We start from the raw sequence: 55,296 nt of genomic DNA on the forward strand, positions 1-55,296 counted from the left end.
AGACATGCCTTACATGGGCGACGGCCGTCCGGTCGACATCGTGCTGAACCCGCTGGGCGTACCGTCGCGTATGAACATCGGTCAGATCCTGGAAGTGCATCTGGGTTGGGCCGCCAAGGGCATCGGCGAGCGCATCGACCGCATGATCAAGGATCAGCAGAACGCTTCCTTGGTGCGCGGCTATCTGGAGCGCATCTACAACGAAGCGGGCAAGGTCGAGGACATCGCCTCGCTGAGCGACGACGAAGTGCTGGCCCTGGCGGACAATCTGCGCAAGGGCATGCCGTTCGCGACGCCGGTGTTCGACGGCGCCAAGGAGACCGAGATCAAGCACATGCTGGATCTGGCCTACCCGGATGCGGACCCGCTGACCGAGAAAATGGGCTTTAATGAGTCCAAGACCCAGATGACCCTGTACGACGGCCGCTCCGGCGAAGCCTTCGACCGCAAGGTCACCGTGGGCGTGATGCACTATCTGAAGCTGCATCACCTGGTCGACGACAAGATGCACGCGCGCTCCACCGGCCCGTACTCGCTGGTGACTCAGCAGCCGCTGGGCGGTAAGGCCCAGTTCGGCGGCCAGCGTTTCGGTGAGATGGAGGTTTGGGCGCTGGAAGCTTACGGCGCCGCCTACACCCTGCAGGAAATGCTGACCGTGAAGTCGGACGATGTGACCGGTCGTACCAAGGTGTACGAGAACATCGTCAAGGGCGAGCACAAGATCGATGCCGGCATGCCGGAATCCTTCAACGTGCTGGTGAAGGAAATCCGTTCGCTCGGCCTCGACATGGACCTGGAACGTTATTGATTGGGTTGAATGGGCGCGGCAAGCCGCCGCGCCTGTCCCCTGACTGGAGACGCAATGAAAGCTCTGCTCGACCTCTTTAAGCAAGTTACGCAAGAAGAAGAGTTTGATGCGATTAAGATCGGCATCGCCTCGCCTGACAAGATCCGTTCCTGGTCTTATGGTGAAGTAAAAAAGCCTGAAACCATCAACTATCGTACCTTCAAACCGGAACGCGACGGCCTGTTCTGCGCGCGCATCTTCGGACCGGTGAAGGACTATGAGTGCTTGTGCGGCAAGTACAAGCGCCTGAAGCATCGCGGCGTGATCTGCGAGAAGTGCGGCGTGGAAGTCACCTTGTCCAAGGTGCGTCGCGAACGCATGGGCCACATCGAGCTGGCCAGCCCGACCGCGCACATCTGGTTCCTGAAGTCGCTGCCGTCGCGTCTGGGCATGGTGCTGGACATGACGCTGCGCGACATCGAACGCGTGCTGTACTTCGAAGCGTTCGTGGTGACCGATCCGGGCATGACCCCGCTGCAATACCGTCAGCTGCTGACCGAAGAGGACTTCCTGGACAAGGAAGACCAGTACGGTGAAGAGTTCGTCGCCATGATGGGCGCCGAAGCGGTCAAGGAATTGCTGAAGAAGCTGAACCTGGACAGCGAGATCGAGACCCTGCGCGCCGAACTCAAGGCCACCAGCTCCGACACCAAGATCAAGAAGATCTCCAAGCGCCTGAAAGTGCTGGAGGCCTTCCAACGTTCCGGCATGAAGCCGGAATGGATGATCCTGGAAGTGCTGCCGGTGCTGCCGCCGGAACTGCGTCCGCTGGTGCCGCTGGACGGCGGTCGCTTCGCTACTTCCGATCTGAACGATCTGTACCGCCGCGTGATCAACCGTAACAACCGTCTGAAGCGCCTGCTGGAACTGCGCGCGCCGGACATCATCGTGCGCAACGAGAAGCGCATGCTGCAGGAATCGGTTGACTCGCTGCTGGACAACGGCCGTCGCGGCAAGGCGATGACCGGCGCCAACAAGCGTCCGCTGAAGTCGCTGGCCGACATGATCAAGGGCAAGGGCGGTCGTTTCCGTCAGAACTTGCTGGGTAAGCGCGTGGACTACTCCGGTCGTTCCGTGATTACCGTGGGCCCGACCCTGCGTCTGCATCAGTGCGGCCTGCCTAAGAAAATGGCGCTGGAACTGTTCAAGCCCTTCATCTTCCACAAGCTGGAAGTGATGGGTCTGGCCTCCACCATCAAGGCGGCCAAGAAGCTGGTAGAGCAGGAAGTGCCGGAAGTCTGGGACATCCTGGAAGACGTGATCCGCGAGCATCCGGTGCTGCTGAACCGCGCGCCGACGCTGCACCGCCTGGGTATTCAGGCGTTCGAGCCGGTGCTGATCGAAGGCAAGGCCATCCAGCTGCACCCGCTGGTTTGCGCGGCGTTCAACGCCGACTTCGACGGTGACCAGATGGCTGTTCACGTGCCGCTGTCGCTGGAAGCGCAGATGGAAGCCCGCACCCTGATGCTGGCCACCAACAACGTGCTGTCCCCGGCCAACGGCGACCCGATCATCGTGCCGTCGCAGGATATCGTGTTGGGTCTGTACTACATGACCCGCGATAAGGTGAACGGCAAGGGCGAAGGCATGGTGTTCGCGGATACCAAGGAAGTGCATCGCGCCTACGAAACCCGTCAGGTTGAACTGGCGACGCGCATCACCGTGCGTCTGCGCGAGTGGGAAAAAGACGAGCAGGGCGAGTTCCAGCCGGTGATCAAGCGTTACGACACCACCGTGGGCCGCGCCATTCTGTCCGACATCCTGCCGAAAGGCCTGCCGTTCGAGCACATCAACAAGGCGCTGAAGAAGAAGGAAATCTCCAAGCTGATCAACGTATCGTTCCGCCGTTGCGGCATCCGCGATACCGTGATCTTCGCCGACCAGTTGATGTACACCGGTTTCGCCTACTCCACTCGCGGCGGCATCTCCATTTGCGTGGACGATATGCAGATCCCGGCCAAGAAGGTCGACCTGCTCGCCGACGCGCAGAAGGAAGTCAAAGAGATCGAAGAGCAGTACCGTCAAGGTCTGGTGACCCAGGGCGAACGCTACAACAAGGTAGTGGACATCTGGGGCCGCACCGGCGACAAGATCGCCAAGGCGATGATGGACGAGCTGTCCAAGCAGAAGGTGCTGGACCGCGAAGGCAAGGAAGTCGATCAGGAATCCTTCAACTCCATTTACATGATGGCCGACTCGGGCGCGCGGGGTTCCGCCGCTCAGATCAAGCAGCTGGCCGGCATGCGGGGTCTGATGGCCAAGCCGGACGGCTCGATTATCGAGACGCCGATTACTGCGAACTTCCGCGAAGGCCTGACCGTACTGCAGTACTTTATTTCCACTCACGGTGCGCGTAAGGGTCTGGCGGATACCGCCTTGAAGACCGCGAACTCCGGTTACCTGACGCGTCGTCTGGTCGACGTGACCCAGGACTTGGTGGTGATCGAGGACGATTGCGGCACCAGCAACGGCTTCACCATGAAGGCCGTGCTGCAAGGCGGCGACGTGATCGAACCGCTGCGCGACCGCATCCTGGGCCGCGTGGCCGCGATCGACCTGGTGGATCCGTCCACCGGCGAGACCGTGATCGAAGCCGGCACCCTGCTGGACGAGCATCTGGTGGACGTGGTGGACAGCCTGGGCATCGACGAAGTGAAGGTGCGTACCGCCATCACTTGCGACACCCGCTACGGCCTGTGCGCCAAGTGCTATGGTCGCGACCTGGCGCGCGGCAAGCGCGTCAACGCCGGCGAAGCCATCGGCGTGATCGCCGCCCAGTCCATTGGCGAACCGGGCACCCAGCTGACCATGCGTACCTTCCACATCGGTGGCGCGGCGTCGCGAAACGCGGCCGCCAGCCAGGTGGAGGGCAAGTCCAACGGCACCGTGCGCTTCTCCAGTCAGATGCGCTATGTGGCGAACACCAAGGGCGAGCTGATCGTCATCACCCGCTCCGGCGAAGTGGTGATCCACGACGATATGGGCCGTGAGCGCGAGCGTCACAAAGTGCCGTACGGCGCGACCCTGATGGTCACCGACGGTCTGGTGATCAAGGCGGGCGCGGTGTTGGCCACTTGGGACCCGCACACCCGTCCGATCATCACCGAGTACGCGGGCCGCGTGAAGTTCGAAAACGTGGAAGAGGGCAACACCGTAGCCAAGCAGACCGACGAAGTGACGGGTCTGTCGACGCTGGTGGTGATCGATCCGAAGCGCCGCGCCGGTTCTCAGTCCAAGATGCTGCGTCCTCTGGTGAAGCTGCTGGACGACAACGGCAACGAAGTGAAGCTGGCCGGTTCCGAAGCCTCGGTATCGATCACCTTCCAGGTGGGCGCCATTATCACGGTGCGCGACGGTCAGGAAGTGGGCAAGGGCGAAGTGCTGGCCCGCATCCCGCAAGAATCGTCCAAGACCCGCGATATTACCGGTGGTCTGCCGCGTGTGGCCGAGCTGTTTGAAGCGCGTTCGCCGAAAGACGCCGGCATGCTGGCGGAAGTGACCGGTACGATCTCCTTCGGCAAGGACACCAAGGGCAAGCAGCGCCTGATCATCACCGATCTGGAAGGCAATGGTTACGAAAACCTGATCCCGAAAGACAAGCACGTGCTGGTGCACGACGGTCAGGTGGTGAACCGCGGCGAATCCATCGTCGACGGTCCGGTGGATCCGCACGACATTCTGCGTCTGCAGGGTATCGAGGCCTTGGCCCGCTACATCGTTCAAGAGGTGCAGGAGGTGTATCGTCTGCAGGGCGTGAAGATCAACGACAAGCACATCGAGGTGATCATTCGCCAGATGCTGCGTCGCGTGATCATCTCCGACAGCGGCGACACCGAGTTCATCCAGGGCGAGCAGGTGGAACGCGCCGACGCGCTGGAAATGAACGACAAGATGCTGGCGGAAGGCCGTGAGCCTGCGCAGTACGAAAACGTGCTGCTGGGTATCACCAAGGCGTCCTTGTCCACCGACTCCTTCATCTCCGCGGCTTCCTTCCAGGAAACCACCCGCGTGCTGACCGAAGCGGCGATCATGGGCAAGAAGGACGACTTGCGCGGCCTGAAGGAAAACGTGATCGTCGGTCGTCTGATCCCGGCGGGTACCGGCCTGGCTTACCACCGCACCCGTCGCGGTTCGACGCAGCATACGCTGGAAGCGGCCGAAGCTCAGTTCTTCGACATCGCCCCGGCCGACGCGCTCGACAGCAACGAATAACGCTTAGTCGTCCTGGCCGGAAAGGGGCGGAATTGCCCGCCTCGGAAGGCCCTGACGCAAAGTGTTGAAAAAACGCTGCCCTATCAACGGTTAAGGTGATGGGGCGGCGTTGTTTTCATTGACGGTAGGACGTTGACTAAAATATAATCCTCCGTCCTTTCTGGCGGCGTGTTGCCGCTGGAGAGCTTCAACTAGGAACTGATAGTAATGCCAACCATTAACCAACTCGTTCGCAAAGGCCGCGTCGCCATCAAGGCGAAGAGCAAGGTGCCTGCGCTGGAAGCCTGCCCGCAGAAGCGTGGCGTGTGCACCCGTGTCTACACCACCACTCCGAAGAAGCCGAACTCGGCTCTGCGTAAAGTGTGCAAGGTTCGTCTGACCAACGGTTTCGAAGTGATTTCCTACATTGGTGGTGAAGGCCACAACCTGCAGGAACACTCCGTAGTGCTGCTCCGCGGCGGTCGTGTAAAAGACTTGCCGGGTGTTCGCTACCACACCGTTCGCGGCTCCCTCGACACCGCAGGTGTTAAAGACCGTAAACAGGCTCGTTCCAAGTACGGCGCCAAGCGTCCCAAGTAATTGGGTTGCACTCAAGGCGGCCTGATCAACACTCAGGGTCGTCTAGTAAGTGACTGCTCCATTGGGTAGTCATGAGCCAAAGCTCAACTGAATAATCTAAGGAAGTAACATGCCACGTCGCAGAGAAGTCCCCAAGCGCGAAATCCTGCCGGATCCGAAGTTCGGTTCCCAGGACCTGTCCAAGTTCATGAACGTAGTCATGATCGATGGCAAGAAATCCGTTGCAGAACGCATCATCTACGGTGCTCTGGAACAGATCGAAAAGAAATCCGGCAAGAATGCCCTGGAAGTATTCAACACCGCTCTGGCCAACGCCAAGCCGGTTGTTGAAGTAAAAAGCCGCCGTGTAGGCGGTGCCAACTATCAAGTTCCTGTTGAAGTACGTCCGTCGCGTCGTATGGCTCTGGCCATGCGTTGGCTGCGCGACGCTGCGCGCAAGCGCGGCGAAAAGTCCATGGACCTGCGCCTGGCTGGTGAGTTGCTCGACGCGGCCGAAGGCCGTGGCGGCGCGATGAAGAAGCGTGACGAAGTGCACCGTATGGCAGAAGCCAACAAGGCCTTCTCGCACTTCCGCTTCTAAGCAGACCCACTATTTAAGGTGTAGATCGTGGCAAGGAAAACCCCCATTGAGCGTTACCGTAACATCGGTATCTCCGCTCACATTGACGCCGGTAAGACGACCACTACCGAGCGTATTCTGTTTTACACCGGTGTGAACCACAAGCTGGGCGAGGTTCATGACGGCGCTGCCACCACTGACTGGATGGAGCAGGAGCAGGAGCGTGGCATTACCATCACCTCCGCTGCTGTGACCACCTTCTGGAAAGGTATGGGGATGCAGTTCCCCGAGCACCGCTTCAACATCATCGACACCCCGGGACACGTGGACTTTACCATTGAGGTAGAGCGTTCCATGCGTGTACTGGACGGCGCGGTGATGGTGTACTGCGCGGTGGGCGGCGTTCAGCCCCAGTCTGAAACCGTATGGCGTCAGGCTAACAAGTACAAAGTTCCGCGTATCGCCTTCGTGAACAAGATGGACCGTCAAGGCGCCAACTTCTTCCGTGCGGTTGAACAGGTGAAGACTCGCCTGCGCGGCAATCCGGTGCCCATCGTTGTGCCTATCGGCGCTGAAGATGGTTTCACCGGCGTGGTCGATCTGTTGAAGATGAAGGCCATCATCTGGGATGAAGCGTCCCAGGGCATGAAATTCGAATACGGCGACATCCCGGCCGATCTGGTTTCCGTGGCCGAAGAATGGCGCGAGAAAATGGTCGAAGCCGCTGCTGAAGTCAGCGACGAGATGATGGACAAGTACTTGGGCGGCGAAACGCTGACCGAGGAAGAAATCATCGCCGGCCTGCGCGAGCGTACCCTGCGTTGCGAAATTCAGCCGATGCTGTGCGGCTCCGCGTTCAAGAACAAGGGTGTTCAGCGCATGCTGGATGCCGTGATTGAACTGCTGCCGGCACCGATCGACATTCCGGCCATCGCGGGTGAAACCGACGGCAAGCCGGCCGAGCGTCACGCTTCCGACGACGAGCCGTTCTCGGCTCTGGCGTTCAAGCTGATGAACGACCCGTACGTTGGTCAGCTGACCTTCTTCCGCGTCTACTCCGGTGTGGTGAAGTCCGGTGATACCGTGCTGAACTCCATCAAGGGCAAGAAAGAGCGTATCGGCCGTATCGTGCAGATGATGGCGAACGACCGTATCGAGCTGGAAGAAGTGCGTGCCGGCGACATCGCCGCCGCCATTGGCCTGAAAGAAGTGACCACCGGCGAAACCCTGTGCGATCTGAACGCCGAAATCATCCTGGAGCGCATGGAGTTCCCGGAGCCGGTGATTCACGTTGCCGTTGAGCCGAAGACCAAGGCCGACCAGGAGAAGATGGGCGTTGCCCTGAACCGCCTGGCCAAGGAAGACCCGTCGTTCCGCGTGCGTACCGACGAAGAATCCGGCCAGACCATTATTTCCGGTATGGGCGAACTGCACCTGGAAATTCTGGTTGACCGCATGCGGCGTGAATTTGGCGTTGAAGCCAACGTTGGCGCTCCGCAAGTGGCTTACCGCGAAACCATTACCAAAGTCGTTACCGACGTTGACGGCAAGCACGTCAAGCAGTCCGGTGGTAAGGGTCAGTACGGCCATGCAGTCATTACCCTGGAGCCGTCCGGCGAAGGCAATGGCTACAAGTTTGTCGACGAGATCAAGGGTGGCGTGATTCCGCGTGAATTCATTCCGTCCGTGGACAAGGGTATTCAGAACACCCTGTCCAGCGGTATTCTCGCCGGCTTCCCGGTGGTTGACGTTACCGTGCGTCTGACCTTCGGTTCCTACCACGACGTCGACTCCTCGCAGATCGCGTTCGAACTGGCGGGCTCCCTGGCATTCAAAGAAGCCATGCGCCGCGCCGGTCCGTGCATCCTCGAGCCGATGATGGCGGTGGAAGTGGAAACTCCGGAAGAGTACATGGGCGATGTGATGGGCGACTTGAACCGTCGTCGCGGCATCGTTCAGGGTATGGACGACGATGGTTTGGGTGGCAAGAAGATCAAGGCCGAAGTACCGCTGGCCGAGATGTTCGGTTACTCCACCGACCTGCGTTCCGCTACCCAGGGTCGTGCGACTTACTCCATGGAGTTCAAGCACTACTCCGAAGCTCCGAAGCATGTTGCCGACGCCGTAATGGCCGCTCGCAAGTAATGCGCGCTGAGGCTGGCCGGGCCGAAAGGTCCGGTCAGTCCCGATCTAATGTTCTTTAATTAAGGATTTTTGCAAAATGGCAAAAGAAAAGTTTGAGCGGACCAAACCGCACGTAAACGTAGGCACCATCGGTCACGTGGACCATGGTAAAACCACTCTGACCGCTGCTATCACCACCATTCTGTCCAAGAAGTTCGGCGGCGAAGCCAAAGACTACTCCCAGATCGACAGCGCGCCGGAAGAGAAGGCTCGTGGTATTACCATTAATACCGCTCACGTAGAATACGAAACCGAGTCCCGTCACTACGCTCACGTAGACTGCCCGGGTCACGCCGACTACGTTAAGAACATGATTACCGGTGCTGCCCAGATGGACGGCGCTATCCTGGTGTGCTCGGCCGCTGACGGTCCGATGCCGCAAACCCGCGAACACATCCTGCTGTCCCGTCAGGTTGGCGTTCCGTACATCATCGTGTTCCTGAACAAGGCCGACCTGGTGGACGACGCTGAGCTGCTGGAACTGGTTGAAATGGAAGTTCGCGATCTGCTGTCTTCCTACGACTTCCCGGGCGACGACACCCCGGTGGTGATCGGCTCCGCTCGTCTGGCGCTGGAAGGCGACCAGTCCGAATACGGCGAACCGGCCATCTTCAAGCTGGCTGCTGCTCTGGATTCCTACATCCCGACTCCGGAACGCGCCATCGACAAGCCGTTCCTGCTGCCGATCGAAGACGTGTTCTCGATCTCCGGCCGCGGCACCGTGGTAACCGGTCGCGTGGAGCGCGGCATTGTTAAAGTCGGCGAAGAACTGGAAATCGTGGGTCTGAAGGCTACCGCGAAGACCACTTGCACCGGCGTGGAAATGTTCCGCAAGCTGCTGGACCAAGGTCAAGCCGGCGACAACGTGGGCGTGCTGCTGCGCGGCACCAAGCGTGAAGACGTTGAGCGTGGTCAGGTACTGGCCAAGCCGGGTTCCATCACCCCGCACACCAAGTTCCAGGCTTCGGTATACGTACTGAGCAAAGACGAAGGTGGCCGTCACACCCCGTTCTTCGCGAACTACCGTCCGCAGTTCTACTTCCGCACCACCGACGTAACGGGCGCCGTTACCCTGTCGGAAGGCGTGGAAATGGTAATGCCGGGCGACAACGTGGAGATCACGGTTGAGCTGATCGCTCCGATCGCCATGGAAGATGGTCTGCGTTTCGCCATCCGCGAAGGCGGTCGTACCGTCGGCGCCGGCGTTGTTGCCAAGATCATCGCTTAAGGATCGGAGAATCTAATGTCTAGCCAGAAAATCCGCATCCGCCTGAAAGCTTTCGATTACAACCTGATCGATCGCTCTGCTCAGGAAATCGTTGAAACCGCCAAGCGCACCGGCGCCGTTGTTAAGGGCCCGGTTCCGCTGCCGACCAAAATCGAGCGTTTCAACGTTCTGCGTTCCCCGCACGTGAACAAGACTTCCCGGGACCAGCTGGAAATCCGCACTCACCTGCGTCTGATGGACATCGTGGATCCGACCGACAAGACCGTCGACGCTCTGATGAAGCTCGACCTGCCGGCCGGTGTTGATGTGGAAATCAAGCTGCAGTAATCGCTTAAGTTCAAGGGTTTGCGAGCTAAGTTCTTGCGATTCTTGAATTTTCTGTGATACATTAGCGGACTCGCCATTTTGGCGAGTCCGTTTTTGTTTTTTCTGTCGTGTTTTTTATGCCGGTCAATCGTAATCGGCGCCTGAAAAAGGAAATAAACATGAGTTTAGGTCTTGTCGGTCGCAAAGTCGGCATGACCCGCATTTTTGCCGAAGATGGCGCAACCATCCCGGTAACTGTGCTGGACATGTCCGCTAACCGCGTCACGCAAATCAAAACTGCTGAAACCGACGGCTACAATGCCGTGCAGGTTACCTATGGCTCCAAAAAGGCCAGCCGTGTTGTTAAGGCTGCCGCGGGCCACTTCGCCAAGGCTGGCGTTGAAGCAGGTCTGGGTCTGGTCGAGTTTCCGCTGACCGCCTCCGATCTGTCCAACTTCAAGCAGGGCGATGCCATCGCTGTTGAGATCTTCACCGTTGGTCAACTGGTTGATGTAACCGGCACCTCCAAAGGTAAAGGCTTCTCCGGCGTGATCAAGCGTCACAACTTCTCTTCCAACCGTGCTTCCCATGGTAACTCGCGTTCGCATAACACGCCGGGTTCCATCGGTCAGGCGCAAGATCCGGGCCGCGTTTTCCCGGGTAAGCGCATGGCGGGCCAATACGGTAACGTCAAGAGCACCGTGCAGTGCCTGGAAATCGTTCGTGTCGATGCCGAGCGTCAACTGATTCTGGTTAAAGGTGCTGTTCCTGGCGCCAAGAACGGTGACGTTGTCGTTCGTCCTAGCGTGAAGGCAGGTGCGTGATGGAATTGAATGTAATCAATACCCAAGGCAAGGCTGTTGGCAGCCTGCAAGTGTCCGACTCTTTGTTCGGCCGCGAGTACAACGAAGCTCTGGTGCACCAGGTCGTTACCGCATTCCTGGCGAATGCTCGTAGCGCCAACCGCGCCCAGCTGACCCGTGCTGAAGTGAAGCACTCGACCAAGAAGCCTTTCCGTCAGAAAGGTACTGGTAACGCTCGTGCCGGTATGACTTCCACCCCGAACCGTCGTGGTGGTGGCCGTGCCTTCCCGAACAAGCCGGACGAGAACTTCACCCAGAAAGTTAACCGCAAGATGTTCCGTGCAGGCATGGCCGCGATTCTGTCGCAGCTGGTCCGCGACGAGCGTCTGATCGTGGTTGACGAACTGAACGTTGAAAGCCCGAAGACCAAAGAATTCGTTGGCGCCGTTCAGCCCATGGGCCTGGAGCAAGCTTTGTTCATCACTAGCGAGCTGAGCGAAAACCTCTATCTCTCTTCGCGTAACCTGACGAACGTGCTGGTTATCGAAGCGGTTCAAGCTGACCCGTACAGCCTGTTGCGCTTCAAGAAGACCGTGATCACTCGCGACGCTGTGAAGCAACTTGAGGAGCAGTGGGCATGAATCAAGAACGTCTGTTGCAAGTAATTCTTGCTCCCATCGTTTCCGAAAAGAGCACCATGATTGCTGAGAAGAACCAGCAAATGGCGTTCCGCGTTGCTAAAGATGCGACCAAGCCGGAAATCAAGGCTGCTGTTGAAATGCTGTTCAATGTAAAAGTTGAAGGTGTTTCCACTGTCAATGTCAAGGGCAAGGTTAAGCGCTTTGGCCGTTCCATCGGTCGTCGCAGTGACTGGAAAAAGGCCTACGTTAGCCTGGTGGAAGGTCAAGAAATTGATCTGACCGCTACCCCGGCCGCAGCGGAGTAAGGAGATAGAGCATGCCTATCGTTAAGGTAAAACCGACTTCCGCGGGCCGCCGTGCCGTTGTCAAGGTAGTAAACCCTGACCTGCACAAAGGTGCTCCGCACGCCGCCCTGTTGGAAAAGAAATCTTCCACCGGTGGCCGTAACCACAATGGTCACATCACCACGCGTCATCGTGGCGGTGGCCATAAGAAGCACTACCGCATCATCGACTTCCGTCGCAACAAGGATGGCATCCCGGCGAAAGTGGAACGCATCGAATACGATCCGAACCGCACCGCCCACATCGCCCTCCTGTGCTACGCCGATGGCGAGCGTCGCTACATCATCGCCCCGCGCGGTGTGAAGGCCGGCGCCGAGCTGTTGTCCGGCGCGGAAGCTCCGATCAAGGCCGGTAACGCTCTGCCGATCCGCAATATCCCGGTGGGTACCACTATCCACTGCGTGGAAATGCAGCCTGGCAAGGGCGCCCAGATGGTTCGTTCCGCTGGCGCATCCGCGATGCTGCTGGCTCGCGAAGGCGCTTACGCTCAGTTGCGTCTGCGTTCGGGCGAAATTCGCCTGGTGCACGTTGATTGCCGAGCGACTGTTGGTGAAGTGGGTAACGAAGAGCACTCCCTGCGCAAGCTGGGCAAGGCTGGCGCTACTCGCTGGCGCGGTATCCGTCCGACCGTTCGTGGCGTTGCCATGAACCCGGTTGACCACCCGCATGGTGGTGGTGAAGGCCGTACTGGCGAAGGCCGCGTGCCGGTTAGCCCGTGGGGCACTCCGACTAAGGGCTTCCGTACCCGTCGCAACAAGCGTACCGACAATATGATCGTACGCCGTCGCTATTCCAAAAAAGGGTAATTGACAATGGCACGTTCGCAGAAAAAAGGCCCGTTCGTTGATCTGCATCTGCTGAAAAAAGTAGATGCGGTGCGGGCAACCAGCGACAAGCGTCCGATCAAGACTTGGTCCCGTCGTTCGACCATCCTGCCGGATTTCATTGGTCTGACCATCGCTGTGCACAACGGTCGCACCCATGTGCCTGTTTATGTTTCCGAAAACATGGTCGGCCATAAACTGGGCGAATTCTCCCTGACTCGTACCTTCAAAGGCCACGCGGCCGATAAGAAGGCGAAGAAGAGATAAGGTGAAGCGATGAGAGTATCTGCAAATCTGAAAAGCGTTCGCCTGTCGGCACAAAAATGCCGCCTGGTGGCCGATCTGATCCGCGGCAAGTCCGTTGATCAGGCTCTGAATATCTTGGCCTTCTCCCCGAAGAAGGGCGCGGTAATCATCAAGAAAGTGCTGGAATCTGCCATCGCTAACGCCGAGCACAACGAAGGCGCCGACATTGACACCCTGCGTGTCACCGGCATCTTTGTTGACAAAGGCGCTAGTCTGAAGCGTTTCACTGCCCGTGCTAAGGGTCGTGGTAATCGCATCGAAAAGCAGACCTGCCACATCTCGTTGACCGTTGGCAATTAAGGGGTAAGAAATGGGTCAGAAGATTCATCCGACGGGATTCCGTCTTGCCGTTAACAAAAACTGGTCTTCCAAGTGGTTCGCGAATTCGCAGAACTTCCCGGAAATGCTGAAGCAGGATATCGAAGTTCGCGAATTCCTGAAAAAGCGTCTGGGTCACGCTTCGGTTGGCCGTGTGACCATCGAGCGCCCGGCTAAGTCCGCCCGCATCACCATCCACAGCGCCCGTCCGGGTGTTGTGATCGGTAAAAAAGGCGAAGACATCGAGCTGCTCAAGCAAGAACTGCAAAAGCGCCTGGGCGTTCCTGTGCATGTGAACATCGAAGAAGTTCGCAAGCCGGAACTGGACGCTCAAATCATCGCCGACGGCATCGCTTCCCAGCTGGAGAAGCGCGTGATGTTCCGTCGCGCCATGAAACGCGCTATGCAAAACGCAATGCGCATGGGTGCTCAAGGCATCAAGATCATGAGCTCCGGCCGTCTGAACGGTATCGACATCGCTCGTAGCGAATGGTACCGCGAAGGCCGCGTGCCGCTGCATACCCTGCGCGCAGACGTAGACTACGCAACCTCCGAAGCCAAGACCACCTACGGGATCATCGGCATCAAGGTATGGGTATACAAGGGCGAGCTCAAGCCGGGTCAAGTTCAGCCGGCTCCGGTAGCGACCGAGAAGAAATCGAGAAAGGGTGCTCGAAATGCTGCAGCCAACTAGACTCAAGTACCGTAAACAGCATAAAGGCCGCAACACGGGTATCGCTACTCGTGGCAACAAAGTGAGCTTTGGTGATTTCGGTCTGAAGGCGGTTGGTCGTGGTCGTCTGACCGCGCGCCAGATCGAAGCTGCGCGTCGCGCGATGACCCGTCACATCAAACGTGGCGGCCGCATCTGGATCCGCATCTTCCCGGACAAGCCGATCACCTCCAAGCCTGCTGAAGTTCGTATGGGCGGGGGTAAAGGCTCTCCGGAGTACTACGTGGCCGAAATCCAGCCTGGCAAGATGCTGTATGAAATGGATGGTGTTTCCGAGGAACTCGCTCGTGAAGCTTTCCGTCTGGCCGCAGCCAAGTTGCCGATCGCCACTGTGTTTGTAACTAGACAGGTAGGTCAGTAATGAAAGCGTCCGAACTGAAAGCCAAAACTGTTGACGAGCTGAAGGCGGAACTGCTTAGCCTCTTGAAGGCCCAGTTTGCTCTGCGTATGCAGCACGCCACTCAGCAACTCGCCAAGACCTCTGAACTGAAGAAAGTACGTCGCGACATCGCTCGCGTGCGCACCGTTCTGAAAGAAAAGGCAGTTTAAGATGAGCGAAACCAAAGTGGTACGTACGCTGACCGGTACCGTAGTCAGCGACAAGATGGATAAGACCGTGACCGTACTGGTCGAGCGCAAAGTAAAGCACCCGATCTACGGCAAAATTATCCGTCGTTCTAAGAAGTTCCACGCGCACGACGAGAACAACGAGTTCAAGGCCGGCGATATCGTTGTTATCAGCGAGTCCCGTCCGCTCTCGAAGACCAAGACGTGGGTGGTAACTGCCCTGGTAGAGAAATCCCGCCAGGTGTAAAGACTTGCAGGGGGCGAAAGCTCCCTGTATAATGGCCATCTTCCTACTCCTATCGAGTAGGAGTTCCGCCCTTACGGGGTCCAAAACTGGCCGTTGGATACGCCACAGTTTCTGTGGCGTTTCGTCTGTTTGGTCTTGCTCTTATGCGAGAAACCGGCAGGTGAGAGTGACGGATAAAGTTGGATTAGAAAGGTAATCATCACATGATTCAAATGCAGACCATGCTTGAGGTCGCTGACAATACAGGTGCGCGTCACGTTATGTGCATCAAGGTATTGGGCGGTTCCAAGCGTCGCTATGCAAGCGTAGGCGACATCATCAAGGTGACCATCAAGGATGCTGCTCCGCGCGGACGCGTCAAAAAAGGCGACGTTTACAACGCGGTTGTGGTTCGCACTGCCAAAGGCGTGCGTCGTCCGGATGGCTCGTTGATCAAGTTCGACGGCAATGCCGCCGTCCTGCTCAACAACAAGCTTGAGCCTATCGGCACTCGTATCTTCGGGCCTGTTACGCGTGAACTGCGTACCGAGCGCTTCATGAAGATCGTTTCGCTGGCTCCTGAAGTACTGTAAGGAGATCGCATGCGCAAAATTCGCAAGGGTGATGAAGTCGTAGTAATCACCGGCAAAGACAAAGGTAAGCGCGGCACCGTTCTGCGCGTTCTGGACGAGAAACTGGTTGTTGAAGGCGTGAATGTCGCCAAGAAACACCAGAAGCCGAATCCGGTGCGTGGCGTGGCCGGCGGCATCGTTGAAAAGACCATGCCTGTTGACGCATCGAACGTCGCCATTTTCAATCCGGCAAGCCAAAAGGCTGACCGCGTAGGCTTCAAGGTTCTTGAAGACGGCCGCAAGGTACGCGTGTTCAAGTCCAACGGCGAAGTCATTGGCGCGTAAGGAACAAAACATGGCACGTCTCTACGATTTCTACAAAGACACCGTAGTGCCTGAACTGATGAAACAGTTCGGCTACAAGTCGATCATGCAAGTCCCGCGCATTGAGAAGATCACTGTGAACATGGGTGTGGGCGAAGCTGTTGCCGATAAAAAGGTAATGGATTTCGCCGTGGGCGACTTGGAAAAGATCGCCGGCCAGAAGCCGGTTGTCACCACCGCTCGCAAATCCATCGCAGGCTTCAAGATTCGCGATCACTACCCGGTAGGTTGCAAGGTAACTCTGCGTCGCGAACGCATGTACGAGTTCCTGGACCGCCTGGTGACGATCGCGCTGCCGCGCGTTCGCGACTTCCGTGGTGTTTCCGCCAAGTCTTTCGACGGCCGCGGCAACTACAACATGGGCGTTAAAGAACAGATCATCTTCCCGGAAATCGAGTACGACAAGATCGATGCTCTGCGTGGTATGAACATTACTGTTACCACCACCGCGAAGACTGACGAAGAGGCCCGCGCTTTGCTGGCCGCGTTCAAGTTCCCGTTCAAGGGTTAAGCACATGGCAAAACTTGCACTGATTCAGCGCGAAGAGAAGCGTGTCAAGCTGGCTGCAAAATTTGCTGCCAAGCGCGAAGCCCTTATCGCGACTATCAACAATCAAAGCCTCTCGGAAGAAGAGCGCTTTGCAGCTCGCCTGCAACTGCAGCAGCTGCCGCGCAATGCTTCCCCGGTTCGCCAGCGTCGTCGCTGCGCCATCACCGGTCGTCCGCGTGGCGTATTCCGCAAATTCGGTCTGGGTCGTAACAAACTCCGTGAAATCGCTCTGAAGGGCGAGATTCCGGGGGTTGTGAAGGCCAGCTGGTAATAGGAGACACATAAATGAGCATGCACGATCCTATTTCCGATATGTTGACCCGCATCCGCAACGGCCAAATGGCTTCCAAGGTGGCAGTTTCCATGCCGTCTTCCAAGCTGAAAATTGCGCTGGCGCAGGTGTTGAAAGAAGAAGGCTACATCGAAGACTTCGCCGTTGCCGGCGAAGAGAAGAAGCCTGTTCTCGATATCCAGCTCAAGTACTATGCTGGCCGTCCGGTGATTGAGCGCATTGACCGCGTCTCCCGCCCTGGCCTGCGTGTGTACAAGGGCTCCACCGAAATCCCGAAAGTCATGAATGGCTTGGGCGTGGCTATCCTGTCCACCTCCAAAGGCGTTATGACTGATCGCAAAGCGCGCGCGGCCGGCATCGGCGGCGAGTTGCTGTGCGTCGTGGCTTAAGGGGGTCAAATGTCTCGCGTAGCTAAGAATCCCGTAGTCATCCCGGCTGGCGTCGAAGTGAAGTTCGGCGCTGCAGAAGTGACTGTTAAGGGCGCCCTGGGCTCCCTGAGCACCGCTCTGTGCGAAGAGGTAGATGTCAAGCTGGACAACGGCCAACTGACATTCGCCGCCAAGAACGACAGCAAATTCGCTCGTGCCATGTCCGGCACCCTGCGCGCGCTGCTGAACAATATGGTGACCGGCGTGTCCAAAGGCTTCGAGAAGAAGCTGCAGCTGGTAGGCGTGGGCTATCGTGCCCAGGCTCAAGGCGACACCCTGAACCTGTCTCTGGGTTTCTCCCACCCGGTGGCTCATCAAATGCCTGAAGGCGTTAAAGCTGAGACCCCGAGTCAGACCGAGATCCTGATCAAAGGCGCTGACAAACAGCGCGTTGGCCAGGTGGCTGCCGAAATCCGCGCTTACCGCGCTCCTGAGCCGTACAAAGGCAAGGGCGTTCGTTACGCTGATGAGGTTGTGGTTCTGAAAGAAACCAAGAAGAAGTAACTGAGGCACTGATATGGACAAGAAACAAGCTCGACTCCGCCGCGCACGTAAAACCCGTGCCCGGATCGCGGAGCTCAAGATGGTGCGTCTCACTGTGTATCGCACCAATAGCCACATTTATGCCCAGATCGTTGATGAGACCGGCAGCAAAGTACTGGCCAGCGCTTCTTCGCTGGAAGCCGACGTGCGCGCTGATCTCAAAAATGGCGGCAACGTGGCAACTGCAGCCGTGATCGGCAAGCGCATTGCTGAAAAAGCAAAAGCTGCTGGCATCGAGAAAGTTGCTTTCGACCGCTCTGGTTTCAAATACCACGGTCGTATGAAAGCGCTGGCTGACGCCGCTCGCGAACACGGTCTCGTATTCTAATTCGGAGTGAAGAATGGCTAAACACGAAACGGAAGATCGTGGCGACGGTCTGGTCGAGAAAATGATCAGCGTCAACCGCGTCACCAAAGTGGTTAAAGGCGGCCGTATCATGGCTTTCTCCGCCTTGACCGTGGTTGGTGATGGCGATGGCGGAATCGGCATGGGTAAGGGCCGTTCCAAGGAAGTTCCGGTTGCCGTACAAAAGGCAATGGAACAAGCTCGCCACAACATGGTTAAGGTTCCGTTGAAAAACGGCACTTTCCACCACACTGTGGTTGGCAAGCACGGCGCTACTACTGTATTCATCCAGCCCGCTAAAGAAGGTACCGGTGTGAAAGCCGGCGGCCCGATGCGCGCTATCTTTGATGCTATGGGTGTTCATAACGTCTCGGCGAAAATTCATGGTTCCACCAACCCGTACAACGTGGTGCGTGCAACTCTGGATGGTCTGAGCAACATCAACACCCCGGCGCAAATCGCCTCCAAGCGTGGCCTGAGCGTCGAGGACATCCTGGGGGTGAGCCATGAGTAACGCCAAGACTGTAAAGGTCACTCTGGTAAAGAGCCTGATCGGTCGCCTGGAGTCTCACAAGGCTTGCGCCCGTGGTCTGGGTCTGAAGAAGATTCGCCAGACTGTTGAAGTGCTCGATACCCCTGAAAACCGTGGCATGATCAACAAGATCAGCTACTTGTTGAAATTCGAGGGCTAAGCGATGCTGCTGAACACTGTACAGCCGGGTGCCGGCGCCAAGCATGCCAAGCGCCGTGTAGGCCGTGGCATCGGCAGCGGCCTGGGCAAGACTTGTGGCCGCGGTCACAAAGGTCAGAAGAGCCGTGCAGGTGGTTTCCACAAGGTTGGTTTCGAAGGCGGTCAAATGCCGCTGCAACGTCGTCTGCCGAAGCGCGGCTTCAAGTCGCTGAACGCAGGCAAGGTTGCCGAGATTCGCCTGTCTGAACTGAACCTGCTGCCGGTTGATGAAATCGACCTGCTCTCTCTCAAGCAAGCTGGTCTGGCTTCCATCCAGGTGACTTCCGCCAAGGTGGTGCTGTCCGGCAAGATTGAGCGCGCAGTAAAACTGCGCGGCGTTGGCGTAACTGCCGGCGCTCGCGCCGCCATCGAAGCTGCCGGCGGCAGCGTAGAATAAGGCAATAATCTGTGGCGAATACTTCTCTAGTGGCAAATGCCAATAAGTTTGGTGATCTCAAGCGTCGAATCTGGTTCCTGATTGGTGCCCTGATCGTTTATCGCATCGGTGCCCACATTCCGGTTCCGGGTATCAACCCTGCCGAGCTAGCGAAGTTGTTCCACTCATCGCAGACGGGCCTGCTCGACATGTTCAACATGTTCTCGGGCGGCGCCCTCTCGAGGTTTACGGTGTTTGCCATCGGCATCATGCCGTACATCTCCGCCTCCATCATTCTTCAGCTTGCCTCCGAGGTTCTTCCGAGCCTCAAGCAGCTGAAGAAGGAGGGCGATGCGGGACGTCGTAAGATAACCCAGTACACACGTTACGCCACCGTTTTGCTCGCGACTTTCCAAAGTTTCGGCATTGCGGTGATGCTGTACAAGCAGCCTAACCTGGTGGTGACTCCGCAGTGGGAGTTCTACCTGACGACAGTCGTATCGCTGGTAACCGGCACCATGTTCCTCATGTGGCTGGGCGAGCAGATCACCGAGCGCGGAATTGGCAACGGTATTTCGTTGATCATCTGCGCGGGTATCGCCGCAGGCGTTCCGGCTGCGATCGGCAAGACCTTGACTCTGACCAGTCAGGGTTCTTTGCCCATCCTGTTTGCCGTCGTGTTGTTTGTCGGAGTGATCGTAGTGACTTATGTGGTGGTGTACGCCGAGCGCGGCCAACGCAAAGTCCTGGTGAACTACGCCAAGCGGCAGGTGGGCAATCGCGTCATGCAGGGCCAGAGCACGCATCTGCCGCTCAAGCTCAACATGGCGGGGGTGATTCCGCCGATTTTCGCGTCCAGCATCATCCTGTTCCCGGCCACCGTTCTCGGTTGGTTTGGCCAGGGCGAGCACATGGGCTGGTTGAAGGGCATTGCAGACAAACTGCATCCCGGTCAGCCGATCTACGTGCTGCTGTATGCGGCGGCCATCGTCTTCTTCTGCTATTTCTACACGGCGTTGGTATTCAACCCGAAGGAAACGGCTGACAACTTGAAGAAGAGCGGTGCCTTCATCCCGGGTATTCGTCCAGGTGAGCAGACTTCCCGATACATCGAGAAGATCATTCTGCGGCTGACGCTGATTGGTGCGATCTACATCACACTGGTCTGCTTGCTGCCGGAATTCCTGATCTTGAAGTGGAACGTACCGTTCTACTTCGGCGGCACCTCGCTGCTGATCATCGTGGTGGTTACCATGGATTTCATGGCGCAGGTACAGTCTTACGTGCTGTCGCATCAGTACGAGAGCTTGCTGAAGAAGGCCAACTTCAAAGGCAACGCGCTCACGCGCTGACAACTTGAGCTCACGCTGGGTTATTGGCTAAGGAAGACACCATCCAGATGCAGTGCGAAATTCCGAAGTTCGCTTCGGAGTTTTGCTTGTGAATGGACACGTGGTAACCGGGCACTTCAGACGGGATGCGATTGCGAAGGCATTCGCATCCAATCTGACGGCGGTTTGGGGCGAGGGGAATCCCCCCGCGGTCCTGCCTGTCCCGGATAGTGTTCCGTGCGAAATAACGCACTTGCTCTTTTAGAGGATTGAAAGGAACTGACATGCGAGTACAGCCTTCGGTAAAGAAGATTTGCCGCAACTGCAAAATCATTCGTCGCAATCGCGTAGTTCGCGTGATTTGCACGGATCCGCGTCACAAGCAAAAACAAGGCTAACATTTGTTAGACCTGGATTTGCGTGTTACAATCGCAAACTTTTCAAGGTCTTAAGGCTTAAGGAAAGAGTATGGCCCGTATTGCAGGGGTAAACATCCCCAATCATGCGCATGCCGTTATCGGCCTGCAGGCAATTTTTGGCATCGGTCAGACTCGCGCCCAGCAGATTTGTGCTGCTGCCAGCGTGAACCCTTCCACGAAAGTGAAGGATCTGACGGACGCCGAGATGGAAACTCTGCGTGACGAAGTCGCCAAGTTCACCGTTGAAGGTGATCTGCGCCGCGAAGTCACCATGAGCATCAAGCGTCTGATGGACATGGGCTGCTATCGCGGCTTCCGCCATCGTCGTGGCCTGCCGTGCCGCGGTCAGCGCACTCGCACTAACGCTCGTACCCGCAAGGGACCGCGTAAGGCGATCGCCGGCAAGAAGTAATCAATAGGAACAACAGATAATGGCTAAAGCAAACACAGCAGTTCGTGTACGCAAGAAAGTGCGCAAGTCTGTTAGCGAAGGTATCGTGCACGTGCACGCTTCGTTCAACAACACCATCATCACGATCACCGACCGTCAAGGCAATGCATTGTCTTGGGCTACCTCTGGCGGCGCTGGTTTCAAGGGCTCGCGCAAGAGTACACCCTTTGCTGCTCAAGTAGCAGCAGAGCACGCTGGTAAAGTTGCCCAAGAATACGGTGTGAAGAACCTCGAAGTTCGTATCAAGGGCCCGGGTCCGGGTCGTGAATCCGCTGTTCGCGCACTCAACGCGCTGGGTTTCAAGATCACCAGCATCTCCGACGTGACGCCGGTACCGCACAACGGTTGCCGTCCGCCCAAAAAACGTCGTATCTAATTCGGAGAGTGTGAGAACATGGCACGTTATATCGGCCCTAAGTGCAAACTCGCTCGTCGTGAAGGCACCGACCTTTTCCTGAAGAGCGCACGTCGTGCACTGGATTCCAAGTGCAAACTGGATAGCCCTCCGGGCCAGCATGGCGCTCGTAAGAGCCGCCTGTCTGACTACGGTGTGCAACTGCGTGAAAAGCAGAAAATCCGTCGTATTTACGGTGTACTCGAGCGTCAGTTCCGCAATTACTTTGCGGAAGCTGTGCGTCGCAAAGGCTCCACGGGTGAAAACCTGCTGAAGCTGCTCGAGGCCCGCCTGGACAACGTTGTATATCGCATGGGCTTTGGCTCCACTCGCGCCGAAGCGCGCCAGCTGGTTAGCCACAAGGCTATCGTTGTGAACGGCCAGGTTGTGAACATTCCGTCCTACCAGGTTAAAGCCGGTGACGTAGTGTCCGTCCGTGAAAAAGCCAAGAAACAGGCCCGTATCGTAGAAGGTCTGGCTCTGGCCGAGCAGGGTGGTTTCCCGTCTTGGGTCCTGGTTGACTCCAAGAAAATGGAAGGCACTTTCAAATCCGCTCCGGAACGTTCCGAACTGTCTAGCGATATCAACGAACAACTCGTTGTGGAATTCTACTCCAAGTAATCGCTAGCTCTTAGGGAATGACTATGCAAAACAGCGCTTCGGAATTTCTGAAACCTCGTCTTATCGACGTTCAGCCGGTTTCCGCCACTCACGCTCGTGTGTCGATGGAGCCGTTCGAGCGCGGCTACGCTCATACTCTGGGTAACTCGCTGCGCCGGATTCTGCTGTCGTCGATGCCGGGCTATGCTCCGACCGAAGTGACTATCGCTGGCGTTTTGCATGAGTATTCCGCACTTGATGGCGTGCGCGAGGATGTCGTTGACATCCTCCTCAACCTCAAGGGCGTAGTGCTTAAGCTGCATGGTCGTGACAGTGTCGTTCTGTCCTTGAAAAAGGACGGCGAAGGCGCTGTCTTGGCTGGCGATATCGAACTGCCGCACGATGTGGAAGTGATCAATCCGGACCACGTGATTTGTCACATCTCCTCTGGCGGTAAGATCGACATGGAGATCAAGATCGAAAAAGGCCGCGGCTATCAGCCGGTGTCGGTTCGATCCAATCATGAAGACAACCGTTCCATCGGTACCATTCAACTGGACGCTTCCTTCTCGCCGGTTCGCCGCGTGAGCTTTGCTGTGGAAAGCGCCCGTGTTGAGCAGCGTACCGACCTTGACCGCCTGGTGCTCGATATCGAGACCAACGGCGTAATCGAGCCGGAACAGGCAGTGCGCAACGCTGCCCGTATTCTGATGGATCAACTGTCGATCTTTGCCGATCTCCAAGGCACAGCGGTTGAAGAAGTCGTTGAAAAGGCGCCGCCGATCGATCCGATCCTGCTGCGTCCGGTAGACGATCTTGAACTGACGGTTCGTTCGGCCAACTGCCTGAAAGCTGAGAACATTTATTACATCGGCGATCTGATCCAGCGTACTGAAACCGAGCTTCTGAAGACTCCGAACCTCGGCCGCAAGTCGCTGAACGAGATCAAGGAAGTTCTCGCTTCCAAAGGCCTGACTCTCGGGATGAAACTCGAGAACTGGCCGCCTGCTGGCCTCGAAAAGCCGTAAGGTTTGAGATAAAAGGACATTAACAATGCGTCATCGTTACAGTAATCGTAAACTGAACCGCACGACCAGCCATCGTCTGGCGATGCTGCGTAACATGGCCAACTCGCTGCTGAAGCACGAAGTGATCGTGACCACGCTGCCGAAAGCCAAGGAACTGCGTCGTGTGGCCGAGCCGTTGATCACGCTCGGCAAAAAGCCGTCTCTCGCCAACCGTCGTCTGGCGTTTGACCGCACTCGTGACCGCGATATCGTGGTTAAACTCTTCGACGTGCTCGGCCCGCGCTTCTCCGCCCGCAACGGCGGCTATGTGCGTATCCTGAAGTACGGTTTCCGCAAGGGCGACAACGCCCCGATGGCTCTGGTAGAGCTGGTGGACCGTCCGGAAGATGCCGTAGCGGTTGAAGACAACTCCGCCGAGTAATCGACGAAGTTGAGGAAAAAGCCAGGCGCAAGCCTGGCTTTTTTCATTGCCGTAAAAGAAAAGACCCGCCTCGAGCGGGTTTTTCTTTGTGGGCTTTTATAAAGGCGCGCGCTTAAAAAATCGATAAGCCGGTACGCGTGGTGAAGCGATCCAGCGCTTCCAGGCCCAGCACCGAGTTGCCCTTGCCGTCCAGTTCCGGGCTCCATACGGCGATGCTCATCTTGCCGGGAATGATGGCGAGCATGCCGCCGCCGACCCCGCTTTTCACCGGCAGGCCCACGCGGTAGGCGAATTCGCCGGCGGCGTCGTAAGTGCCGCAGGTCAGCATCACCGCGTTGATCTGCTTGGCCTGGCTGCGGCTCAGCGATTGCCGGCCGTCGCGGGTAATGCCGTGGTTGGCGAGAAAGAGCCCGGCATTGGCCAGTTCCACGCAGTTCATCGCGATGCTGCAGCTGTTGAAGTATTGCTGCAGCACGGTCTCCACTTCGTTGTCGAGGTTGTCGTAGCTTTTCATGAAGTGGGCCAGCGCCGCGTTGCGGTGGCCGTGGGCGCGTTCGGATTCGGCGACGCGGGCGTTGCCGCACAAGGTGGCGTTGCCGGACTCCTGCCGCAGGCGGGCCAGCAGCGTGCCGTGGGCGTCTTCAAAATGGCTGACGGCGCGGTCGGTCACCACGAGGGCGCCTGCGTTGATGAAGGGATTGCGCGGCACGCCGTCCTCGTACTCCAGCTGCACCAGCGAGTTGAACGGGTTGCCGGACGGCTCCTTGCCGACATGGCTCCACAGGGCGTCGCCGTCCGCCTCCAGCGTCAGCGCCAGCATGAAGGACTTGGAAATGCTCTGGATGGAGAAGGGGACGGCGGCGTCTCCGCAGCGGTAGTGCCGGCCGTCCAGAGTGGTGACGGCCATGCCGAACTGGCGGGGCGGCACTTCGGCCAGCGCCGGGATGTAATCGGCGACGCGGCCCTGGCCGTAATAGGCGAGGACTTCGCCGTGGATTTGATCGAGTAGGTCTTGCAGATTCATTAATCTATTCAGCATAAAGCGGTAAAAACGCCGGCGGAGCGGCGTCGGAAAATCAGAACTCGTAGCGGGTTTCCAGCACGCTGAACTCGGCGCCCAATTCCAGCAAGCCTTCATTGCGCGGCACCAGGTTGACGCCGAAGCAGACGCCTTCCGGCAAGGTGCGAATGCTGACCAGGGTGCGCAGCGGCTGCTGTTCCGGCGATTTGATCCCGGTATCCGGATCCACGGTGGTCAGCACGCAGCGCGAGCAGGGCTTGGCGACGTCGAACACCACCTCGCCGATCTGGACCACCTTCCAATCGTCCTCTTCCCAGGCGTAATCGCCGCGGACCACCAGATTGGGGCGGAAGTGGCGCAGCGATACCGGCTGGTCCAGCTCGTCGTTGAGCGCGTCCAGCGAGGCCTGGTTCACCAGCAGATAGGGGTAGCCGTCGGCGAAGGACATCGCGTGCTCGCTGTCCTTCAGCCGGCGATTGGAGCGCATGCCCAGCCATAGCAACTGGCAGGGCTCGCCCAGCACCTCGCTGAACCAGAGATCGACGGCGGCGTCGCCGTGATAGGCGGCGAAGTTGTCCTTCCATACCGTAGCCGGCGCTTCTTGCTGGTATTGGGTACTCATCGCCAGCACCGGCGCCTTGCCCGGAAATTTGAACAGGGCGCCGCCGGGAATCAGGTCCACCTCCACGCGCACCAGCTGCGAGTGGGAGCGGGCGGTGAAGAAGCGGCCGTTGTCGCCGGCCAGCAGCCATTCGCGGTCGTGCAGCAAGCCCTGCTTGCCGGCGAAGGCGCGGCTGTAGGACAGGCCACGACAGGATTTCAACGGATGGACGAACATTTCGACAAGTTGCATGGAGGGCTCCGCTAAGCTGTGGTCAGGGCATGGTATCACTGCGGCGGGCAACTCAGAAAATCCCACAGCCTACGATCCTGGCTGAAAGCGACGTTGAAGCGCAGCCAATCCGAGGGCATGCCGTAGGCGCGGAACAGATGGCCGGGCGCGAGCAGGATTTTGTGTTGCTGAGCCTGCTCGGCCAAGCGTCTGGCGTCCAGCTCCCCAGGCGGGCGCGCCAGCAGGAACAGGCCGTTGGACGGCCGCGCGAACAACTGCCAGCCGTGTTCCAGAAACAGCTGCTGGCATTGGGCCTGAGCCTCGGACAAGCGCGCGCGCAGCCGTTCCAGTTGGCGGCGGTAGCGGCCCTCGGACACCAGTTCCAGCGCCAGCCTCTCGTTCAATTCCGGCGAGGTCAGCCCGGACATCATCTTGTAATGGACGATGCGTTCGAGCAGATCGGACGGGCCGCACAGGTAGCCGACGCGCAGTCCCGGCGATAGCGATTTGGAGAAGCTGTCGATGTAGAGCACGCGTTTGAGGCCGTCCAGCGCCGCCAGCGCGGGTTGGCGGCCGCCGGCGAAGTCCGCGGACACATTGTCCTCCACGATCAGGAAATCGTGCTCCTCGGCCAGGCGCAGCACCTGGTGGGCGACCGACGGCGAGTAGCTGGCGCCGGTGGGGTTTTGCAGCCAGGGATTGGTGAAGAAGGCGCGCGGCCGATGCTGGAGCAGCAGCGCGCGCAGTTGTTCCAAGTCGGGCCCGTGCTCGGTCCAGGGCACCGGCACCAGCTTGAACTCGCGAAACGCCAGGCAGGACAGCAGATTGCAATAGCCGGGATCGTCCACCAGCACGGTGTCCCCGGCCTGCAGCAGCGCGCAGGCGGCCATGTCCAGCGCGCGGCTGGCGCCCTGGGTCAGCGCGATGTCGTCGGCTCGGGCGGGGATGCCGCGTTCGGCCAGCCGGTCCGCCAAATGCTCGCGCAAGGGCAGAAAGCCCTTGGGGTCGCCGTAGCCGGGCGCGGCGACGGCGTCGCGGGCCAGCTGCCGCAGCGCTTTTTGCTGGGCCTCGGCGTCGTACCAGTGCGAGGGCAGCCAGCCGCAGCCCGCGAACAGGGTGTTGGCGTCCTGCTGGTAAATCTTGCGCAGCAGCCAGTATTCGTCCACCGGCCAGACGCGCGGCGCGGCGGGCAGATCGGGCGGCCGGCTTTCCCGCCTTCCCTCCACGTAAAAGCCGGAGCCGGGCCGCGCCGCCAGATAGCCCAAGGTCACCAGCCTATCGTAGGCCTCGACCACGGTGAAGGGACTGACGCCCAGCTCCCCGGCCATTCTGCGAATAGATGGGATTTTTGCGCCTTTGCGCCACTGACCGCATTGAATGGCGGAAATAGCTGAATTGACTATATTTTCCACCAGGGTAATGCCTTCCGCGGGCATAAGATTCAGGCTGGCCATTGCGCGTTAATTGAGCATCATTGATATTGGGCCTGTCCGTTGAGAACAGCTTGTGATAAATATCTCGTCATAAGCCGGATGGCATGTTGCAGCCGCCAATCTGTATGTTTTTTGTTGAGCTTTGCAGGCGAAACGGCTAAGACAAGAACAGAGCCTACCGGCATCGAGAATGATCATAACAGCGCTTTGTCGTGAATTGACAAGCAATCGCGGCAAGCCAAGTCGAATTGGGGATGGAGGACGGAAATGCGCTCTTTGCGTGTAAAGTTGATTGTATTCATTGCGGTGCTGCTGGTTCTGCTGGGCGCCATCATTACGACCCTGGTCTACACCCAGATGCGCAACGAGATTGTCCAGGGCGTGGATAACGAGTTGTCCAGCACCTCGCGCGGCTACGCCAACCTGGTCAAGGACTGGTACGGCAGCAAGGTCAAGGTGGTGATCGCCGGCAACCCGGTGGTGGGCACGCCCGAGCCCATGCCGATGCTGGCGCGCCTGAGCCAGGCCGGCGGCTACGACATGACCTATATCGGCACCGCCGATCACAAGATGATCCGTTCCGACTTCAAGCCGCAGCCGGCGGGCTACGACCCGGTGGCGCGGCCCTGGTATCAGCAGGCGCAGGCCAGCGGCAAGCCGGGGGTGTCCGATCCCTATGTCGATTTCGACACCAAGAAACTGGTGGTGACCTTCGTGTCGCCGGTGTTCGACGGCTCCACGCTGAAAGCGGTGGTGGGCGGCGACATCTTCATCGACGACTTGGTCAAAACCGTGCTGTCCGCCAAGCTGCGCGGCAACGGCTACGCCTTCCTGGTGGACAAGGCCGGCAAGGTGATCGCCCATCCGGACACCACGCTGACGCTGAAGCCTCTGGCGGAGAAAGTGCCGGCGCTGACCGGCGAGAAGCTGGTGCAGTTGTCCACCAGCAGCGCGATGGAGGAGATCGAAGTCAACGGCGAAACCAAGCTGGTGCAGGTGGACCCGGTGGAGGGCACCAACTGGCTGCTGGGCGTGATGATAGACAAGTCCGTGGTCAGCGAGCCGCTGGAAAAACTGCTGCTGACCGTGGTGGGCCTGGGCGCGCTGTGCGTGGTGGTGCTGATCCCGGTGGCCAGCGTGATGCTGAGCAAGATGTTGGCCGGCCTGGGCCGCTTGCGCAACGCGATGCTGGAGATCTCCAAGGGCGAGGGCGATTTGACCCGCCGCATCGAGGTGCAGGGCCAGGATGAGATCGCCGAAACCGCGACCGCGTTCAACAGCTTCATCCATCGCTTGCAAAGCATGTTCGTGGCGGTGCGCACCGAGGCGGAAAACGTCACCAACGGCGTGCAGAGCGTGGCCACCACGGTGGATCAGGTGGCGCGCGATTCCCGGCAGATTTCCGACGTGTCCAGCTCCAACGCCGCGACGCTGGAGGAAATCACCGTCAGCATCTCCCATATCGCCGACGCCGCGCGCGAGGCGGATTCGCTGGTCAACCACACCGGCACCGTGTCCAGCGAAAGCGCCGACGAAATGCAGCGCATCTCCCGCGAAATGAACAGCACGGTGGAGGCGGTGAAGGGCTTGTCCGGCATGTTGGTGTCGCTGGATCAACGCTCGCAGCAAATCAGCGGCATCACCAATGTGATCAAGGACATCGCCGATCAGACCAACCTCTTGGCCTTGAACGCGGCGATCGAAGCGGCGCGCGCCGGCGAAATGGGCCGCGGCTTCGCGGTGGTGGCGGACGAAGTGCGCAAACTGGCCGAGCGCACCGGCCAGGCCACGGTGGAGATTTCCAGCATGGTCAGCACCATCCGCGAGGAAACCAGCCAGGCGGTGACCAATATGCAGCGCACCGTCAGCTCGGTGGACGACGGCGTGGAACTGACCGACAGCGCGGTGCAGCGCATCGAGCAGATCCAGCAGGCGATGCAGGAAGTGATGGCCAAGATGAACGAGATCACCTTGTCCACCAGCGAGCAGCACAAGGCCACCACCTTGATCGCGCAGAGCACCGAGCAGATCAACGGCCGCATCGTCGACAGCGACGGTGCCCTGCAGACCGTGCACGACACCTTGAACGATTTGTCGCAGGCGGCCAAGGACATGCGCCAGCTGTTCTCCAGCTTCCGCGTCTGAGAACCTGTTTACGATCTGCTGCGCGTCGGCGGGATGGATAGACATGGGCGTTGAAACCGAGCTCAAAATGCTCATGTACCACGAGTACATTCCGCTTTTTCGCTCGTTTCCGCCTTGTCTCGCCTTAGCTCGCGAGATCGTAAACAGGCTCTGAGTCGATTGGCGCGACACAGGAAACCCGGCTGCGGCCGGGTTTTTTCATGGTCTTGGACTGTATTGGCGATTTGGCCGGTACGGGATTGGGCAAATCCGCGCAAACTGTACCTGTAATTGTATTGGTGCAGCCGCTAGATTAGTTGTCATCATTCGGCCGAGAGCCAGGGGAGACAACGATGAATCAGCCGCAGATGGACGCGTTCTGGATGCCCTTCACCGCCAACCGCCAGTTCAAGAGCGCTCCGCGCATGCTGGTGAGCGCCGATGGCATGTATTACACCGACGACCAAGGCCGCCAGATCCTGGACGGCAGCGCCGGCCTGTGGTGCGTGACCGCCGGCCACAACCGCAAGCCCATCGTCGAGGCGGTGCAGCGCCAGGTGGCGACGCTGGATTACGCGCCGCCGTTCCAGATGGCGCACCCCAAGGCCTTCGAGGCCGCCGACAAGCTGGTGGCGATGGCGCCCAAGGGCTTGAGCAAGGCCTTCTTCGTCGGCTCCGGCTCGGAGGCGGTGGACACCGCGCTGAAGATGGCGGTGGCCTATCACCGCGTGCGCGGCGACGCCGCCCGCGTCAAGCTGATCGGCCGCGAGCGCGGCTATCACGGCGTCAACTTCGGCGGCGTCTCGGTGGGCGGCATGGCCGGCAACCGCAAACACTTTCCGGTGTCCCTGCCGGCGGTGGACCATTTGCGCAGCACCCATGATCTGGCGCGCAACGCCTTCAGCCGCGGCGAGCCGGAGCACGGCGCCGAATTCGCCGACGAACTGGAAGCGCGCATCCTGACCCTGCACGACCCGTCCACCATCGCCGCCGTCATCGTCGAGCCGATGGCCGGCTCCACCGGCGTGCTGATCCCGCCCAAGGGCTATTTGCGGCGCCTGCGCGAAATCTGCGACCGCTACGGCATCCTGCTGATCTTCGACGAGGTGATCACCGGCTTCGGCCGCCTGGGCGCGGATTGGGCGGCCAACAAGTTCGGCGTGCTGCCGGACATCATCACCTGCGCCAAGGGCCTGACCAACGGCGTGGTGCCTATGGGCGCGCTGTTGGTGAAGCCGGAGATCCACGACGCCTTCATGGCCGCCGCCGGCGAGCGCATGATCGAGTTCCCCCACGGCTACACCTATTCCGCCCATCCGCTGGCCTGCGCCGCGGCGATCGCCTCGCTGGACCTGTACCGCGAGGAGCAGTTGTTCGAGCGCGCCGCCGGGCTGTCCGCTTATTTCGAGGAGCGCGCGCACGCCTTGCGCGGCCAGCCCTACGTCAAGGACATCCGCAACCTGGGCCTGGTGGCTGGCATCGAAATGGACAGCCGCCCCGGCGCGGCCGGGCAGCGCGGTTTCGACGTCTTCCTCAAGTGCTGGGAACAAGGCGTGCTGGTGCGCTTTACCGGCGACATCCTGGCGGTGTCGCCGCCCTTGATCATCGAAAAGTACGAGATCGACCGGCTGTTCGACACCATCGCCTCCGCCTTGCGCGCCTGCGAGTAAGCGCGGCGCCGAATACTCAACTCATTCGAATCGGAACATAAGATGCAAACCATTCCTCATTACATCGGCGGCGAACGCTGCGAAGGCCGGAGCGGCCGCTTTGGAGATGTCTACAACCCGGCGCTGGGCAGCGTCGCCGCCCGCGTGCCGCTGGCGAGCCCGGACGAGGTGCAGGCCGCGGTGGCGGCGGCGCGCAAGGCCTTTCCGGCCTGGGCGGAAACCTCGCCGCTGAAGCGGGCGCGGGTGATGTTCAAGTTCAAGGAGCTGCTGGAGCAGAACCAGCAGCGCTTGGCGGCGCTGATTTCCAGCGAGCACGGCAAGGTGGTGTCCGACGCCATCGGCGAAGTCGCCCGCGGCCTGGAAGTGGTGGAGTTCGCCTGCGGCATTCCGCAGTTGCTGAAGGGCGAGTTCACCGAACAGGTGGGCGGCGGCATCGACAGCCATTCCATGCGTCAGCCGCTGGGCGTGGTGGCCGGCATCACCCCGTTCAACTTCCCGGCCATGGTGCCGCTGTGGATGTTCCCGGTGGCCTTGGCCTGCGGCAACTGCTTCATTCTCAAGCCGTCCGAGCGCGACCCGTCCGCCGCGCTGCTGCTGGCCGATCTGTTGCAGCAGGCCGGCCTGCCGGCCGGCGTGTTCAGCGTGGTGCACGGCGACAAGCAGGCGGTGGACGCCTTGCTCGCCCATCCCGACATCGCCGCGCTCAGCTTCGTCGGCTCCACGCCGATTGCCCAGTACATCTACGAAACCGGCGCGCGCCACGGCAAGCGGGTGCAGGCGCTGGGCGGCGCCAAGAACCACCTGGTGGTGATGCCGGACGCGGATCTGGACGGCGCGGTGGAGGCTTTGATCGGGGCCGCTTACGGCTCGGCCGGCGAGCGTTGCATGGCGATCTCGGTGGTGCTGGCGGTGGGCGACATCGGCGACGCGCTGGTGGAGCGGCTGGCCGAGCGCGCGCGCAGTCTGAAGATAGGCGTGGGCGACGACGCGGCGGCGGAAATGGGGCCGCTGGTGACGCGCCAGCACTTGGACAAGGTGACGGGCTATGTCGATCAGGGCGTGGCCGAAGGCGCGCAGCTGGTGGTGGACGGCCGCGGCTACCGCCATCCCGGCCACGAGGACGGGTTTTTCCTGGGCGGCTGCCTGTTCGACCATGTGACGCCGGAGATGACCATCTACAAGGAGGAAATCTTCGGGCCGGTGCTGGCGGTGGTGCGGGTGCCGGACTTCGACAGCGCGGTCAGCCTGATCAACGCCCATCCCTTCGCCAACGGCACCAGCATCTTCACCCGTTCCGGCGGCGCCGCGCGCGAATTCAGCCACCGCATCCAGGTGGGCATGGTGGGCATCAATGTGCCGATCCCGGTGCCGATGGCCTTCCACAGCTTTGGCGGCTGGAAAGCCTCGCTGTTCGGCGACCATCATATGCACGGCCCGGAAGGCGTGCGCTTCTATACCCGGATGAAGACGGTGACCAGCCGCTGGCCGGCCAAGATGACCGCCGAATTCGTGATGCCGACGATGAAGTAAGGATGGAATGACGACTCTGGACGCGTGCTCGCGTTCAGTTGAAACCCGGAGCGATCCGGGTTTTTTTTATGCTGTTGATATTTTTCATCGAAATGTATCAAACTGGGATTAATCGCATAAAAAGAGCGATCAGCGCTGTCTAGAATAAGCTAACAAGGTGTGGGGAGATGGAAATGAACAAAACAACAATGAGCCTGCGCGGCCGTTTGCTGCTGCTTTTGGTGGCGATGGCCCTGCTGGTGACGGCGATAGGCGTGTTGTCGGTGATGCGCGAGCGGGACACCATGTTGCTGGACCGCAAGGACAAGACGCGCAATCTGGTGGAATCGGCGGCGGCCTTGGTGACGTCCTACGAGAAGATGGCGGCGGACGGCAAGATGAGCGAGCCGCAGGCCAAGCAACTGGCGGCGGCGGCGCTGAGCAGCATGCGTTACGACGAGCGCGAATATTTCTTCGCCTTCGACAAGGGCCTGACCTATGTCGCCCACGGCGTGAAGCCGGCCTTGATCGGCAAGAATCTGCACGGGGTCAAGGAGGGCAGCGGCCAGGACATGGGCCAGTTGTTCGACCAGGCGCTGAGCGCCGGCGGCGGCAAGGGTTATGCCGCTTATGTCTGGGACAAGCCGGGCTTCGACGCGCCGCAGCCCAAGATCTCCTATTTGATGACCTCGCCCGGCTGGGGCTGGGTGCTGGGCACCGGCATCTATCTGGACGATGTGGCGGCCGCCTATCACAAATCGCTGTTCAACCTGGCGCTGGAAGTCGGCGTGATCCTGCTGCTGCTGGCCGGTCTCGGCGGTTACATCATGCGCAGCGTGCTGGGCCAGCTGGGCGGCGAGCCGGCGGTCACCGTGGACATCGTCAAACGCATCGCCGCCGGACAGCTGGATATGGACGTGCCGGTGAAAGCCGGCGACCGCGACAGCCTGCTGGCCAATGTGGCCGGCATGCAGGGGCAGTTGCGGCAGCTGGTGGGCGACATCGCCGCCGCGGCCAGCCGGGTGTCGGAGATGAGCGCCGACGTCAGCAGCCACGCCAGCGAAGTGGCCAACGGTTCGGAGAAGCAAAGCGAGGCGGCCACCTCGATGGCGGCGTCGATCGAAGAACTGACCGTCAGCATCAACCATATTTCCGACCGCGCTCAGGACGCCCGCAATCTGTCCGAGCAATCCGGCGAATCGTCGCAGCAGGGCAGCGAGGTGATTTCGCGCGCGGTGGCGGAAATGCGCCGCATCAATGAGTCGGTGGAACTGGCCGCCGGCACCATCAACGAGCTGGTGGACAAGGCGCAAGTGATCTCCGGCATCATGCAGGTGATCAAGGACATCGCCGATCAGACCAATCTTCTGGCGTTGAACGCGGCGATCGAGGCGGCGCGCGCCGGCGAGCAGGGCCGCGGCTTCGCCGTGGTGGCGGACGAGGTGCGCAAGCTGTCCGAACGCACCGCCCAGGCCACCGAGGAGATCGCCGGCATGATCGCCGAGATCCAGCAAAGCTCCACCCAGTCTCACGGTTCGATGGAAGAGGCGGTGCGGCGCGCCAAGAACGGCCTGGAACTGGCCGAGCAGGGCGGCGAGGCGGTGGGCGAGATCCGTCAGAGCGCCGGCGGGGTGCTGGGCGTGGTCAACGATATTTCCCACGCGCTGAAGGAGCAGGGCACCGCCAGCCAGGACATCGCCCAGTACGTCGAACAGATCGCAATGAGCTCCAGCAAGAACGCGCAGGCGGCGTCCACCGCTTCGGCGGCGCTGGCGGACATGAACCAGCTGGCCGGCAATCTGCGCGGGCTGGTGTCGCGCTTCCGCTGTTGAGCCGGCGGCGCGCTAGGTGGCCTTAGAGCCGATTCGAAATCTCGCGGGCGCGAGCGAGACAAGGTGAAAACCGCTGAGAAAGCCGAATGCGGGTTTACTGCATGAGCGTTTCGAAGCGGTGCTCACCGTGCAACGCGTCGCGACGCGCAGCCGATCGTAAGCAGGTTCTTAGCGGCCGATCTCGGTGCGCACGTCCAGCAGTTCCGGGAAGAAGGTCAGCTCCAGCGCCTGCTTGAGGAAGCGCACGCCGCTGGAGCCGCCGGTGCCCTGCTTGAAGCCGATCACCCGCTCCACCGTCTTCATGTGCCGGAAGCGCCACAGGTGGAAGTATTCCTCCACGTCCACCAGTTTTTCCGCCATCTCATAGGCTTCCCAGTGCTGCTGGGGCTGATCGTAGATCAATTTGAACAGCGGGATCAGTTCCGGGTTGCGCTGATAGGGCTGCGACCAGTCGCGTTCCAGGCTGGAGGCCGGCACCGGCAGGCCGCGCCGCGCCAGATGGCGCAGGAATTCGTCGTACAGGCTGGGCGCGTCCAGGATGGCCTTCAGCGAAGCGTGTTTGTCCGCTTCATGGGCGAACACGTTCAGCATCGCCTGGTTCTTGTTGCCCAGCAGGAATTCGATGGAGCGGTATTGATGCGACTGGAAGCCGGAGGAATTGCCCAGCACGTCGCGGAATTCCATGTACTCCGACGGCGTCAGCGTTTCCAGCACCGCCCATTGCTCGAACAGCAGACGCTGGATCTGCTTGACCCGCGCCAGGCATTTGAAGCTGGGGCCCAGCGTGTCCTGCTGGACGAAGCGCACCGCGGCCTGCAGCTCGTGCAGCATCAGCTTCATCCACAATTCCGATGTCTGATGCTGGATCACGAACAGCAACTCGTCGTGATGCGGCGGGTTGGACAGCGGTTTCTGACAGGCCAGCAGCTCGTCCAGGCATAGATAGCCGCCGTAGCTCATGCGCTCGGAAAAGTTGGTGACGATCCCGGCTTCCAGTTTTCTCTCGTTCATGGTGTTTCCCTTGTAGAGGCGGCGCGTCGTTTCTTGGTGTGTGTCCGGTACGGGACCGGTTTCGCGTCGCCGGCGAATGATGATCGGGAATCCGGGGCCGAATGTCAAAACGCGCGATGTTCCTGTGTGGAAACATCGCGCGTTTGCGGTGTGAGGGCTACAAGGCTCAGGGCCGGTGTTTGCGGCCCAGCAGCATGGCCAGCAGCAGCAGCGCCGCGCAGCCTATCAAGACCGGCATATTGCCGTGGCGCATATAGGGCGTCAGCCCCTGGCGGCCCTGGGCGAAGCCCTGCAGCACCTGGCGGGTGTAGGGCGCGGCCACCGCGGCGATTTCGCCGTCCGGGCGGATGATGGCGGTCATGCCGTTATTGGTGGCGCGCAGCATGTAGCGGCCGTTTTCCATCGCGCGGGCCTGGGACAGCTGCAGGTGCTGGCTCATCGCCACGCTCTTGCCGAACCAGGCCAGATTGCTGACGTTGGCCATGATGCTGGCCTGGGAGGCCGGGCCTGTCAGCTCTTCGCCGAAGCTGTCCTCGTAGCAGACGTTGAAGGCGATCTTCTCGCCGGCCAGCGCCAGCGGCGGCTGATTGGCGCCGCCGCTGCTGAAGCCGGACATCGGCATATTCATGAACTGGTAGATCCAGCCGATCAGGCCGGGCACCGGGATGAACTCGCCAAAGGGCACCAGATGGTCTTTGGCGAAGAAGGGCCGGCCCGGCGTGGTCAGCGCCACCACCGCGTTCAAATAACCGCGGCCGTCGTTGGTGCGGCGTGGCACGCCGGTGGCCAGCGCCATGCCGGCGCGTTGGGCCTGGCCTTCCATCATGCTCAGATAGCCGGACGGCAGGTCGTCGAGGAAGAGCGGCAGCGCGGTTTCCGGCAGCAGCATCAGGTCGGCGCGGGTGGTGGCCACTTGCTGGTAATACACGCGCAGCGATTCTTCCAGGTTTTCCGGCGACCATTTCAGTTCCTGAGCGATATTGCCCTGGGCCAGCGCCACGCTGATCGGCTTGCCCTGCGGCTGGGTCCATTCCACGCTCTTGAGCCAGAAACCGTTGCCCCACACCGCCAGCGCGGCGACCAGCAGGCCGGCGCGCATCTTCCAGCCGCTGTGGACCATCAAGGCCAGCGCGCCGGCGGACAGCGCCACCAGGTAGGTGACCAGGTGGGAGCCGCCCAGCGGCGTATAGCCGGCCAGCGGGCTTTCCGTGATCTGCGAGTAGCCGGCGGCGGCCCAGGGGAAGCCGGTCAGCACCCAGCCGCGCAGCCATTCCCCCAGTTCCCACAGCGCCGGGAAGGCCAGCAGCCAGCGCTGCCACGGCTTGGCGGTGACGCGGGCGCTCAGCCACATCGCGAGGCCCGGGTAGAGCGCCAGATAGGCCGGCAGCAAGAGCACCAGCGGCAGGGCGATCCAGGCCGGCAGGCCGGCCACGTCGTGCAGGCTGTTGTAGATCCAGTTGAAGTTGCTGGTGTAGGCGGCCAGACCCCAGACATAGCCGATCCAGAACGCGCGCTGCGGGTGGCGTTGAGTCAGGTCGGCCAGCGCCGCCAAAGACAGCGGCATGATCCAGAATAGCCGATAGGGGGCGAAGGCGAACAGTGTGAGGCTGCCAGCCAAGGCGGCTGCCAGCAGGACCAGTAAAGTGCGCATGGTAGGCATCAGGCGAAGCCGGCCGGCAAAAGCCGGCCGACGGATTGTCAAATAGCTGATCTTCATCTTAGGAGCGGGCGGCGCGGGCTCCAAGCCCAATCCGGCCGCCGGCTTCCGGCAGCGGCGTTCAGCGTCTGTTCACGCTCTTGCGAGCGTGGGCGAGACAAGGCCGGAACGGCTGGGAAAGCGCAATGCGCAGGCGGCGCATGGGCGTTTCTCAGCCGTGCTCAAGCCAGGCCTCCGCCGCGAAGCGGAAGGCGCGCCGCTTCTCAGACCTCGCTGGTTTCCCCGGCCTGAATCCGCTCCACCAGCAGGGTGTCGACGCGGCGGTTGTCGGCGCGCAGCACGGTGAAGCGCAGGCCGGCGGCTTCCACCGCCTCGCCGCGCTTGGGCAGGTGGCCGGTCAGCGAGATCACCAGGCCGCCGACGGTGTCGACGTCGTCGTCTTCGAAATCGGTTTCAAAGTAATGATTGAAGTCCTCGATCTCGGTCAGCGCCTTGACCCGGTAGCGCTGATGGCCGCGCACCGGCAGGATGTCTTCCTCGTCGTCCTCGGTGTCGTATTCGTCCTCGATGTCGCCGACGATCTGCTCGATCACGTCCTCGATGGTCACCAGGCCGGACACGCCGCCGTATTCGTCCACCACCACCGCCATGTGATTGTGGGTGGCGCGGAAATCGCGCAGCAGCACGTTCAGCGGCTTGGACTCCGGCACGAACACCGCCGGGCGCAGCACCGCCTTCAAGTCGAAGCTGGCCGGCGCGTGGAAATAGCGCAACAGTTCCTTGGCCAACAGAATGCCCAGCACGTCGTCCTTGCTGTCGCCTATCACCGGAAAACGCGAGTGTCCGGAGTCGATCACCATCGGCAGGAAGCGGGTGATCGGGTCGTCGCAGCTGATCACGTTCATCTGGCTGCGCGGAATCATCACGTCGCGCACGGTCAGCTCGCTGACTTCCAGCACGCCCTCGATCATGCCGAGCGCTTCCGCGTCCAGCAGATTGCGCTCGAAGGCGTTGTGCAAGAGCTCGATCAACTCTTCGCGATCTTCCGGCTCGCGCAGCAACATGGTGGACAGGCGTTCCAGCCAAGTCGGCCGCGGTTTACTGGGGTCTTCCATTTCTTAGAACTGCTCCTCTCGATAAGGGTCGGGATATCCTAGCCTCTGCATGATGACGGTTTCAAGCGCCTCCATGGTTTCGGCTTCGTCGTCTTGTTCGTGGTCAAAGCCTTGCAGGTGCAGCATGCCGTGCACCAACAGGTGGGCGTAATGCGCTTGCAGCGGCTTGTTTTGCTCGGCCGCCTCTTTTTCCACCACCGGCGCGCACAGCACCAGATCGCCGATCAAGGGCAGGCCGGGCACCGGCTCGCCCTCGTTGAGGGCGAAGCTCAGCACATTGGTGGCGTAGTCCTTGCCGCGGTAGTCATGGTTCATTTGGCGGCCTTCGTCGGCATCCACGATCAGGATGCTGACCTGGGCCTGTTTGACGCCGGCTTGCAGCGCCGCCTGGCTCCAGCGGCGCAGATCGGCGGGCCGCGGCAGCGCGGCGGTTTGACTGCGCACGTCCAGGCTCAGTTCCAGGCGCGCGGCCAGCCGCGCCAGCAGCGGGTTACGCTTGGCTCTTTTCATCTTGCTTGCTTTGGTATTGGTCGTAGGCGTCGACGATTTTCTGCACCAGCGGGTGGCGCACCACGTCGTCGCTCTGGAAATGGTGGAAATGGATGCCGCGGACCTTGTCCAGGATGCGTTCCACTTCGACCAGGCCGCTTTTCTGATGGCGGGCCAGATCGATCTGGGTCACGTCGCCGGTGATCACCGCCTTGGAGCCGAAGCCGATGCGGGTCAGGAACATTTTCATCTGCTCCGGCGTGGTGTTCTGCGCCTCGTCCAGAATGATGAAGGCGTTGTTCAGCGTGCGACCGCGCATATAGGCCAGCGGCGCGATCTCGATCAGGTTCTTCTCGAACAGCCGGGTCACGCGGTCGAAACCCATCAGATCGTACAGCGCGTCGTACAGCGGCCGCAGATACGGGTCCACTTTCTGCGCCAGGTCGCCGGGCAGGAAGCCCAGCTTCTCGCCGGCCTCCACCGCCGGGCGCACCAGCACGATGCGCTTGACCGCGTCGCGCTCCATCGCGTCCACCGCGCAGCCCACCGCCAGATAGGTCTTGCCGGTGCCGGCCGGGCCGATGCCGAAGGTGATGTCGTGTTGCTGGATGGCCTTGATGTAGCGGCTCTGGCGCGGCGTGCGGCCGCGCAGATCGCCGCGGCGGGTCACCAGCACCGGCGCGTCTTCGTCGTCGGTCGCTGCCGCGGCGCCGTGGGGCGCGTGGCGGCGCAGTTCCACCAGGCACAGTTGCACGTCGTCTATCGACAGCTCCTGTTTTTCCGCCAGCAGATAGAGCCGGGTCAGCGCCTCCACCGCGGTCTTGGCCTGTTCGCCCTGGACGCGGAAACTTTCGCCGCGGCGCTGCACCGTCACGTCCAGGCCGGTTTCTATCTGTTTCAGGTTTTCGTCCAGCGGGCCGCACAGGCGGGCCAGCCGTTCATTGTCGACAGGGTTGAAGCTCAGGGGTTCGGCGTGCGATGTAGTCATGCGGCTCGTAGTCTGGGTCGTTGTCGGCGGCCCGCCGCGGGGCGGGACGGCCGATGGACAAGGGTTAGGGCTGCGGCGCTCATTAAATGTTCCGCAGACAATCCAGTTCCGGCGCGCTCATGCTGGCGTGGAACTCGGTGATTTCGTAGCGGGCGAGGCCGGCGACGGCGAAGGGGTCGCGTGCCAGCAGCGCTTCCAGCTCGGCGCGTTCGCCGCGCGCCAGGATCACGCCGCCGGTGCGCGGCGTCTTGCGGCCGGAGGCCAGCAGCAGGCCGGCGGCGTAGCCCTGCTGCAGCCAGGCGACGTGTGCTTCCAGCTGCGCGTCGATGTCGGACAGCGGGGCGATGTAGCTTAGCGAAACAATGAACATGGCGGCATCAGCGTGAAGGGAAAGCGCCAAGCATACGCCGGCCCGCGGCGGCCGGCGCGAAAAAATGGCGGACGGGCGTCATGCTCAGGCGGTTTCCGCGATCAGCGCCTCGCCCACCAGCGAGTGGGGGCGGGCTTCGGTGATGCGCAGATCAATCATCTGATTGAGCAGGCGCGGGTGGCCGGCGAAGTTGACCACGCGGTTGTTGGCGGTGCGCGCCGCCAGCATGGCGGCGTCCTTCTTGGACACGCTTTCCACCAGCACGCGCTGCACCGTGCCCACCATCGCCTGGTTGATGGCGAAGCCCTTGGCCTCGATCACCTCGTTCAGGGCTTCCAGCCGGCGCACTTTTTCCGCGTGCGGGGTGTCGTCCGGCAGATTGGACGCCGGCGTGCCCGGACGCGGGCTGTAGATGAACACATAGCTGAAGTCGACTTCCATGTCCTTGACCAGCTTCAGCGTCTGTTCGAAGTCGGCCTCGGTCTCGCCGGGGAAGCCGACGATGAAATCGGACGACAGACACAGATCCGGCCGCAGCGCGCGCAGCTTGCGGATGATGGATTTGTACTCCAGGCCGGTGTAGCCGCGTTTCATCGCGGCCAGCACGCGGTCGGCTCCGCTTTGCACCGGCAGGTGCAGATGGGACACCAGCTTGGGCAGCTTGCCGTAGCAATCGATGATGCGCTGGCTGAACTCGCGCGGGTGGCTGGTGGTGAAGCGGATGCGCTCCACGCCCGGCACTTCGTGCACGTATTCCAGCAGCAGCGCGAAGTCGGCGATTTCGCCGTCGGCCATCATGCCGCGATAGGCGTTGACGTTCTGGCCCAGCAGGGTGATTTCCTTGACGCCCTGGACGGCCAGACCGGCGATTTCGGTCAGCACGTCGTCGAAGGGGCGGCTGACTTCCTCGCCGCGGGTGTAGGGCACCACGCAGAAGGAGCAATACTTGGAACAGCCTTCCATGATGGACACGTAAGCCGCGCCGCCCTCCACCTTGGCCGGCGGGATGTGGTCGAACTTCTCGATTTCCGGGAAGGAGATATCCACCTGGGAGTTGCCGCTGGATTGGCGCGATTTGATCAGGTCCGGCAGTCGGTGCAGGGTTTGCGGGCCGAACACCACGTCGACGTAAGGCGCGCGCTTGACGATGGTTTCGCCTTCCTGCGACGCCACGCAGCCGCCGACGCCGATGATCAGATCGGGCTTGGCCTCTTTCAGCGGACGGATGCGGCCCAAGTCCGAAAACACTTTTTCCTGCGCCTTTTCGCGCACGCTACAGGTGTTGAACAGGATGATGTCGGCTTCTTCCGGCTTGTCCGTCTTGATCATGCCTTCGGAGTCGGACAGCACGTCGGCCATTTTGTCCGAGTCGTACTCGTTCATTTGGCAGCCGAACGTCTTGATGTATACCTTTTTCATTGCAGCTAGATTCCAGCGTGTTTCAGTTCGCCGCCGGGCCGGACCCGACAAGCGCGCCGCGAGCGGCTGAGTTTATTGGGACGGCTGGGCGGCCGCTTCGGCTTCCCTTTGCTTCAGCAAGTCCACTTCCTCGGGGCGCAGCACCCAGATCCGGTTGATCTGGCCTTGCATATTGAAGGTGACCCCCACCGGCCGGCCTTCCAGATTGTCCAGTTGGCCGCGCAGCAGGAAGCGGTTGTTCTCGTCGAAGATGCGCAGACCGGGCGCCAACGGGAATTGGCGCTCGGAGCGGATGAAGATGCCGAGCAGACTTTCCAGCAAGGAGCGGTCTTTCTTGACGAACTCGATGGTGGCGTCGTTAGCGGCGCGGACCGTGCCGGCCTTCAGTTCCATCGGCAGCAAACGGCCGGCCAGGGCCGGGGCGGCGAGCCATGCCGCGCAAAGGGCGACTATGAGTATTTTCATAAGGAATTGAATACGTTGCGCGCGATTCTATCATAGCTTGGCCATGGGGCTGGCCAAATCTTCCTTGCAGCATAGGCGTTTTGGCGCGCCGACGCGGCCCGCGTTCACCCTGCGTTCACAAGGAGCGCCGCATGCCGACCGCGTCTTCGCCGTAAGCCCGGCGGGTGTAATCGTCGCGCGCGCAGGGCTGATAGCCAAAGCGTTTCCAATAGCGCGCGGCGCCCTGAACCGCCACCAGCCGCGCCTGGCGCAGCCCGCGCCGCCGGCCCTGGCCCAGCACGGTTTGCACCAGCCGCGGCCCCAGGCCGTGGCCGCGCGCGTCCGGATGCAGCGCCAGATCGTGGATGAACAGGGTGTCCACTGCGTCCGGCAGCCTCTCCAGCGGGCGGTTGAGGCTGGGCGGCCGGCCGGCGGTCCAGGGATGGGCGAACACATAGCCCAGCAGCTGGCCGGGACGCTCCGCCACCCAACAGGTGTCCGGCGACAGGCGGTGGCGCGAGGCCAGCGCGTCCCGGCTCTCGATCAGCGACGGCGGATAGCAGTGTTGCTGAACTTGCAGCACGGCGGGAAAATCTTGAACTTGCATCGGGCGCAGGACAATGGCGTCCTGCCGGCGACAGACTGCGGACATCGGGTGCGGGCCAATCCATGGAAGACAAAAAGCAAAGCGCGCGGCCGGAGCCGCGCGGTGTCGAAGGCGGCGATTATAGCCTCCGGGAGAGCGGGGGGCCAGCCGGCCCCGGAGAGGATTGCATGGGGGCGGTCCAGGCGCCTATACCACAGCAAGACGCGATGTCAGACGCGTGTGGGCGGGAGCATGATGCGATGACGATACCTGCGCCGGTGCGGCCGCTGGAACAAGATTTCGACGCTTATCTGATCGACGCCTTCCAATGGCGCAGCCTGGGCTTTCAGGGGGTGGGGGTGTTGGCCGCGCTGGGCTTTCTGCTGGTGCGCCGCCTGTACGGCGGCATGGTGCCGGGGTGGCTGTTTCTGGCGGTGGGCCTGGGTCTGGGCGGACTGATCCTGCTGCAGATCTGGGCGCGGCGCGGCCGTTCCCTGCTGTTGTGGCAGGTCTTGTTCGCCATTGGCTATTGCCTGGCGATGAAGCGCGCGCTGGATGCCGGCGGCTACGGCGAATTCCTGTTGTTGCCGACGCTGGGCGTGTCCGCGCTGGTGATGTCGATCAGCATGTCCAGCGTATGGCACACCTTGAGCTTCTGGGGGCTGCTGCTGCTGGTGTTCGACCCGGCGCGGGTGTTTCTGTGTTTGGGCGGCGAACAGACGATTTACGGCTTCGGCTTTCTGGCCCTCATCATCGGCGGCATGGTCTTGGTGCATGTGCAGGTGGTGCAAACCCTGCGCAGCAACCACCTGCTGCTGAACAAGCTGCGGCGGCAGGCCTTTTACGATTCGCTGAGCAGCCTGCCCAACCGGCGCTCCTTTTTGCAACAGGCGGAATACGCGCTGGGGCACGAGGACATCGCCTTCTATCTGGCCATCATCGATATCGATCTGTTCAAGTGCATCAACGACACCCACGGCCACGCGGTGGGGGATCAGACGATACGCGATGTCAGCGCCTTGCTGGCCGAGACCTTCCACGATCAGATTTACGGCCGCATCGGCGGCGAGGAGTTCGGCGTGCTGCTGGCGGCGCGCAGCGACGCGGCGGGGCAGGCGCGGCTGGAGTGTTTCCGCCAGCAGGTGCGCGCCGCGCCTTTTTCCCATGGCCAGGTGACGGTCAGCGCCGGCGTTTGCCAAGTGGGGAACGGCGGGCTGCAGCAGGCTTTTCACCGGGCGGATCAGGCCTTGTACCAGGCCAAGGCCGGCGGCCGGGACCGGGTGATCGCCTGGCAAGCGGCTTGAGGGCCGGCTCCCGATACGCGGCGCGGCATTGAATTTCTGGCGGAAAAATGGTCTATTCCTCATCCGCCTTTTCACCGAGTCGCCCGCTATGTCGCATTGGCTGTCCCAGATCGATCCCGATTCCGTTCGCCGCACCCCGCTGGGCGCGCGCGGCCATAATCTGCTGCTGACGCCGCAGGCCGCGCCGCAGCCGCTGTTGCTGAGCCAGGAGGAGCAGGAACTGGTGGACGGCTGGCTCAAATCGCGCCGCAATCGCATGCGCTGGAGCAGCCTGCTCGCGCTGGCGGACAGTCACGCCCTGGCGGCAAACCTGCTGCGCCGGCTCTTGGAGGCCGGCTGGTGCGAGGTGGAGCTGCACGCCGAAACCGGCCTGCGCCTCAGTCAGCTGGAACCGTTCTGGGTGCAATGGCTGGACATGTACGGCCTGCGCCATTTGCTGGGCATGGCCGACGCGCGGCCCCAGACCGAGGTGGTGGAGCTGTGGCGCGGCTGGCAGCCGCGCCATCCGCTGCTGTTGGGCTTGGCGGAAAGCCTGAGCCCGCATCTGCAATCCTCCACGCTGGAGCGCCGGCTGAAGCTGGCCCAGGCGCTGGACCAATGGCTGCTGGACGGCTGCTGGGGCACCGAGCGCCAGTTTTCGCAGCGCGCGCTGGGGCGCAGCAAAGCCTTCGGCGCGGCGGACCGGCAATGGCTGGCGGAATTCGGCATCGATCTGGAAGCCTGCGGCATCGCCCGTCACACCCCGCACGTCTTCCTGTCCGGGCCGCTGGGCCTGTGGGCCGGGCAGCAGTGCCTGCTGTCCGCCGCCTTGCTGCAACAAGGCGTGGCCCTGGGGCCGGAGGCCTTGATGAGCGTGAGCGCGGTGGAGGGCGCGATCCGCAGCGTGCGCATCGTGGAGAATCTCAGCGTGTTTCAGACGCTGAGCCAGCAGGCGCTGCCGGTGCTGACCATCTGGGTGCCGGGCCAGCCGCATCAGCGCTGGCGCGAGGCGGTGCGCCATTTATTGACCCTGCTGCGGGTGCCGGTGCAGATCGCCTGCGACCTGGCCCCGTCCGGCATCGCCGTCGCCATGGCCGCCGGCCAGGTGGCGGAGCAGGCCGGACGGCCGTGGTCGCCGTGGCGGATGCAGCCGGAGCAACTGACCCTGGCCAACGGCGCCCAGCCCTTGAGCGAGGCGGAGCAGGCGCAGCTGGCGCGCCTGATGGGCGGCGGCCTGCCGCCCTTGCTGCACGGCCTGGCGATGGAGATGCAGGAGAAGCAGTGCAAGGTGGAGCAAGAGGCGCTGTTCATCGAGGACTGGGGGGACTGAGCGCCGGCCGTCCGGCCCGCTGAAAACGGGCGCGGAAATCCGGCTTGGCCGACGGGCGGGCGGCGGAAAATACCGGCGGGCGGCGGCGCGCCGGTAATGACATTCGGGCAAATTGGGGCGGGTGTGAAAAAACTGCCCGGCGATGGGTACACAGCGGGAAAAAGCTGCGTTATCATCGCCCCCCAAACCCTTGATGGCAAAGGCAAGATATCAGGGTTTTCAGGAATTGAGAGAGGCTGGCGGGGTGTCAGGCACCCCCGCCGGCCTCTTGCTTTTGGGCCGCCGTTTTGGCGCGTGCGCGCGCCGCCAGAAGAAGAGGAATATCCTTCCCATGTTGATTGGCTTCGTCGTCGTCTATCTGCTGCTGTCCGTGGGCATCGGCCTCTACGCCGCCACCCGGGTGCGCAACGCCCGCGATTTCGCCGTGGCCGGCCGCAGCCTGCCGTTTCCCATCGTCACCGCCATGGTGTTCGCCACCTGGTTCGGCTCGGAGGCGGTGCTGGGCATTCCGGCCACCTTCATCGACAAGGGCTTCGCCGGCATCGTCGAAGACCCGTTCGGCTCCTCGATGTGCCTGGTGCTGGTGGGCCTGTTGTTCGCGCGGCCGCTGTACCGGCTCAATCTGCTGACCATAGGCGATTTCTACAAGCAGCGCTTCGGCCGCAATGTGGAGCTGTTCGTGTCGCTGTGCATCATCGCCTCCTACCTGGGCTGGGTGGCGGCGCAGCTGACCGCGCTGGGCGTGGTGTTCAACGTGCTGTCCCAGGGCGCGATCAGCGCCAACGCCGGCATGTTGCTGGGCGCGGGCATCGTGCTGGTGTACACGCTGTTCGGTGGCATGTGGTCGGTGGCGCTGACCGACTTTTTCCAGATGACGGTGATCGTCGCCGGCCTGCTTTATCTGACCTGGTTGATCGGCGACATGGCCGGCGGCCCGGTCAAGGTGTTGCAGCACGCGGCGGCGCAGGACAAGTTCACCATGATTCCCAGCATGGCGCCCAAGGACGTGGTCGGCTTCGTCGGCGCCTTGCTGACCATGATGTTGGGCTCCATTCCGCAGCAGGATATCTTCCAGCGGGTGATGTCGGCCAAGAACGAGAACGTCGCCGCGCGCGCGTCCATCGTCGGCGGCGGCCTGTATCTGACCTTCTGCATGCTGCCCATCTTCATCGGCTTCGCCGCCACGCTGATCGATCCGACCATGGTGAGCCGCTGGATGCAGCAGGACGCGCAGATGATTCTGCCCAGCCTGATCCTGGAGCGCACGCCGCTGTTCGCGCAGGTGATGTTCTTCGGCGCGCTGCTGTCCGCCATCATGTCCACCGCGTCCGGCACCTTGCTGGCGCCGTCGGTGACCTTTACCGAGAACGTGCTCAGCCGTTTCATCCCGGTGATGTCGGACCGCCAGTTCCTGCTGGCGATGCGGCTGACCGTGGTGGGCCTGGCCATCGTCACCACGGTGTTCGCGCTCTTGTCCGACGCCACCATCTACGAGATGGTGGGCAACGCCTACAAGGTGACGCTGGTGTCGGCGGTGGCGCCGCTGTTCGCCGGCCTGTTCTGGAAGCGTTCCACGCCGCAGGGCGCCTTGCTGGCCATTGCGCTGGGCCTGGGCAGCTGGCTGGCGCTGGACTGGTTCGGCCCGGCGGATCCGTTCTGGCCGCCGCAACTGGTGGGCCTGGGCTTCAGCATTGTCGGCATGGTGGCCGGCAGCCTGCTGCCGCAGCGGCTGGGACGGCAGGCTTTGGCGGGGATGGGCCTGACCCGGCCTTAGACCCGCTAACAAAACCCCTGACCCTGCGTTGCGCCTCCTTGTCGTACGACTTGTACTGCCTACGTCGGCGCGCCTTGGCTCAGGTTCTCTGCGAGGTTTTGTGAGCGGCTCTTAGAACCGGTTTACGATCTCGCGAGCCAAGGCGATACAAGGCGAAAGCGGCCGAGACAGCGGAATGGTCATACGGTAGATGAGCATTTCGAAGCGGTACTCACCGTGTAAGGCGTCCTCGACGCGCAGCGGATCGTAAACGGATTATCAGAAGTTGGCCGGGGTGTTGGCGCTGATGATCTCCGCCTCGTCCGGCCCGATATTGCGGAATTTGTGCGGCAGGGTGCTGGGGAAGTAATAGCCGTCCCCGGCGGAGAGGATGCTGATGTGGCCGTCCACGGTCAGCTCCACGCTGCCGCGCACCACTACGCCGCACTCCTCGCCCTCGGGATGGGTGATCATTTCCTTGCCGGTGTCCGCGCCCGGCGAATACAGCTCGCGTAGCATGCGCATCTGGCGATTGGGATTGGACGCGCCGATGATCAGCAGCTTCAGGCCGTCGCGGCCCAGATCTGGTTGTTGTTCGCGGCGGAAGGTGTAAGGGTCGCTGGGCGGCGGTTCGCCAAAGGTCAGGAATTCGGTCAGCGTCATGGGGAAACCCTGAATCAGCTTCAATAGCGAACTGATGGACGGGCTGACCCGGTTCTGTTCTATCAGCGAGATGGTGGCGTTGGCCATGCCGGCCCGTTTCGCCAGCTCGCGTTGAGACAGCGCGAAGTGCTCGCGCACTTGTTTGACGCGTAATCCAATATCCATGCCTGTAACCTCGGTGGCGTGCCCTTGTCGGCCTCTGCTTAGTATTTTCGACAATTTTTCGAATAGCGTCACAGTATACTGATGTCGCCGCCGGCGATGCAGAGCAATTCGCGTTTTCCGGCCGGCGGCGGCGCATTTTCGAAGCCTGGGACCATTCTCCGGGCCGTCGCCGCGTCTGCCCGCGTTCTCAATCCTCCCGTCGCCGTCCCGCCAGGCCCGTCGCCTGCGCCGCTTGCCACAGACTTTCCCGCTTTGTGTTTGATTTTTTAGACAGCGTCGCCGCGCTGCCACAGTATGGTGGCATGCGCGCCGTCCGGCGCGCCGGAGAGACGCATTGAGAGCCTTATTGTGGATGGCGGGATGGGCGGCGCTATGGCTGGCGCCGGCGAGCTGGGCGCTGAGCCTGTCGGCGGCGGAGCGGGACTGGCTGAGCCGGCACCCGGTGCTGCGGGTGGGCGTGGTGCCGCAAGCGCCGTACGCGGTGCTGGACGCGCGCCGGCAGGCGCTGAGCGGCGCGCATGTGGAACTGATGAACCGGCTGGCCGCCGAATTGGGCCTCAAACTGGCCTGGACCTTCTATCCGAACAAGACGCAGTTGAGCGCGGCGGCGCGGGCGGGGCGGGTGGATGTCGCGCCCGGCCTGGAACAAACCCCGGCCGGCTTGCGTTACTGGCTGTTTTCCGGCCCCTTCCTGCGCATCCCCTACAAACTGGTCGGGCGCGGCGAGCCGGCGGCGGCGCTGGAACTGGAACAACTGCCGGACAGCGCGCGGGTGGCGGTGCTCGAACCGGGCGCGGCGGCGGCCTTTCTGACCGTCAATTATCCGGCCTTGCGGCGCTTGCCTGCCGGCTCGGACCGCAACGCGCTGCAGCAGGTGCAGCAGCAGCGGGCGGATTATGCGGTGGTGGACGAGGCGCAGCTGAACCAGCTGCTGCGCGAGCCGGAATTCTCGCACTTGCGCGCGGTGGGCGACAGCGGCGCCACTCGGCTGCTGCGGGTGGCGTCGCGGCAGGACTGGCCGCAGCTGGCGATGCTGCTGGACCGGGCCTTGAGCGCGCTGCCGGCCTCGCAGCGCGGCCATCTCTACACGCGCTGGGTGCAGGCGGAGCCGACGCCGCTGGCCGACAGCCTGCCGTTTTGGCGCAGGCTGAGCCAGGTATCGCTGCTGCTCATCCTGCTCTTGGCCGGCGCGCTGCTGTGGCAGGGCCGGCAGCAGCGGCAGTCGCGGCAAGCGCTGGCGGCGGCGCGGCAGGCGCTGGCCCAGCGGGAAGCCGGCGCCGAGGCCTTGCGGCTGACGCAGTTCTCGGTGGATCACAGCACGGTGGGCATTCTGTGGCTGAACTGGGAAGGCCGGCTGCGTTACGCCAATCAGGCCGCGCTGGCGATGCTGGGATGCGCGGAGGCGGAGGCGGTGGGGCAGCCGCTGTCTCGCTTCCAGCCGGGCTTGGACATGGACGGCTGGCTGGACTTGTGGGGCCGGGCGCGGAGCCGGGGCCTGCTGCAGTTTGAAACCGATAGCCTGCGCGCCGACGGCGGCAGCCTGCCGCTGGACGTCTCGCTCAGTTTTCTGCGCTTCGGCGGCGCCGACTACCTGGTGGCCTTTATGCACGACGTCACCGAAAAGCGGCAGGCGCGCGCCGCCCTGCGGGAGAGCGAGGCGCGTTTCAAGGGCATTGCCGGCAATGTGCCGGGCCTGGTGTTCCGGCTGGAGCGCGCCGACGCGGCGGAAGACCCGCGGCTGGCCTTCGTCAGCGAGGCCAGCCTGGCGCTGACCGGCTACCCGGCCGCGGACTTGCTGGCGCGGCCGGAGGGCTTGCAAGCGCTGGCGCACCCTGAGGACGCCGCGGCGCTGCGCGACAGCTGGCAAGCCGCCTGGCGCGAGCAGCGCGATTGGAGTTGGCAGGGCCGGATTCTGACCCGGGACGGCGCGGAGCGCTGGGCCGATCTGCGCGCCAGCGCCCGCCGCCACGGCGCGACGGGCATGGTGTGGGATGGCATCCTGTGGGATATCAGCGCCGGCAAGCGCAATGAACTGGAGCTGAGCGCGTCGCGCGCCATGCTGCGCGATCTGGCCGCCCACCTCGAAACGGTGCGCGAGGAGGAAAAAGCCCATATCGCGCGCGAGGTGCACGACGAGCTGGGCCAGGTGCTGACCGTGCTCAAGCTGGAAACCTCGATGCTGGAACTGAGCCTGGGGCGGCCGGAGGGCGCGGCGGCGGAGCGGCTGGCCAGCATCAAGAAGCTGATCGCCCAGACCTTCGCCCTGGTCCGCGACGTGGCCACCGCGCTGCGGCCGCCCATCCTGGACGCGGGCCTGGCCTCGGCGGTGGAATGGCAGGCGCGCCGCTTCGAGGCCCGCAGCGGCATACCCTGTCTGGTGCTGGTGCCGGACACGCCGCTGCGCCTGGACGACGCCAAGGCGGTGGGCCTGTTCCGGGTATTGCAGGAGGCGCTGACCAATGTGATGCGCCACGCCGAGGCCCACACGGTGACGCTGCACTTGCAGGCCTTGCCGGGAGAGCTGGTGCTGAGCATTATCGACGACGGCAAAGGCTTTGAGCGGCGGCCGGGGGAGGCGGGCAGCTCCTACGGCCTGGTGGGCATGCGCGAGCGCCTGCTGATGTTCGGCGGCGGCCTGGAAGTGGCCAGCGCGCCGGGGCAAGGCTGCAGTTTGACGGCCCGGCTGCCCTTGCGGCCGGATGAAGGGGAGGAGAAGACATGATTCGAGTGATTGTGGCGGAAGACCACACCATCGTGCGCGAAGGCATCAAGCAGTTGATCGGCCTGGCCGACGATTTGCAAGTGGTCGGCGAAGCCGCCCACGGCGCCGCGGTGTTCGACGCCTTGCGCGCCGCCGCCTGCGATGTGCTGCTGCTGGATATTTCCATGCCGGGCCTGAGCGGCCTGGACGTGATCCCGCGCTTGCGGGCGCTGGCGCAGCCGCCGGCCATCCTGGTGCTGTCCATGCACGACGAGGTGCAGATGGCGGCGCGCGCGCTCAAGGCCGGCGCCGCCGGCTACGCCACCAAGGACAGCGATCCGGCGCTGCTGCTGACCGCGATCCGCAAAGTGGCCGGCGGCGGCCGCTACATCGACCCGCAACTGGCGGACCGGCTGGTGTTCGAAGTCAATCTCAGCGACGAGAGGCCGCCGCACGCCCAGTTGTCCGAGCGCGAGTTCCAGGTGTTCCAGCGCCTGGCGCAGGGGGCCAACGTCAACGAGGTGGCGCAGCTGCTGGCGATCAGCGCCAAAACCGTCAGCACCCACAAGGTCAGGCTGATGCAGAAGCTGCGCGCGCAGTCGCTGGCGGATTTGGTGCGCTACGCGATCGAGCATCAGCTGTTTTAACGCGCTTGGCTGCTGCGGCGCACTAAGAATTTCCCTACAGCGCGCGCCGTTTATCCCGACGGCAAAATCCGCCGCCCGCCGATGGCGGGCGTGCGCCGCGCTCCCTAGCATGGTTGGCGTACGCATTCACTTTCAGGTGTCGCCGCCATGTCCGCAGCCAGCGATGTGCTTGTCCGCTTCCTCAACGTCCAGAAAAGCTATGACGGCGAAAACCTCATCGTCAAAAACCTGAACCTGGACATCCGCCGCGGCGAATTCCTCACCCTGCTGGGGCCGTCCGGCTCCGGCAAGACCACCAGCCTGATGATGCTGGCCGGTTTCGAAACCCCCACCGGCGGCGAGATTCAGCTGGCCGGCCGCTCCCTCAACCGGGTGCCGCCGCACAAGCGCAACATCGGCATGGTGTTCCAGAACTACGCCTTGTTCCCGCACATGACGGTGGCGGAAAACCTGGCCTTCCCGCTGTCGGTGCGCGGGGTGTCCAAGGCGGACATCCAGGACAAGGTGAAGCGGGCCCTGGCCATGGTGCAGCTGGACGCCTTCGCCGGCCGCTATCCGGGCCAGATGTCGGGCGGCCAGCAGCAGCGGGTGGCGCTGGCGCGCGCGCTGGTGTTCGAGCCGCAGCTGGTGCTGATGGACGAACCGCTGGGCGCGCTGGACAAGCAATTGCGCGAACACATGCAGATGGAGATCAAGCATCTGCATCAGCGGCTGGGCGTCACCGTGGTCTACGTCACCCACGATCAGGGTGAGGCGCTGACCATGTCGGACCGGGTGGCGGTGTTCCATCAGGGCGAAATCCAGCAGATCGACGCGCCGGCCCAGCTCTACGAGCGGCCGGACAACGCCTTCGTCGCCAACTTCATCGGCGAGAACAACCGCTTGCCAGGCACCCTGCTGAGCCGGGACGGCGAGCGCTGCCTGGTGGAACTGGAGCGCGGCGAAAGGGTGACGGCGCTGGCGGTGAAGGTGGGCGAGGCCGGCAGCCCGGTGTCGCTGTCCATCCGCCCCGAACGCATCCTGCTCAACGGCCATAGCGAGCGCTGCGACAACCGCTTCTCCGGCCGGGTGGCCGAATTCATCTACCTGGGCGACCACGTGCGCGTGCGCATGGAGGTGTGCGGCAAGCCCAACTTCTTCGTCAAACAAGCCATCGCCGAACTGGACGCCACGCTCGCCGTCGGCGACGTGGTGCCGCTGGGCTGGCAGGTGGAGCATGTGCGCGCGCTCGATCCGCTGGTTCACGAATAGCAAGGCGCGACGCCGCTCCCTTTGCACAGGAGGACCTGGAATGTCTGCAAGCATCAAGCTGGCCGTCACGGCCCTGGGTATGGCTTTCGCGGGCCAAGCCATGGCGGCCGCTCTGACCGTGATCTCGTTCGGCGGCGCGGGAAAGTCCGCTCAGGACAAGGCGTATTACCGCCCCTTCCAGCGGGAGACCGGCATCAAGGTGATCGGGGCGGAATACAACGGCGAGATGGCCAAGATCAAGGCCATGGTGGATAGCCGCAGCGTGTCGTGGGACGTGGTCGAAGTCGAGCCGGCGGCGCTGGCGCGCGGCTGCGACGAAGGCCTGTTCGAAAAGCTGGATTACAGCAAGATCGGCAAGCCCGCGGATTTTCTCGCCGGCGCGGTGCAAAGCTGCGGGATAGGCATGAACGTCTGGTCCATCGTCCTGGCCTACAACGCCGACAAGCTGAAAACGGCGCCGGCTGGCTGGAAGGATTTCTGGGACGTGAAGACCTTCCCGGGCAAGCGCGGTCTGCGCAAGGGCGCGCAGGACAATCTGGAGTTCGCGCTGATGGCGGACGGCGTCGCCCCGAAGGACGTTTACAAGGTGCTGGCCACGCCGGCGGGCGTCGATCGGGCCTTCCGCAAGCTGGACCAGCTCAGGCCGAACATCCAGTGGTGGGAAGCCGGCTCCCAGCCGCCGCAATTTCTGGTTTCGGGCGATGTGGTGATGAGCTCGGCCTACAACGGCCGCATTTCCGAAGCGAGGAAGGAAGGCAAGAACCTGAAGGCGGTCTGGAACGGCTCGGTTTACAACTACGACTACTGGGCGATTCCCAAGGGCAGCCCGCGCAAGGACGACGCGCTGAAGTTCATCCGCTTCGCCACGCAGCCGGCCAATCAGAAAGTCTATGCCGACACCATCGATTACGGCGTCACCCACCGCAAGGCGATCCAGATGCTGGACGCGACAAGGAGCCGGGATCTGCCGACCTCGCCGCGGAATCTCGCGGTGGCGCTGAGCGAGGATACGGCGTTTTGGGTGGACAGGAGCGAGGAGCTCGAGCAGCGCTTCAACGCCTGGGTGGCCAAGTCCAAGTAAGCGCGGTTGCCGCGGCGCCCGCCGGCGTCGCCAGTTGGCCCCCCGGATGGGGGCGGATGCACAACACACCGAGGTCATGATGGAACGCTCAGCAAAGCTCAGCCCTGCCCCGCAGCAAGCCGCCCAGCCAGTGGAGTCGGAAGGGGAGCGGCAACTACGTCGAGAACTGGCGGCCTGTTATCGGCTGATCGCGCACTTTCGCATGAGCGATCTGATCTCGACGCATATCTCGGTGCGCTTGCCAGGGCCGGAACACCATTTCCTGATCAACCCCTACGGGCTGATGTTCGACGAAATCACCGCGTCCAGCCTGGTCAAGATCGGTCTCGACGGCCGGGCGCTGGACGAGAACGACGCCCTGGTCAATCCGGCCGGCTTCGTCATCCACAGCGCCATCCACTCGGCAAGACCGGATGCCCAGTGCGTGCTGCACACCCATACCCGGGCCGGCTGCGCGGTGGCGGCGCTGGCGGAGGGCTTGTTGCCGGTGAACCAGATGTCGATGGAGTTCTACGGGAAGGCGGCGTACCACGATTACGAAGGCATCGCCCTGGACCTCAACGAGCAGGCGCGCCTGGTGCGGGATCTGGGCGACAAGCCGGTGCTGATCCTGCGCAACCACGGCTTGCTGGCCGTGGGGGAGACGGTCAAGCAGGCTTTCCTGCGCATGTACTACCTGGAGAAGGCCTGCGACATCCAGCTGAGCGCGCAGGCGGCCGGAGCCTTGCGCCTGCCGTCCGTGGCGGTTTGCCGGCGGACCGAGCGCCAGTTCAACGCGCCGGAGCGCGAGGTGGGCGAGCGGGAGCTGAAGGACGATATGTTCGTCGACCTGGCCTGGGCGGCGCTGCTGCGCCTGCTGGACCGGCTCGATCCCGGCTACAAACTTTGACCGGGACGGGCGGCTGCCGCGGCCCGGCCAGCGGGCAAGCGGCGTTGACATAAAGGAGGTAGGGATCATGGCGATACACGGTAAATCCTTGCTTCTGGCTTGCGCCGCGCTGGCGGCCAGTCAGGCGCAGGCGCTGACCATCGTGTCATTCGGCGGCGCCAACCAGGCCGCCCAGGCTCAGGCCTATTACCAGCCCTTCCAGCGCGCCACCGGCATCAAGGTGCTGGCCGGCGAATACAACGGCGAAATGGCCAAGGTCAAGGCGATGGTGGCGGCGCGGAGCGTGTCCTGGGACGTGCTGGAGGTGGAAGCGCCGGAACTGGCGCGGGGCTGCGACGAAGGCTTGTTCGAAAAGCTGGACCCGGCGCTGGCCGGCGCGCGCGCAGAGGTGATTGATGGCGCGCTGCAACCCTGCGGCATCGGCCTCTTCGTCTGGTCCAATGTGCTGGCTTACAGCGCGGACAAGCTGAAGACCGCGCCGCGCGGCTGGGCCGATTTTTGGGATGTGAAGCGTTATCCCGGTAAGCGCGGCATGCGCAAGAGCGCCAAATACACCTTGGAGATCGCTCTGCTGGCCGACGGCGTTGCCGCCAAGGACGTGTATCGCCTGCTGGCCACGCCGGCCGGCGTGGAGCGCGCCTTCAAGAAGCTGGCCCAGCTCAAACCTTATATCCAGTGGTGGGAGGCCGGCGCGCAGCCGCCGCAATACCTGGCCTCCGGCGATGTGGCGATGAGCTCGGCCTACAACGGCCGCATCGCCTCGGCCCAGCAAGAGGGCCGGAATCTGAAGATAGTTTGGGACGGCAGCCTGTATGACTTTGTCTACTGGGCCATCCCCAAGGGCGCGCAACAGGGCGCGGCGGCAAGGCGTTTCATCGCTTTCGCCAGCCGGCCGGAAGCCCAGGCGGCGTATTCGCGACAGATGGCCTATGGCCCGATCAATCGCCAGGCGATGGCGTTGTTGGCGCCGGCGCGACAACTCGAACTGCCCACCGCGCCGGCAAATCTGCAAAGCGCGGTACGGGTGGATTCCAACTTTTGGGCCGATCACGGCGAAAGCCTGGAGCAGCGCTTCAATGCCTGGGCCCTGCGTTGATGGTCGGTTTTGAAAGCCGCGCCGGCCTGGCCGGCGTCACGATGCAGTCAACAAGGAGAATGAGGATGGCGTTTAAACAAAAATGCATGCTGCTGGGCGCCGCGCTGGCTTTGGCTGGCGCGGCTTCGGCCAAGGATTTGACGGTGATTTCCTACGGCGGTGCCAACAAGGACGCCCAGGCCAAGGCCTATTACGCGCCCTTCCAGAAGAGCAGCGGGCTCAAGCTGGTCAGCGGCGAATACAACGGCGAAATGGCCAAGCTCAAGGCCATGGTGGACACCAAGAGCGTGTCCTGGGACGTGTTGGAAGTGGAGTCGCCGGAACTGGTGCGCGGTTGCGACGAAGGTCTGCTGGAGCGGCTGGATTACGCGCGCATCGGCAATAAGGCCGACTTC

Annotated in this window: 61 protein-coding genes (2 of these 61 running past the window's edge); 48 read left to right on the forward strand and 13 right to left on the reverse strand. The window is 62.0% G+C overall.

Annotation, left to right across the window (positions count from 1 at the left end; translation table 11 throughout):
* The 34 genes from rpoB to rplQ all read left to right on the forward strand — a co-directional run.
* Positions 1-808: the 3' end of a DNA-directed RNA polymerase subunit beta gene (rpoB, locus tag QUG03_RS15610; RefSeq protein ID WP_107797907.1), read on the forward strand. 3,368 nt of this gene lie to the left of the window's left edge; only the last 808 of its 4,176 coding nucleotides appear in the window; the start codon falls outside the window, past its left edge; the stop codon is at positions 806-808.
* 54 nt (positions 809-862) lie between these two features.
* Positions 863-5,059 (forward strand): DNA-directed RNA polymerase subunit beta', encoded by a 4,197-nt coding sequence (gene rpoC, locus QUG03_RS15615; RefSeq protein WP_107797908.1) that lies wholly within the window; start codon positions 863-865, stop codon positions 5,057-5,059.
* A 207-nt stretch (positions 5,060-5,266) separates the two neighbouring features.
* Complete coding sequence (gene rpsL / locus QUG03_RS15620; protein ID WP_019103491.1) at positions 5,267-5,638, forward strand: 30S ribosomal protein S12; 372 nt, start codon at positions 5,267-5,269, stop codon at positions 5,636-5,638.
* A 109-nt stretch (positions 5,639-5,747) separates the two neighbouring features.
* Complete coding sequence (gene rpsG, locus QUG03_RS15625) at positions 5,748-6,218, forward strand: 30S ribosomal protein S7 (RefSeq protein WP_019103492.1); 471 nt, start codon at positions 5,748-5,750, stop codon at positions 6,216-6,218.
* Between the two features lie 27 nt (positions 6,219-6,245).
* Complete coding sequence (gene fusA / locus QUG03_RS15630; RefSeq protein ID WP_107797909.1) at positions 6,246-8,342, forward strand: elongation factor G; 2,097 nt, start codon at positions 6,246-6,248, stop codon at positions 8,340-8,342.
* Between the two features lie 76 nt (positions 8,343-8,418).
* Entirely contained in the window at positions 8,419-9,609 is a 1,191-nt protein-coding gene (gene tuf, locus QUG03_RS15635; protein ID WP_227106574.1) for an elongation factor Tu, read from the forward strand.
* Positions 9,610-9,624: 15 nt separating this feature from the next.
* Positions 9,625-9,936, forward strand: coding sequence for a 30S ribosomal protein S10 (gene rpsJ, locus QUG03_RS15640; protein ID WP_011137734.1), 312 nt, complete (start codon positions 9,625-9,627; stop codon positions 9,934-9,936).
* Positions 9,937-10,094: 158 nt separating this feature from the next.
* Positions 10,095-10,739, forward strand: coding sequence for a 50S ribosomal protein L3 (gene rplC / locus QUG03_RS15645; RefSeq protein ID WP_500820371.1), 645 nt, complete (start codon positions 10,095-10,097; stop codon positions 10,737-10,739).
* Positions 10,739-11,359: a 50S ribosomal protein L4 gene (gene rplD / locus QUG03_RS15650; protein WP_048413700.1), complete on the forward strand. Its 621-nt coding sequence runs from the start codon at positions 10,739-10,741 to the stop codon at positions 11,357-11,359. Before rplC ends, rplD begins: the two co-directional genes overlap by 1 nt.
* Positions 11,356-11,664: a 50S ribosomal protein L23 gene (rplW, locus tag QUG03_RS15655; protein ID WP_019100830.1), complete on the forward strand. Its 309-nt coding sequence runs from the start codon at positions 11,356-11,358 to the stop codon at positions 11,662-11,664. The genes rplD and rplW overlap by 4 nt, the downstream gene beginning before the upstream one ends.
* 11 nt (positions 11,665-11,675) lie before the next feature.
* Positions 11,676-12,509, forward strand: coding sequence for a 50S ribosomal protein L2 (gene rplB / locus QUG03_RS15660; protein ID WP_082158849.1), 834 nt, complete (start codon positions 11,676-11,678; stop codon positions 12,507-12,509).
* Positions 12,510-12,515: 6 nt separating this feature from the next.
* A complete protein-coding gene (rpsS, locus tag QUG03_RS15665) occupies positions 12,516-12,794 on the forward strand; it encodes a 30S ribosomal protein S19 (protein ID WP_019099947.1) in 279 nt (92 codons plus the stop codon).
* A 9-nt stretch (positions 12,795-12,803) separates the two neighbouring features.
* A complete protein-coding gene (gene rplV / locus QUG03_RS15670; RefSeq protein ID WP_019099946.1) occupies positions 12,804-13,133 on the forward strand; it encodes a 50S ribosomal protein L22 in 330 nt (109 codons plus the stop codon).
* A 10-nt stretch (positions 13,134-13,143) separates the two neighbouring features.
* Positions 13,144-13,845 carry a 30S ribosomal protein S3 gene (rpsC, locus tag QUG03_RS15675; protein ID WP_043594108.1) on the forward strand — a complete coding sequence of 234 codons (702 nt, stop codon included), beginning with the start codon at positions 13,144-13,146 and terminating at the stop codon, positions 13,843-13,845.
* Positions 13,829-14,245, forward strand: a complete 417-nt coding sequence (gene rplP, locus QUG03_RS15680; RefSeq protein WP_019101458.1) for a 50S ribosomal protein L16 — start codon at positions 13,829-13,831, stop codon at positions 14,243-14,245. Before rpsC ends, rplP begins: the two co-directional genes overlap by 17 nt.
* Complete coding sequence (gene rpmC, locus QUG03_RS15685) at positions 14,245-14,433, forward strand: 50S ribosomal protein L29 (RefSeq protein ID WP_011137725.1); 189 nt, start codon at positions 14,245-14,247, stop codon at positions 14,431-14,433. Before rplP ends, rpmC begins: the two co-directional genes overlap by 1 nt.
* A 1-nt stretch (position 14,434) precedes the next feature.
* Positions 14,435-14,698: a 30S ribosomal protein S17 gene (gene rpsQ / locus QUG03_RS15690; protein ID WP_043594104.1), complete on the forward strand. Its 264-nt coding sequence runs from the start codon at positions 14,435-14,437 to the stop codon at positions 14,696-14,698.
* Positions 14,699-14,901: 203 nt separating this feature from the next.
* On the forward strand, positions 14,902-15,270 hold the full coding sequence (gene rplN, locus QUG03_RS15695; protein WP_019104491.1) for a 50S ribosomal protein L14: 369 nt from the start codon (positions 14,902-14,904) through the stop codon (positions 15,268-15,270).
* A gap of 9 nt (positions 15,271-15,279) precedes the next feature.
* Positions 15,280-15,594, forward strand: a complete 315-nt coding sequence (gene rplX, locus QUG03_RS15700; protein ID WP_048413703.1) for a 50S ribosomal protein L24 — start codon at positions 15,280-15,282, stop codon at positions 15,592-15,594.
* A 10-nt stretch (positions 15,595-15,604) separates the two neighbouring features.
* Entirely contained in the window at positions 15,605-16,144 is a 540-nt protein-coding gene (gene rplE, locus QUG03_RS15705; RefSeq protein WP_019104493.1) for a 50S ribosomal protein L5, read from the forward strand.
* 4 nt (positions 16,145-16,148) lie between these two features.
* Positions 16,149-16,454 (forward strand): 30S ribosomal protein S14, encoded by a 306-nt coding sequence (rpsN, locus tag QUG03_RS15710; protein WP_081546296.1) that lies wholly within the window; start codon positions 16,149-16,151, stop codon positions 16,452-16,454.
* Between the two features lie 14 nt (positions 16,455-16,468).
* A complete protein-coding gene (gene rpsH / locus QUG03_RS15715; protein ID WP_019104495.1) occupies positions 16,469-16,864 on the forward strand; it encodes a 30S ribosomal protein S8 in 396 nt (131 codons plus the stop codon).
* Positions 16,865-16,873: 9 nt separating this feature from the next.
* The gene (gene rplF / locus QUG03_RS15720) at positions 16,874-17,407 is read left to right on the forward strand and encodes a 50S ribosomal protein L6 (protein WP_019104496.1); all 534 of its coding nucleotides are present in this window, start codon (positions 16,874-16,876) and stop codon (positions 17,405-17,407) included.
* A gap of 13 nt (positions 17,408-17,420) precedes the next feature.
* A complete protein-coding gene (gene rplR, locus QUG03_RS15725; RefSeq protein WP_048411919.1) occupies positions 17,421-17,774 on the forward strand; it encodes a 50S ribosomal protein L18 in 354 nt (117 codons plus the stop codon).
* Positions 17,775-17,787: 13 nt separating this feature from the next.
* On the forward strand, positions 17,788-18,306 hold the full coding sequence (rpsE, locus tag QUG03_RS15730) for a 30S ribosomal protein S5 (protein ID WP_043594101.1): 519 nt from the start codon (positions 17,788-17,790) through the stop codon (positions 18,304-18,306).
* A complete protein-coding gene (rpmD, locus tag QUG03_RS15735) occupies positions 18,299-18,484 on the forward strand; it encodes a 50S ribosomal protein L30 (protein WP_011137715.1) in 186 nt (61 codons plus the stop codon). Before rpsE ends, rpmD begins: the two co-directional genes overlap by 8 nt.
* A gap of 3 nt (positions 18,485-18,487) precedes the next feature.
* Complete coding sequence (rplO, locus tag QUG03_RS15740) at positions 18,488-18,919, forward strand: 50S ribosomal protein L15 (RefSeq protein WP_048413704.1); 432 nt, start codon at positions 18,488-18,490, stop codon at positions 18,917-18,919.
* An 11-nt stretch (positions 18,920-18,930) separates the two neighbouring features.
* Positions 18,931-20,250 carry a preprotein translocase subunit SecY gene (secY, locus tag QUG03_RS15745; protein ID WP_039755684.1) on the forward strand — a complete coding sequence of 440 codons (1,320 nt, stop codon included), beginning with the start codon at positions 18,931-18,933 and terminating at the stop codon, positions 20,248-20,250.
* Between the two features lie 263 nt (positions 20,251-20,513).
* The gene (gene rpmJ, locus QUG03_RS15750; RefSeq protein WP_011137711.1) at positions 20,514-20,627 is read left to right on the forward strand and encodes a 50S ribosomal protein L36; all 114 of its coding nucleotides are present in this window, start codon (positions 20,514-20,516) and stop codon (positions 20,625-20,627) included.
* 70 nt (positions 20,628-20,697) lie between these two features.
* The gene (gene rpsM, locus QUG03_RS15755) at positions 20,698-21,060 is read left to right on the forward strand and encodes a 30S ribosomal protein S13 (protein WP_048411917.1); all 363 of its coding nucleotides are present in this window, start codon (positions 20,698-20,700) and stop codon (positions 21,058-21,060) included.
* A 19-nt stretch (positions 21,061-21,079) separates the two neighbouring features.
* Entirely contained in the window at positions 21,080-21,475 is a 396-nt protein-coding gene (gene rpsK, locus QUG03_RS15760) for a 30S ribosomal protein S11 (RefSeq protein WP_008955659.1), read from the forward strand.
* 18 nt (positions 21,476-21,493) lie between these two features.
* Positions 21,494-22,114, forward strand: a complete 621-nt coding sequence (rpsD, locus tag QUG03_RS15765; RefSeq protein ID WP_043594097.1) for a 30S ribosomal protein S4 — start codon at positions 21,494-21,496, stop codon at positions 22,112-22,114.
* Positions 22,115-22,137: 23 nt separating this feature from the next.
* Positions 22,138-23,121, forward strand: a complete 984-nt coding sequence (locus tag QUG03_RS15770) for a DNA-directed RNA polymerase subunit alpha (RefSeq protein ID WP_039755788.1) — start codon at positions 22,138-22,140, stop codon at positions 23,119-23,121.
* A gap of 25 nt (positions 23,122-23,146) precedes the next feature.
* Positions 23,147-23,542, forward strand: a complete 396-nt coding sequence (gene rplQ / locus QUG03_RS15775) for a 50S ribosomal protein L17 (protein ID WP_048411916.1) — start codon at positions 23,147-23,149, stop codon at positions 23,540-23,542.
* A 112-nt stretch (positions 23,543-23,654) separates the two neighbouring features.
* Here rplQ and QUG03_RS15780 read toward each other — a convergent pair whose 3' ends face one another.
* From QUG03_RS15780 to QUG03_RS15790, 3 genes are read right to left on the reverse strand one after another with little or no spacing between them, the layout of a single operon-like run.
* The gene (locus QUG03_RS15780) at positions 23,655-24,566 is read right to left on the reverse strand and encodes a glutaminase (RefSeq protein ID WP_500820372.1); all 912 of its coding nucleotides are present in this window, start codon (positions 24,564-24,566) and stop codon (positions 23,655-23,657) included.
* A 52-nt stretch (positions 24,567-24,618) separates the two neighbouring features.
* The gene (locus tag QUG03_RS15785) at positions 24,619-25,416 is read right to left on the reverse strand and encodes an MOSC domain-containing protein (RefSeq protein ID WP_235084816.1); all 798 of its coding nucleotides are present in this window, start codon (positions 25,414-25,416) and stop codon (positions 24,619-24,621) included.
* Positions 25,417-25,451: 35 nt separating this feature from the next.
* A complete protein-coding gene (locus tag QUG03_RS15790; protein ID WP_500820373.1) occupies positions 25,452-26,849 on the reverse strand; it encodes an aminotransferase-like domain-containing protein in 1,398 nt (465 codons plus the stop codon).
* Between the two features lie 267 nt (positions 26,850-27,116).
* On the opposite strand from QUG03_RS15790, the gene QUG03_RS15795 reads away from it, so the two are divergent.
* The 4 genes from QUG03_RS15795 (at position 27,117) to QUG03_RS15810 (ending at position 33,963) form a co-directional block, all read left to right on the forward strand.
* Positions 27,117-28,973, forward strand: a complete 1,857-nt coding sequence (locus tag QUG03_RS15795; RefSeq protein WP_227106585.1) for a methyl-accepting chemotaxis protein — start codon at positions 27,117-27,119, stop codon at positions 28,971-28,973.
* A gap of 332 nt (positions 28,974-29,305) precedes the next feature.
* Positions 29,306-30,622, forward strand: a complete 1,317-nt coding sequence (aptA, locus tag QUG03_RS15800) for an omega-aminotransferase AptA (protein ID WP_500820374.1) — start codon at positions 29,306-29,308, stop codon at positions 30,620-30,622.
* A gap of 42 nt (positions 30,623-30,664) precedes the next feature.
* Positions 30,665-32,152, forward strand: a complete 1,488-nt coding sequence (locus tag QUG03_RS15805) for a CoA-acylating methylmalonate-semialdehyde dehydrogenase (RefSeq protein ID WP_227106590.1) — start codon at positions 30,665-30,667, stop codon at positions 32,150-32,152.
* A gap of 173 nt (positions 32,153-32,325) precedes the next feature.
* On the forward strand, positions 32,326-33,963 hold the full coding sequence (locus tag QUG03_RS15810; RefSeq protein ID WP_107797935.1) for a methyl-accepting chemotaxis protein: 1,638 nt from the start codon (positions 32,326-32,328) through the stop codon (positions 33,961-33,963).
* 168 nt (positions 33,964-34,131) lie between these two features.
* Here QUG03_RS15810 and kynA read toward each other — a convergent pair whose 3' ends face one another.
* The 9 genes from kynA to QUG03_RS15855 all read right to left on the reverse strand — a co-directional run bounded on the left by kynA (position 34,132) and on the right by QUG03_RS15855 (position 42,063).
* Complete coding sequence (gene kynA / locus QUG03_RS15815; protein ID WP_227106592.1) at positions 34,132-34,974, reverse strand: tryptophan 2,3-dioxygenase; 843 nt, start codon at positions 34,972-34,974, stop codon at positions 34,132-34,134.
* 166 nt (positions 34,975-35,140) lie between these two features.
* Entirely contained in the window at positions 35,141-36,625 is a 1,485-nt protein-coding gene (lnt, locus tag QUG03_RS15820) for an apolipoprotein N-acyltransferase (RefSeq protein WP_227106594.1), read from the reverse strand.
* Between the two features lie 269 nt (positions 36,626-36,894).
* Entirely contained in the window at positions 36,895-37,746 is an 852-nt protein-coding gene (locus tag QUG03_RS15825) for a CorC family transporter (protein ID WP_019102982.1), read from the reverse strand.
* 3 nt (positions 37,747-37,749) lie between these two features.
* Entirely contained in the window at positions 37,750-38,256 is a 507-nt protein-coding gene (gene ybeY, locus QUG03_RS15830; protein ID WP_107797937.1) for an rRNA maturation RNase YbeY, read from the reverse strand.
* Positions 38,237-39,223 (reverse strand): PhoH family protein, encoded by a 987-nt coding sequence (locus QUG03_RS15835; protein ID WP_107797938.1) that lies wholly within the window; start codon positions 39,221-39,223, stop codon positions 38,237-38,239. The genes ybeY and QUG03_RS15835 overlap by 20 nt, the downstream gene beginning before the upstream one ends.
* An 82-nt stretch (positions 39,224-39,305) precedes the next feature.
* Positions 39,306-39,593: a YciI family protein gene (locus QUG03_RS15840; protein ID WP_235084807.1), complete on the reverse strand. Its 288-nt coding sequence runs from the start codon at positions 39,591-39,593 to the stop codon at positions 39,306-39,308.
* Between the two features lie 84 nt (positions 39,594-39,677).
* Entirely contained in the window at positions 39,678-41,012 is a 1,335-nt protein-coding gene (miaB, locus tag QUG03_RS15845) for a tRNA (N6-isopentenyl adenosine(37)-C2)-methylthiotransferase MiaB (protein WP_107797940.1), read from the reverse strand.
* Positions 41,013-41,084: 72 nt separating this feature from the next.
* Positions 41,085-41,477, reverse strand: a complete 393-nt coding sequence (locus QUG03_RS15850) for a hypothetical protein (protein WP_107797941.1) — start codon at positions 41,475-41,477, stop codon at positions 41,085-41,087.
* Positions 41,478-41,592: 115 nt separating this feature from the next.
* Positions 41,593-42,063, reverse strand: coding sequence for a GNAT family N-acetyltransferase (locus tag QUG03_RS15855; RefSeq protein ID WP_488877509.1), 471 nt, complete (start codon positions 42,061-42,063; stop codon positions 41,593-41,595).
* 239 nt (positions 42,064-42,302) lie between these two features.
* Between QUG03_RS15855 and QUG03_RS15860 the strand changes: the two genes are divergently transcribed.
* The 3 genes from QUG03_RS15860 to QUG03_RS15870 all read left to right on the forward strand — a co-directional run bounded on the left by QUG03_RS15860 (position 42,303) and on the right by QUG03_RS15870 (position 46,429).
* On the forward strand, positions 42,303-43,346 hold the full coding sequence (locus tag QUG03_RS15860) for a GGDEF domain-containing protein (RefSeq protein WP_500820375.1): 1,044 nt from the start codon (positions 42,303-42,305) through the stop codon (positions 43,344-43,346).
* Positions 43,347-43,434: 88 nt separating this feature from the next.
* Positions 43,435-44,655: a DUF2399 domain-containing protein gene (locus QUG03_RS15865; protein WP_107801597.1), complete on the forward strand. Its 1,221-nt coding sequence runs from the start codon at positions 43,435-43,437 to the stop codon at positions 44,653-44,655.
* A gap of 331 nt (positions 44,656-44,986) precedes the next feature.
* The gene (locus tag QUG03_RS15870) at positions 44,987-46,429 is read left to right on the forward strand and encodes a high affinity choline transporter 1 (RefSeq protein WP_235084802.1); all 1,443 of its coding nucleotides are present in this window, start codon (positions 44,987-44,989) and stop codon (positions 46,427-46,429) included.
* Between the two features lie 258 nt (positions 46,430-46,687).
* On the opposite strand, the gene QUG03_RS15875 is transcribed toward QUG03_RS15870, so the two are convergent.
* Positions 46,688-47,236 carry a cupin domain-containing protein gene (locus QUG03_RS15875; RefSeq protein WP_107797945.1) on the reverse strand — a complete coding sequence of 183 codons (549 nt, stop codon included), beginning with the start codon at positions 47,234-47,236 and terminating at the stop codon, positions 46,688-46,690.
* 334 nt (positions 47,237-47,570) lie between these two features.
* Here QUG03_RS15875 and QUG03_RS15880 point away from each other — a divergent pair, with 334 nt between their 5' ends.
* The 7 genes from QUG03_RS15880 to QUG03_RS15910 form a co-directional block, all read left to right on the forward strand.
* On the forward strand, positions 47,571-49,958 hold the full coding sequence (locus tag QUG03_RS15880) for a PAS domain-containing sensor histidine kinase (protein WP_500820376.1): 2,388 nt from the start codon (positions 47,571-47,573) through the stop codon (positions 49,956-49,958).
* On the forward strand, positions 49,955-50,584 hold the full coding sequence (locus QUG03_RS15885; RefSeq protein ID WP_107797947.1) for a response regulator: 630 nt from the start codon (positions 49,955-49,957) through the stop codon (positions 50,582-50,584). The genes QUG03_RS15880 and QUG03_RS15885 overlap by 4 nt, the downstream gene beginning before the upstream one ends.
* A gap of 147 nt (positions 50,585-50,731) precedes the next feature.
* A complete protein-coding gene (locus QUG03_RS15890) occupies positions 50,732-51,835 on the forward strand; it encodes an ABC transporter ATP-binding protein (RefSeq protein ID WP_235084795.1) in 1,104 nt (367 codons plus the stop codon).
* Positions 51,836-51,875: 40 nt separating this feature from the next.
* Positions 51,876-52,916 (forward strand): ABC transporter substrate-binding protein, encoded by a 1,041-nt coding sequence (locus QUG03_RS15895; protein ID WP_235084792.1) that lies wholly within the window; start codon positions 51,876-51,878, stop codon positions 52,914-52,916.
* A gap of 79 nt (positions 52,917-52,995) precedes the next feature.
* Positions 52,996-53,805: a class II aldolase/adducin family protein gene (locus QUG03_RS15900; RefSeq protein WP_500820377.1), complete on the forward strand. Its 810-nt coding sequence runs from the start codon at positions 52,996-52,998 to the stop codon at positions 53,803-53,805.
* A gap of 67 nt (positions 53,806-53,872) precedes the next feature.
* Positions 53,873-54,901, forward strand: coding sequence for an ABC transporter substrate-binding protein (locus QUG03_RS15905; RefSeq protein ID WP_500820378.1), 1,029 nt, complete (start codon positions 53,873-53,875; stop codon positions 54,899-54,901).
* A 65-nt stretch (positions 54,902-54,966) separates the two neighbouring features.
* Positions 54,967-55,296, forward strand: partial view of an ABC transporter substrate-binding protein gene (locus QUG03_RS15910; protein WP_500820379.1) — the 5' end (the start) only. It continues 705 nt past the right edge of the window; 330 of the gene's 1,035 nt are visible here — the first part of the coding sequence; the start codon lies at positions 54,967-54,969; the stop codon falls past the right edge of the window.

It is taken from the genome of Chromobacterium sp. CCUG 30098 (genome assembly GCF_059916605.1).

Coding starts and splice junctions, on each gene's coding strand:
- QUG03_RS15805 (WP_227106590.1), top strand. CDS start 30,665: ATGCAAACCATTCCTCATTACATCGGCGGCGAACGCTGCGAAGGCCGG.
- rplB (WP_082158849.1), top strand. CDS start 11,676: ATGCCTATCGTTAAGGTAAAACCGACTTCCGCGGGCCGCCGTGCCGTT.
- QUG03_RS15790 (WP_500820373.1), bottom strand. CDS start 26,849: ATGGCCAGCCTGAATCTTATGCCCGCGGAAGGCATTACCCTGGTGGAA.
- rpmJ (WP_011137711.1), top strand. CDS start 20,514: ATGCGAGTACAGCCTTCGGTAAAGAAGATTTGCCGCAACTGCAAAATC.
- kynA (WP_227106592.1), bottom strand. CDS start 34,974: ATGAACGAGAGAAAACTGGAAGCCGGGATCGTCACCAACTTTTCCGAG.
- rpsN (WP_081546296.1), top strand. CDS start 16,149: ATGGCAAAACTTGCACTGATTCAGCGCGAAGAGAAGCGTGTCAAGCTG.
- QUG03_RS15770 (WP_039755788.1), top strand. CDS start 22,138: ATGCAAAACAGCGCTTCGGAATTTCTGAAACCTCGTCTTATCGACGTT.
- QUG03_RS15870 (WP_235084802.1), top strand. CDS start 44,987: ATGTTGATTGGCTTCGTCGTCGTCTATCTGCTGCTGTCCGTGGGCATC.
- tuf (WP_227106574.1), top strand. CDS start 8,419: ATGGCAAAAGAAAAGTTTGAGCGGACCAAACCGCACGTAAACGTAGGC.
- lnt (WP_227106594.1), bottom strand. CDS start 36,625: ATGCGCACTTTACTGGTCCTGCTGGCAGCCGCCTTGGCTGGCAGCCTC.
- rpsQ (WP_043594104.1), top strand. CDS start 14,435: ATGAGCGAAACCAAAGTGGTACGTACGCTGACCGGTACCGTAGTCAGC.
- ybeY (WP_107797937.1), bottom strand. CDS start 38,256: ATGAAAAGAGCCAAGCGTAACCCGCTGCTGGCGCGGCTGGCCGCGCGC.
- rpsC (WP_043594108.1), top strand. CDS start 13,144: ATGGGTCAGAAGATTCATCCGACGGGATTCCGTCTTGCCGTTAACAAA.
- rpsG (WP_019103492.1), top strand. CDS start 5,748: ATGCCACGTCGCAGAGAAGTCCCCAAGCGCGAAATCCTGCCGGATCCG.
- aptA (WP_500820374.1), top strand. CDS start 29,306: ATGAATCAGCCGCAGATGGACGCGTTCTGGATGCCCTTCACCGCCAAC.
- rpsK (WP_008955659.1), top strand. CDS start 21,080: ATGGCTAAAGCAAACACAGCAGTTCGTGTACGCAAGAAAGTGCGCAAG.
- QUG03_RS15865 (WP_107801597.1), top strand. CDS start 43,435: ATGTCGCATTGGCTGTCCCAGATCGATCCCGATTCCGTTCGCCGCACC.
- rpsS (WP_019099947.1), top strand. CDS start 12,516: ATGGCACGTTCGCAGAAAAAAGGCCCGTTCGTTGATCTGCATCTGCTG.
- QUG03_RS15840 (WP_235084807.1), bottom strand. CDS start 39,593: ATGTTCATTGTTTCGCTAAGCTACATCGCCCCGCTGTCCGACATCGAC.
- rpsD (WP_043594097.1), top strand. CDS start 21,494: ATGGCACGTTATATCGGCCCTAAGTGCAAACTCGCTCGTCGTGAAGGC.
- rpsM (WP_048411917.1), top strand. CDS start 20,698: ATGGCCCGTATTGCAGGGGTAAACATCCCCAATCATGCGCATGCCGTT.
- rpsL (WP_019103491.1), top strand. CDS start 5,267: ATGCCAACCATTAACCAACTCGTTCGCAAAGGCCGCGTCGCCATCAAG.
- QUG03_RS15885 (WP_107797947.1), top strand. CDS start 49,955: ATGATTCGAGTGATTGTGGCGGAAGACCACACCATCGTGCGCGAAGGC.
- QUG03_RS15860 (WP_500820375.1), top strand. CDS start 42,303: ATGACGATACCTGCGCCGGTGCGGCCGCTGGAACAAGATTTCGACGCT.
- rpmC (WP_011137725.1), top strand. CDS start 14,245: ATGAAAGCGTCCGAACTGAAAGCCAAAACTGTTGACGAGCTGAAGGCG.
- rplX (WP_048413703.1), top strand. CDS start 15,280: ATGCGCAAAATTCGCAAGGGTGATGAAGTCGTAGTAATCACCGGCAAA.
- QUG03_RS15905 (WP_500820378.1), top strand. CDS start 53,873: ATGGCGATACACGGTAAATCCTTGCTTCTGGCTTGCGCCGCGCTGGCG.
- QUG03_RS15895 (WP_235084792.1), top strand. CDS start 51,876: ATGTCTGCAAGCATCAAGCTGGCCGTCACGGCCCTGGGTATGGCTTTC.
- QUG03_RS15810 (WP_107797935.1), top strand. CDS start 32,326: ATGAACAAAACAACAATGAGCCTGCGCGGCCGTTTGCTGCTGCTTTTG.
- QUG03_RS15850 (WP_107797941.1), bottom strand. CDS start 41,477: ATGAAAATACTCATAGTCGCCCTTTGCGCGGCATGGCTCGCCGCCCCG.
- QUG03_RS15780 (WP_500820372.1), bottom strand. CDS start 24,566: ATGAATCTGCAAGACCTACTCGATCAAATCCACGGCGAAGTCCTCGCC.
- rplE (WP_019104493.1), top strand. CDS start 15,605: ATGGCACGTCTCTACGATTTCTACAAAGACACCGTAGTGCCTGAACTG.
- rplO (WP_048413704.1), top strand. CDS start 18,488: ATGCTGCTGAACACTGTACAGCCGGGTGCCGGCGCCAAGCATGCCAAG.
- rplW (WP_019100830.1), top strand. CDS start 11,356: ATGAATCAAGAACGTCTGTTGCAAGTAATTCTTGCTCCCATCGTTTCC.
- rplC (WP_500820371.1), top strand. CDS start 10,095: ATGAGTTTAGGTCTTGTCGGTCGCAAAGTCGGCATGACCCGCATTTTT.
- rpsE (WP_043594101.1), top strand. CDS start 17,788: ATGGCTAAACACGAAACGGAAGATCGTGGCGACGGTCTGGTCGAGAAA.
- QUG03_RS15835 (WP_107797938.1), bottom strand. CDS start 39,223: ATGACTACATCGCACGCCGAACCCCTGAGCTTCAACCCTGTCGACAAT.
- rplV (WP_019099946.1), top strand. CDS start 12,804: ATGAGAGTATCTGCAAATCTGAAAAGCGTTCGCCTGTCGGCACAAAAA.
- rplD (WP_048413700.1), top strand. CDS start 10,739: ATGGAATTGAATGTAATCAATACCCAAGGCAAGGCTGTTGGCAGCCTG.
- rplN (WP_019104491.1), top strand. CDS start 14,902: ATGATTCAAATGCAGACCATGCTTGAGGTCGCTGACAATACAGGTGCG.
- rplQ (WP_048411916.1), top strand. CDS start 23,147: ATGCGTCATCGTTACAGTAATCGTAAACTGAACCGCACGACCAGCCAT.
- QUG03_RS15900 (WP_500820377.1), top strand. CDS start 52,996: ATGGAACGCTCAGCAAAGCTCAGCCCTGCCCCGCAGCAAGCCGCCCAG.
- rpsJ (WP_011137734.1), top strand. CDS start 9,625: ATGTCTAGCCAGAAAATCCGCATCCGCCTGAAAGCTTTCGATTACAAC.
- QUG03_RS15875 (WP_107797945.1), bottom strand. CDS start 47,236: ATGGATATTGGATTACGCGTCAAACAAGTGCGCGAGCACTTCGCGCTG.
- rplP (WP_019101458.1), top strand. CDS start 13,829: ATGCTGCAGCCAACTAGACTCAAGTACCGTAAACAGCATAAAGGCCGC.
- QUG03_RS15785 (WP_235084816.1), bottom strand. CDS start 25,416: ATGCAACTTGTCGAAATGTTCGTCCATCCGTTGAAATCCTGTCGTGGC.
- rpsH (WP_019104495.1), top strand. CDS start 16,469: ATGAGCATGCACGATCCTATTTCCGATATGTTGACCCGCATCCGCAAC.
- QUG03_RS15855 (WP_488877509.1), bottom strand. CDS start 42,063: ATGCAAGTTCAAGATTTTCCCGCCGTGCTGCAAGTTCAGCAACACTGC.
- rpoC (WP_107797908.1), top strand. CDS start 863: ATGAAAGCTCTGCTCGACCTCTTTAAGCAAGTTACGCAAGAAGAAGAG.
- rpmD (WP_011137715.1), top strand. CDS start 18,299: ATGAGTAACGCCAAGACTGTAAAGGTCACTCTGGTAAAGAGCCTGATC.
- QUG03_RS15825 (WP_019102982.1), bottom strand. CDS start 37,746: ATGGAAGACCCCAGTAAACCGCGGCCGACTTGGCTGGAACGCCTGTCC.
- QUG03_RS15890 (WP_235084795.1), top strand. CDS start 50,732: ATGTCCGCAGCCAGCGATGTGCTTGTCCGCTTCCTCAACGTCCAGAAA.
- rplF (WP_019104496.1), top strand. CDS start 16,874: ATGTCTCGCGTAGCTAAGAATCCCGTAGTCATCCCGGCTGGCGTCGAA.
- miaB (WP_107797940.1), bottom strand. CDS start 41,012: ATGAAAAAGGTATACATCAAGACGTTCGGCTGCCAAATGAACGAGTAC.
- rplR (WP_048411919.1), top strand. CDS start 17,421: ATGGACAAGAAACAAGCTCGACTCCGCCGCGCACGTAAAACCCGTGCC.